The sequence below is a fragment of the Streptomyces deccanensis genome (assembly GCF_022385335.1).
Classification (GTDB): Bacteria; Actinomycetota; Actinomycetes; order Streptomycetales; family Streptomycetaceae; genus Streptomyces; species Streptomyces deccanensis.
In genome coordinates this window covers 3,371,399-3,428,014 of sequence record NZ_CP092431.1, presented here as the reverse complement: position 1 = coordinate 3,428,014, position 56,616 = coordinate 3,371,399, and the positions used below count along the sequence as shown (strand labels likewise).

Here is a 56,616-nt window from a genome sequence, read left to right as displayed (position 1 = left end):
GTCCACGGCGTACGCCCCCTCCGCGCCCAGCGTCACCACGGCCACCGGGACGTGCTCGGTGAGGGCGCGGGCGGCGGCCCGGGGGCACTCGGCGCCGGTGTACCGCATCGCCTCCGCCGCGTTGGGCAGGAACGCCTCGCAGTGGGCGAGGTCGGCGAGCCCCGCCAGGTCCCAGGCGCCGGTCTCGTCCCAGCCGACGTCCGCGAAGATCTTGGTGCCCTTGGCCGCGGCCTGGGCGATCCAGGGGGCGCGTACGCCCGGCGTGAGGGAGGCGACGGCGGCACGCGCGTGGGGCGGGCACTCCGGCGCGGACTCCTCCGGGGGCGCCTCGTGGCCGTGGGAGACCATCGTGCGCTCGCCCTCGTACGCCATGGAGACCGTGACCGGGGAGTGCCAGCCGAGGACCGTACGGGAGGCGGAGAGGTCGATGCCCTCGCCCTGCTCCAGGGCGTCCCAGCAGTACTCGCCGTAGTGGTCGTCGCCGAAGGCGGCCGCGAGGGAGGTTTTCAGGCCGAGGCGGGCCAGGGCGGTGGCCATGTTCGCCACGCCGCCGGGGCTCGACCCCATGCCGCGCGCCCAGGACTCCGTCCCGCGCACCGGGGCGGAGTCCAGCCCGGTGAAGATGATGTCGAGGAAGACGGTGCCGGTCAGATAGACGTCCCAGGGCGGGTCATCCGGTGCGCGCAGGGCCCTCAGCGGGTCTACCTGGGGCCGGTGCGGTCGCTCTCCCTTGAACGCGGTCACGATGTGCTCCCTGGCGTGGTGCGGATCCAGCCAGTCTGCCGCAACGCTCCGCTGGGTGGGGCCGGTGCGGTGGTGGGGGCTTCGGTGTGTTGTCGGGTGCGGGCCCGGTGGGGCTTCTCGCGCAGTTCCCCGCGCCCCTGAAAAGCAGGGGCTGCGCCCCATGCTTTTCACCCCGAAGCCCCTCCCACCCGCAGCCGAAGGACGGCTACCAGCGAGGCACCGCCGGCGTCACCCACCCCGGTTCCGCCACCCGCATCGCCGCCGCGTCGTCGCGGTCCCGCAGGGAACCGTCGTCGGACAGCCAGCGCCGGTGCAGGAACTCCAGCTTGGCCCGGTCGAGTTCGACCCCGAGACCCGGCGCGTCGGACACCCGTACCGCCCCGTCCTCGAACGTGAGCCGCGAGGTGAGGACGTCCTCCGACTGCCACGGGTAGTGGGAGTCGCAGGCGTGGTGCAGGTTCGGCACGGTCGACGCCACGTGGGTCATCGCCGCGAGGCTGATCCCCAGGTGGGTGTTGGAGTGCATGGACACCCCGACCCCGAACGTCCGGCAGATCGCGGCCAGTTCACGTGTGTTGCGCAGCCCGCCCCAGTAGTGGTGGTCGGAGAGGACGACCTGCACGGCCCCCTTCGTGAACGCCTCCTCGATCTCCGCGAAGGTCGTCACGCACATGTTGGTGGCCAGCGGTACCGACGTCCCCGACGCCACCTCGGCCATCGCGGGCGTCCCGAGTGCCGGGTCCTCCAGGTACTCGAGGACGTCACCCAACGCGTCCGCGACCTTCAGCGAAGTCGTGACGGACCAGGCCCCGTTCGGGTCCAGCCGCAGCGGATGCCCCGGGAACGCCTCGGCCAGCGCACGGATCGCCGCGATCTCCTCGTCCGGCGGGAAGACGCCCCCCTTGAGCTTGAATGACGTGAACCCGTACCGCTCCTTGAACCTCCGCGCCTGCTCGACGACCCCGGCCGGGTCCACGGCCGCGCCCCAGTCGTCCTTCTCGGCGGCGACGCCCTCGGGATGCTCGGCCCACTTGTAGAAGAGGTACGCGCTGTACTCCACGGTGTCCCGCAGCTTCCCGCCGAGCAGCGCGTGCACGGGCAGCCCCAGGGCCTTGCCGAACGCGTCGAGGCAGGCGACCTCGAACCCGGACACCACCGACAGCCGCAGCTTGTCGGCCGTCTGGACCCCGCGCAGCCCGCCCACGTCGACCTGCCCGGAGACCCGCGATCCGTCGACGGTCACCTCGTCGGCGAGCGTGATCAGCCCGTTCAGGTCGCTGACCCGACGACCCACGAGCTTCTCCGCGAAGGGCCGCGCCAGCTCCAGGTACTTGGTGTCGCCGTACGTCTCGCCCACCCCCGTGGTCCCGTCGGCGGTCACCACCTCCACGATCAGCCGGGGGGTGTACGGCTGGTGCACCCCCTGTGTGTTCAGCAGCGGCGGGTCGGCGACCAGGATCGGGGTCAGCCGGACCTCGGCGATGGTCAGGTCACGGGTCGCGGTCACGGGGCGGCTCCTACGTGAGGTCGTCTACGCGTGCACAGCTCGTCTGGCTCATCTACGTATAGAGATGGAGGTTAGATAGATGAACATGCCGGGTCAATGGCGCCGCGTCGTCTCCTACGATCGGCGCATGTCGGAAACCAGGTCGGAGACAGAGGGCGGCGTCCGTGAGGTGAAGTCGGCGGCGCGCACGGTCGACCTGCTGGAACTGCTGGCCGCGCGCGGCGACCGGCCCGCCCGCCTCCAGGAGCTGGCGGACGAGATGCGCGTCCCGCGCAGTTCGATGTACGCCCTGCTCCAGACCCTGGTCGGCCGGGGCTGGGTGCGCACGGACACCACCGGCTCCCTCTACGGCATCGGCATCCGCGCCCTGCTCACCGGCACCAGCTATCTGGACTCCGACCCGCGCGTGCGCGCCGTACGGCCCTACCTCGACGAGGCGTCCGAGGCGCTCGGCGAGACGATCCACCTCGCCCGCCTCGACGGCATGGACGTCGCGTACCTGGCGACCCGCGAGTCCCACGAGTACCTGCGCACCATCAGCCGTGTGGGCCGCCGCCTCCCCGCCCACGCCGGCGCCCTCGGCAAGGCCCTCCTCGCCGAGCGCCCCGACACGGACCTCCCCGAGGGCCCCTACGAGGCGCTCACCCCCCGTACCCACACCACGCGCGCCGCCCTCGCGGCGGACCTCGCCGCCGTCCGCGCCCGCGGCTACGCCGTCGACCGCGAGGAGGGCGTCCCCGGCATCGTCGGGTTCGGCTTCGCCCTGCGCACCGACACCCCCGCCACCGACGCCATCAGCTGCTCGACCCCGGTGGCCCGCCTCACCCCCGAGCACGAGGAACGGATCGTGACGGTCATGAGAGAGATCCGAACCAAGATCGAGGCGACGACCCCGGGTGCGGCCGGTGGTGCGCCGGTCTGGCGTTGAGGGCCAGGGGCGCAGCCCCGGCCCTCCAGGGGCGCGGGGCTGTATCGATATGCGGCTCCGCCGCGTGGGTGCGAGAAGCCCCACCGGGCCGCAGACCGCCATGTACCCGCGGCCCCGAGCTCCCCCGGTAAAAGCCCTACGGCACTGTCACCGCCGCGTCGTACCCTGGGAAAGGGCAACACGAGCCCCACGGTCAAAGGAGGACCCGCGGCCTACAGAGCCGGCCCATGACTCAGACACGCACAGCTCACACCCCCGCGCAGGGCAAGGCGAGAGCGCAGTTCACCGTCCCCGCGGCGCACCCCATGGTGACCGTGCTGGGCTCAGGCGACTCCCTCCTGCGCGTGATCGAGAAGGCCTTCCCGGCGGTCGACATCCATGTCCGGGGCAATGAGATCAGCGCGGTCGGCGACGCCCCCGAAGTCGCTCTCGTCCAGCGCCTGTTCGACGAGATGATGCTGGTGCTCCGCACCGGACAGCCGATGACGGAGGATGCGGTGGAACGCTCGATCGCCATGCTGAGGGCGAGCGAGAACGGGAAGAGCGAAGGCCAGGAGACCCCGGCCGAGGTGCTGACACAGAACATCCTGTCCTCGCGTGGCCGCACGATCCGCCCCAAGACGCTCAACCAGAAGCGGTACGTCGACGCCATCGACAAGCACACCATCGTCTTCGGCATCGGCCCGGCCGGTACCGGCAAGACGTACCTTGCCATGGCCAAGGCGGTCCAGGCCCTGCAGTCCAAGCAGGTCAACCGGATCATCCTGACCCGCCCGGCGGTCGAGGCCGGCGAACGCCTCGGCTTCCTCCCCGGCACCCTCTACGAGAAGATCGACCCCTACCTGCGTCCGCTGTACGACGCGCTGCACGACATGCTCGACCCCGACTCGATCCCGAGGCTCATGGCCGCCGGGACCATCGAGGTCGCGCCGCTGGCGTACATGCGCGGCCGTACGCTCAACGACGCCTTCATCATCCTCGACGAGGCGCAGAACACCTCGCCCGAGCAGATGAAGATGTTCCTCACCCGCCTCGGCTTCGACTCGAAGATCGTGATCACGGGTGACGTGACGCAGGTCGACCTGCCGAACGGCACGAAGTCCGGTCTGCGCCAAGTGCAGGACATCCTGGAGGGCCTGGACGACGTGCACTTCTCCCGGCTGTCGTCCCAGGATGTCGTCCGGCACAAGCTCGTCGGCCGTATCGTCGACGCGTACGAGAAGTACGACACCACGCACGGCACGGAGAACGGCACGCACAAGGGCGGCCGGGGCAAGGCCGGGCACAAGGGGAAGTAGACAAGCACAGCACCATGTCGATCGACGTCAACAACGAGTCCGGAACCGAGGTCGACGAGCAGGCGATCCTCGACATCGCCCGCTACGCGCTGACGCGGATGCGCATCCACCCCCTCTCCGAGCTCTCGGTGATCGTGGTGGACGCCGACGCCATGGAGCAGCTGCACATCCAGTGGATGGACCTGCCCGGTCCGACGGACGTCATGTCCTTCCCGATGGACGAGCTGCGGCCGCCGTCGAAAGACGACGACGAGCCGCCGCAGGGCCTGCTCGGCGACATCGTGCTCTGCCCCGAGGTCGCCGAGAAGCAGGGCAAGGAAGCCGAGACGCAGCACTCCATGGACGAGGAGCTCCAGCTCCTCACCGTCCACGGGGTGCTGCACCTGCTGGGCTACGACCACGAGGAGCCGGACGAGAAGGCCGAGATGTTCGGCCTCCAGGCCGCCATCGTGGACGGCTGGCGCGCGGAGAAGGGCTTCACCGGCCCCTCCCCGGCACCGACCGTGTCATGAGCGCGACTCTCATCGGTGGTGCCGTCGCGCTGGTCGTCGTCGCCTGGCTCGCCGCCTGCGCGGAGGCGGGCCTCGCGCGCGTCTCCAGCTTCCGTGCCGAGGAGGCCGTACGGGCCGGCCGGCGCGGCAGCGCGGGCCTCGCCCAGATCTCGGCCGACCCCACCCGCTATCTGAACGTCGCGCTGCTGGTGCGCGTGGCCTGCGAGATGGCCGCCGCCGCGCTGGTCACCTACGCGTGCCTGCAGGAGTTCGACGCGACCTGGGAGGCGCTGGTCGTCGCCATCGGGGTCATGGTCCTCGTGTCGTATGTGGCCGTCGGCGTCTCCCCGCGCACCATCGGCCGCCAGCACCCCCTGAACACGGCCACGGCGGCGGCGTACGTGCTGCTGCCGCTGGCCCGGATCATGGGCCCGATCCCCAACCTGCTGATCCTCATCGGTAACGCGCTCACGCCCGGCAAGGGCTTCCGCCGGGGCCCGTTCGCCTCCGAGGCCGAGCTGCGGGCGATGGTCGACCTCGCGGAGAAGGAGTCCCTGATCGAGGCGGAGGAGCGCCGCATGGTGCACTCCGTCTTCGAGCTCGGCGACACCCTCGTCCGCGAGGTGATGGTCCCGCGCACCGACCTCGTCGCCATCGAGCGGTACAAGACCATCCGTCAGGCCCTCACCCTCGCCCTGCGCTCCGGTTTCTCGCGCATACCGGTCACCGGGGAGAACGAGGACGACATCGTCGGGATCGTCTACCTGAAGGACCTGGCCCGCAAGACGCACATCAGCCGGGACGCCGAGAGCGAACTGGTGTCCACGGCCATGCGCCCGGCCGTCTTCGTCCCCGACACCAAGAACGCCGGTGACCTGCTGCGCGAGATGCAGCAGGAGCGCAACCACGTCGCCGTCGTCATCGACGAGTACGGCGGCACCGCCGGCATCGTCACCATCGAGGACATCCTGGAGGAGATCGTCGGCGAGATCACCGACGAGTACGACCGTGAGCTGCCGCCGGTGGAGGAGCTGGGCGACGACCGCTACCGCGTCACCGCCCGCCTCGACATCACCGACCTCGGCGAGCTGTACGGCCTGGACGCCTACGACGACGAGGACGTGGAGACCGTGGGAGGCCTCCTCGCCAAGGCCCTCGGCCGTGTCCCGATCGCCGGTGCCTCGTCGGTCGTGGCCCTCCCGGACGAGCGCGAACTACGGCTCACGGCTGAGGCCGCCGCCGGCCGCCGGAACAAGATCGTCACGGTGCTGGTGGAGCCGATCGGCCCCGCAGAGGTGCCGGAGGAGGAGACGAAGTCCGAGTGACGCCACAGGAGTTGCGTGCCTTCTGCCTCTCCTTCAACGAGGCCGTCGAGGATTTCCCCTTCCGTCCGGAGATCTCGGTCTTCAAGGTCCTCGGCAAGATGTTCGCGCTGAGCTGGATCGACCAGCGGCCCCTGAAGGTCAACCTCAAGTGCGACCCCGAGGACGCGGTCCGGCTGCGCACCGAGCACCCCGGTCTCATCACCCCCGGGTATCACATGAACAAACGCCACTGGAACACCGTCGCCCTCGACGCGGGCCTCCCGGACCGGCTGGTCGAGGAGCTGATCGAGGACTCGTACGACCTGGTGGTGGCCGGTCTGCCCCGTGGGGACCGGCTCCGGCTCGACCGGGCGTGAAACGTATGCTCGGCACATGACCGACAGCAGCGCGCTCGACCTCGACCCCGAGGACCGGAAGATCGTCACCCTGGCCCGTTCCGCACGGGCCCGCAACGGGGTGCCCGAGGGGGCGGCCGTACGCGACGAGACGGGCCGTACGTACGTCGCCGGGACCGTGGCCCTCGATTCCCTGCGGCTCAGCGCGCTGCGCACGGCCGTCGCCATGGCGGTGGCCTCCGGCGCGAAGTCCTTGGAGGCGGCGGCCGTGGTGACCGCCGAGGAGGCCGTCTCCGACGAGGACCGGGCCGCCGTGCGGGACCTCGGCGGGCCGGAGACGCCGGTCCTGCTGGCCGGCCCGGACGGGTCGGTGCGCGCGACGGTGACGGCGGGCTGAGCGCCGCGCCCGCCGGGACGTCCCGCTAGTTCTTCTGCAGGGTGCGGGTCACCCCCGCGATGACGGCCGTCGTGAGGATCCAGCCGAGGGCGATCAGGGCGTAGGCCAGCCACTGGAGGGTGCCGTCCGTCCAGTACCAGGCCGTGCGCTGGCCCAGGCCGCCGATGGGGACCAGCAGGTCGAGGGTGTAGACGAGCGGCTGGAAGGGCGCGCTCTCGCCCTTTTTCACCGGGGTGGGCGTGCTGGTGTCGAACGCCGTCGTCCCCAGCAGGACCAGCGCGAGCAGCCAGACGCCGGCCAGCCAGGGGCGGTAGCCGTAGCCGACGGTCGCGTCGAGGAGGTGGCCCCAGACGCGGGCGACCGGCGAGAGCGTGCTCCGCCGGTGCCGTTGCTTCGCCAGCAGCACCCGGCGGGCGTCGTCGTCGTGCCCTACCTTGCGGTACCAGGCCGCGAGCTGCTCGTACGGCTGCGGGCTGTAGCCCGGGCTGCGGCGTATCCACTCCACGCGGCGCTTCACGGCCGCCGGACCGCCCACCGTCTCCCGCCGCTCGCCGTCCGTCTCCGCGGTCTTGATCGAGCCGTAGACGAAGCCGTCCAGCTCCACGACGTCGGGCCAGCTGTGCGCGCTCTCGTGGAGGTACGACACCTGGGCGCCCCGCAGATCCACCGCTCCCGTCGGCCGCCGGGCCAGGGCGAAGTCGAAGTCGGCGGCCTGCACGAGCATGGCCACCAGGGCCGGGCCGGTGCCCGCGCCGTCGCTGGGCGGCCCGTTCAGGACGGCGCCCTCGAAGGTCAGGTTGTCCGTGATCTGGGCGCCCCGCAGGCGGATGGTCCCGTGGGAGACGAATCCGTCGGAGCAGTCGACCGTCTGGGCGACGGCGTTGTCCAGGGCGAGGGTCACCCCGTGCGGGCCCGGCCGTTCCAGGCGGGCCCCCTGGAAGAACAGTCCGCCGGGCAACTGGGCGCCCAGCAACCGGATCTCGCCGTCCGCGACGAAGCCGCGCCGGCAGAAGAGGCCTCCCTCGACGATCAGGCCACCGGCGGCCATCGCCCAGCCGCCGGGCGCGATCAGCCGGGCCTTGTTCAGCATGATGCCGCCCGCCACATGGGCGTTGACCAGCGACAGGGCGGTGCTCGCGCGGTGGAAGGGGGAGGAGGGCGGCCCCGCCTCCACCTGGGTGCTGTGCAGGTCGAGCCGCCCGCCGATCCGGCTCGCCCCGGCCTCCAGCCGGGGCACCCGGCTGCTCATGATCGCGACCGTCCGCGTCTCCGCCCCGTAGAGGTTCACCTCCTGCTCGAACCAGCACTCCTCCAGCCACAGGGGATGCTCGATCCGGGCACCGGCCAGGTCGACATGGCCGGAGATCCGCGCGCCGGCGAGGGAGAGCGAGCCGACCGCGCCGGGCCGCTGGGCCGCGTTGGCGCCCAGCAGCAGCGCCACGATCACCGCCGCCCGCACCGTGCGCTCGGGCCCCCAGCCCGCGCCCCCGGCGACCCGGTCCTCCTCGGGCACCCCGGTGCGCAGGTCGACCCGCCGTCCTTCCGGAAACGCGTCCCACAGCTCACGTTCCGGCCCCGTCAACTCCTCGTAGGTGAGCACCGGTACAGGGTAGTGATCTTCGGGTCCCGGGGGGACGGGCGGGCGCTCGCGGCATAGTGTTACGGCCGGTAACAGCCCGCCGAGCTGCGTGAAAATCTTGCGCGGGCGAGTGGACACCCGGCCCTCTCCACCGGCGAAACCGTGCGGCGCGGGACAGATCGGCGCCCGCCGCCACCTCGGCGCACAGCCGGCCGGCCCCGTCGGCGATCGGGTTCGGCCACTTTCGCCGACCCTTGCCGCAACCACCGGAGCATGTCTTGCAATCTCGCCCCGCGCACGTCTCAATGGAGCCGTTCTCTTGGCGGACCGTCACATTCCGCCGCGCGGCCGCGCATTGCACACCCCCACATGGCAACGCCCGTACCGGGACGTACGGGGCTCCCCCAGGCCCCGTGCACCTCCCGTACCAGGGAAGGGAATTCGCACGATGAGACGCATACGACTCGGAGTCGGCTCGGCGCTCGCCGCAGGGACGCTGGCCGTCACCGGACTCGCGTTCGCGCCGACCGCCCTCGCGGTCACCCCCGAGACCGCGACCATCAACGCCAGCTGCACCATCGGCGGCGCCGGCGCGGCCACGCTCACGGCCACGCAGAGCGGTACGACCGCCACGGTCACCCTCACCTCCGAGGAGATCACCGCACCGATCGCCCTCGCCGAGGACTCCATCCAGTCCACGCTCACCTTCGTCAAGGCGGGCGGCGGCACGACGGCCTTCACCGGCACCGAGAACCCGGCCCTGGCCGCCGGTGACGGCATGGTGGTGGGCCCGCTCACCGGCACCGTCGCCCCCGGCGACAGCCTGGAGGCGTACGGCGGCTCCCTGCAGATGGTGGTCTTCGGCATCACCGTGACCTGCACGGCGAGCGGACCGCAGTCGCCGGGTCCGTTCGTCTTCGACTGAGCCGAGCGCCCATGAGTGAGGGGTGGTGCCGCCCGCCGGCCGCACCACCCCTCCTGTTCGGTTCCCCCGTCTCAGAGCGCGTCGGGACCCCGCTCGCCCGTCCGGACCCGTACCACCGTCTCCACCGGCAGGGCCCACACCTTGCCGTCGCCGATCTTGCCGGTCTGGGCGGCCTTGACGATGGTGTCGATGACGTCGTCGGACACCGCGTCCTCGACGACGATCTCGATCCGCACCTTGGGGACGAGGTCGACCTGGTACTCGGCACCCCGGTACACCTCGGTGTGGCCGCGCTGCCGGCCGTAGCCGCTGGCCTCGCTGACGGTCAGACCGTCCACACCCATCTCCTGGAGTGCGGTCTTGACCGCGTCGAGGCGGTACGGCTTCACGATCGCGGTGATGAGCTTCATGCCTTAAGCCTTGGCCTTCTGCGTGGGGGACGTGGACGGAACGGACGCGCCGACCGGGGCGCCGTGGCCCAGGACGCCGTGATCGTATGCCGTCTCGGCGTGCACCGTAAGGTCCAGACCCGTGTGCTCGTGCTCCTCCTCCGCGCGGAAGCCCAGCACCTTGTCGATCAGTTTCCCGATGCCGTACGTCACGAGGAACGCGTACGCCCCGACGACGACCACTGCCACCACTTGCTTGCCGAGCTGGGCGAGACCGCCGCCGTACAGCAGCCCCTCGGCGCCGCCGGTCAGCGAGCGGGTGGCGAAGACGCCGATCAGGACCGTGCCGATGACCCCGCCGACCAGGTGGACGCCGACCACGTCGAGCGAGTCGTCGTAGTTCAGCCTGAACTTCCAGCCGACGGCGTAGGAGCAGACGACACCGGCGGCCAGGCCGATGACCAGCGCGCCGAGCAGCGAGACCGAGCCGCAGGACGGGGTGATGGCGACCAGGCCCGCGACCGCGCCGGAGGCCGCGCCCAGCGTCGTCGGGTGGCCGTCGCGCCGCTGCTCGACGAAGAGCCAGCCGAGCAGACCGGTGCAGCCGGCGGCGAGGGTGTTGAGGAACGCGGCGGCGGCCAGGCCGTTGGCGCCGAGCGCGGAGCCGGCGTTGAAGCCGAACCAGCCGAACCAGAGCAGACCCGCGCCCAGCATGACCATCGGCAGGTTGTGCGGGCGCATCGCGTCCTTCTTGAAGCCCAGACGGGGGCCGAGGACCAGGCAGAGGGCCAGTCCGGAGGCGCCCGAGGTCACCTCCACCGGCAGACCGCCCGCGAAGTCCAGGGCACCGAGGTCGCTCAGGATCCAGCCGCCCGGCCCCCACACCCAGTGGGCGACCGGAACGTATACGAGCAGCGCCCACACCGGCACGAAGACCAGCCACGCCCCGAACTTCGCGCGGTCGGCGATCGCACCGCTGATCAGCGCGGCCGTGATGATCGCGAAGGTCAGCTGGAAGGTGGCGAACAGGACGGTCGGGACGGTGCCGTGGACGCTCGCGGGACCGATCCCGCTCATCCCGAGGTGGTCGAGGCCGCCGATGAGCCCGCCGAAGGCGTCGTCGCCGAACGCGAGCGAGTATCCGGCGGCCAGCCACACGACGGTGACCAGCGCGATCGAGACGAAGCTCATCATCAGCATGTTGAGGACGCTCTTCGTGCGGACCATGCCGCCGTAGAAGAGGGCGAGGCCCGGGGTCATCAGCAGGACCAGGGCGGTGGCGGCGAGCAGCCAGGCGGTGTCGCCGGTGTCGACGGCCGGTGCGGCGAGAGGCGCGGCCAGGGGCACGGTGGGCACGGTGGACTCCAACGGGTGCGGGGGCTCGTCAGAGGGTGATCGGCGTGCGTTTCCGGACGCGTACAGGTGTGTTTCCGTGACGTTTCGTTGCGTGAGGGTTTCGGAAAGCTCACGGTCCGTGCCGGGTGCGGCGGGGCTCCGGGGATCAGGGAGAATGGGCGCCATGAGCGTCCGTACCCAGTCATCCGAGCAGCCGGCCGAGGCCGCCCACCGCGCCGGCTTCGCCTGCTTCGTGGGCCGCCCCAACGCGGGCAAGTCCACCCTCACGAACGCTCTGGTCGGCCAGAAGGTGGCGATCACGGCGAATCAGCCGCAGACCACGCGGCACACCGTCCGGGGCATCGTGCACCGGCCCGACGCGCAGCTGATCCTGGTCGACACCCCGGGGCTGCACAAGCCGCGCACCCTGCTGGGCGAGCGGCTCAACGACGTGGTCCGCACGACGTGGGCCGAGGTCGACGTCATCGGCTTCTGTCTGCCCGCGAACGAGAAGCTCGGCCCGGGTGACCGGTTCATCGCCAAGGAACTGGCGTCCATCAAGAAGACGCCGAAGATCGCGATCGTCACCAAGACCGACCTGGTGGACAGCAAGGCCCTCGCCGAGCAGCTCATCGCCATCGACCAGCTGGGCAAGGAGCTGGGCTTCGAGTGGGCCGAGATCGTGCCCGTCTCGGCGGTCGCCGACAAGCAGGTGGACCTTCTGGCCGACCTGCTCGTCCCCCTCCTCCCGGAGGGCCCGGCCCTCTACCCCGAGGGCGACCTCACCGACGAGCCCGAGCAGGTCATGATCGCCGAGCTGATCCGCGAGGCGGCCCTGGAGGGTGTCCGCGACGAGCTGCCGCACTCCATCGCCGTCGTCGTCGAGGAGATGCTCCCCCGCGAGGACCGCCCCGCCGACAAGCCGCTCCTCGACATCCACGCCTTCGTCTACATCGAGCGCCCCAGCCAGAAGGGCATCATCATCGGCCCCAAGGGCAAGCGCCTGAAGGAGGTCGGCATCAAGTCGCGCAAGCAGATCGAGGCGCTGCTCGGTACGCCGGTCTTCCTCGACCTCCATGTGAAGGTGGCGAAGGACTGGCAGCGGGATCCGCGCCAGCTGCGGAAGCTGGGGTTCTGAGGGGGCGGCGAGACGCCGTGCGAAGGGCGACCGTGCACACGGTCGCCCTTTAAACGGTCGCCTCTCTGGTCAAGTTTGACTAGCTTAGGGGTATGGGCGAGAAGACGATTCCGATCCTTCCCTGTCAGAGCCTCGAGCCGCTCCTCGACTTCTACACGGCCCTCGGCTTCGAGGTCACCTTCGAGCAGCGCAGCCCCAACCCGTACGCCGTGGTGGAACGCGGCGGCGTCGAGCTGCAGTTCTTCGGGCTGAAGACGTACGAGCCGACCGCCTCGGTCAGTACCTGTTACGTGGTCACCGACGACGTCGACGGCCTGTACGCCGCGTTCCGGGCGGGCCTCAAACGGGCGTACGGGCGCGTGCCGACGCGGGGGCTGCCCCGCATCGGGCCGCTGAAGGACATGTCGTACGGCATGCGGCAGTTCCTGATGACCGATCCGGGCGGCAACTGCGTCCGGGTGGGGCAGCCGACGAGCGAGGACCAGCACCACCGGCCCGCCCCACGGGAGACCTACGCGCGGGCCCTGCACCACGCCTCCCTGCTGGCCGACTCCCGGGACGACCCGGCGGCCGCGGCGAAGGTCATCGACCGGGTGCTCGGGCCGGAGACGGACGGACCGGACGGACCGGATGGATCGGACGGACCGGCCCCCACGGCGTCGCAGCTGGTGCGGCTGCTCGTGCTGCGCGCCGATGTCGCCGCCCGCACGGGCGACGAGGAGACGGCGGCGGACGCGATCCGGCGCGCCGGGGCGGTGCCGCTCACCGACGAGGAGCGGGAGGAGGTCCGGGACAGCCTCGTACGGCTGGAGGACCTGCGGGGCCGGGAGCGGGCATGAGAAAGCCGCCGCCCCGGTGTTCCGGGGCGGCGGCCGTCAGGTCGTGCGGGATCCGGCGGTGGCCGGTGTCAGCGCGTCCACCAGGCAGCGGAGGTGTTCCGCAGGGTGTTCGTGCCGCAGTGGATCTCGCCCATGCCGAGGTGGTACGTCTCCCAGTCGTCCAGGTACGACACCTTCATGCCGGCGCTCGTGTACGCGGCCGTGACCGCCTCGCCGAAGATGTCCTTGCCGCCGATGACCGGGCCCCACTGGCGCGGAGCCAGGTAGTGCGTGCGGCTGAGCACGATGCCGTTGACCGCGCCCGGGACGTACGCGCTGGTCATCACCGGCGGCGCGGGCGCCGCGGGGGAGGCGGCACCGAAGCCCTCCCGGCCCTTCGAGCCCTGGTCCGCCGTCGTGTCGTCGAGGCGGCGCTGCTGGCCGTAGTCCCGTGTCACGTCCGGGAGTTCGGCGCCGGCGCCGAGACGGGTCAGACGGGGGAGACGCGTCTTGTCGTCGCCGTCCGCCTGGGTCTCGCCGACCTGCTCCGTGCCCTGGGTGTAGAGGGCCGGGACCCGGACGACCTCGGCGTCCGTGACGCCCGTCTCGCGCTTGAGCACCGCGAGGTTCGCCTCGATCTTGCGGGTGGCGAGGTTGTTGTCGGAGACCAGGGTCTTGGAGGCGAGGGCCTTGTCGATGGTCTCCGTGGGGCCGAGCTTCAGGGAGAACATCTTCGTCGAGCCGTGGCCCGCCGCCTTCGCGTCGCGCAGCAGCTTGAGCCCCGCCTCGGGGTCCGCGATCGCGATCTTCCAGCCGCGCGGGGTGTCGGCGGGCAGGAACTGCACGAACTCGTCGACGTGGCCCACGTGCAGCCAGGACGTGTCGAGGAACAGCGGGTCCTGCATGCCCTGCGACTTCAGGAACGTCCGCATCACCTTCGCCGGCTTGGAGCCGACGTCCGGGCGCTGCCCCATGATGATCCGGCCCGCCGGGAAGGAGCGGTCACCGTGGGCGTACGGCGGAATGGTCTCCAGGTTGCCCATGGAGTTGAGCGTCCACTCCTCCGAGTCCTTCGCGCCCGTCACCTGCACGGCACCGATGTTCGGGCCGCGCATCTTCTCGAACAGCTCCCGGCCGGACTCCCGGTCCAGCTGGGCGGAGCGCAGCATCACCCGCATGGCCTGCCGCTTGCCGTTCGCGCCGGTCATGCTGACGTACGCGGGCTCGACGAAGTCCTGCGCCCAGATGTCCCCGTACTTGGTGAAGTTCACCGTCGGCTGGGTGATACCGGCGTCCTTGGCGGCCTTGTCCAGGCCCTTGCGGAAGGCGGCGTTGAGCTTGCCGTAGTTGCCGCCGGAGATCTTGGTGACCAGCAACTGCTGGGCGTTCTGCAGGTGGTGGTGGGTCAGGAGCGGGGCCACGCGCAGGGTGACGGAGTCGGCGGTCGTGCCCTTGGAGGACTTCACGGTCAGCCGGACCCGGGCCGTCCCGTCCCACTTCGCGGTGTCCCGGATGACGTCGCGGGCCTCCACGCCGAACTCGACGCCCGCCTTCAACTCGGCCCGTGACAGGCGCGTCTTGCCGGTGACGGGCTCCCACTTCGTGCCCCGCTTGACGAACACGCGGCTCTGCGCGGCGCCCGCCGTGACCTTCACGGTGCCCTGCGCCCCGGCGGGGACGCTCGCCATCGGCACGGAGCGGACGCGGGCCAGGTCGGCGGCGTCGGCGGTGCCGTTCACCTTGGTGTCGGAGGCGTCGTTGCAGGCGGCCAGCTTGGCGTCCGAGAGCGGCTTGCCCTTGGGGCCGGTGGCCGGGCAACGACGGGTGTCGTCGTCGATGTTGGGCAGCATCAGGGCGCCGCGGGCGACGGTCCAGCCGTTCTCGCCGGAGGTGTCGGTGGTACCGGTGACGTCGACCTTGCCGTCGCGGTTCGTGTCCACGCGCAGATCGGTCGGGGGCGCCCCGGCGGCGAACGCCGAGGGCAGCGCCAGCGACGGCGTCGCGAGGAGCGTGCCGGACACCGCCAGCACGGCTATCGCCTGCCGTGCGGGGCGGGTTCGGGTGGGTCTGGTTGAACGCGTAGGCACAGAGCGTCCCTTCGGCGGCGAGCGTGGTCAGCACTGAAGACGGAGGAAAGCGCGAAACCGTTGTCTGTGCGCCCGCTGTGAAAGACGTGATCTGCCGCACGCCGGGTGTGAACGGCGCCGGCCGGGCGCGTCGTCCACGCCGCGAGCGGCGCGTGTACCACTCCCCGTCCACGCCGCGAGCGGCGCGCGTACCGCTCCAGGCCCGCGCCGCGGGCGGCACTCGAGCTACTCCACGCCCCGTATCCGCCCCACCAGCACCGCCCCCGCCAGCCCGATCACCGCCGCCACCAGGTACAGCGCCCGGTAGCCGCCGGCGTGCGTCACGATCGGGGCCGCCAGGACAGGAGCGGCGACCTGGGGCAGGGCGTTGGCCACGTTGATGACGCCGAGGTCCTTGCCCCGGTCGAGGGCCGCCGGGAGGACATCGGTCATCAGGGCGAAGTCGACCGAGGTGAACACGCCGAAGCCCAGGCCGAGCAGGGCGGCGGCGACGATCGTGCCGGGCCAGGTCGGCCAGAGCGCGATGAGGCCGGTCGCGGCCGCCATCAGCAGCCCCGACCAGTACACGAACGGCTTGCGCCGCCCCACCCGGTCCGACCACACCCCGGAGACCACCACCGTCGCCAGCAGCGTCGAGGCGTTCACCACGGTGAGGATCAGCACGCCCTCCTCCGGGTCGGGGTACCCGACCCGGTCCCGCAGGTAGAACAGCAGGTAGAGCAGCCCGATGCTGTTGGCGAGATTGATCAGGAAGCGCGTCAGCCAGGCCCACGCGAAGTCCGGATGGCGCCGCGGGCTCAGCCAGAAGCCCGCCAGGAACCCCCGCCACGACCACACCGGGCGGGCCGCCGCCGGCAGCCGGGGATCCCGGTGGCCCAGCACGTACGGCAACACGCCCACCAGCGTGAACACCGCGCACGCCGCGTACCCCGCGCCGACACCCCCGCCGAGCGTCGCCAGCCCGGTGCCGCCGACCACGCCCAGGATCTGCGCCGCGCCCAACCAGCCGCCCACCGAGCCTCGTTGGAGCCGGGGCACCTGGTCCGGGACCGCCGCCGTGACCGCCGCCCAGGACGCGTTCAGGGTGAGCTGCACCAGACACCAGCCGGCCACCATGGTCCACAGCCCGCCCGCGCCCCCGAGCAGCAGCAGCGACACCGCCCCGCCCGCCGACCCCACCACGATCCACGGCGTACGGCGGCCCCAGCGGGACGTCGTCCGGTCCGACAGCGCCCCGAACAGCGGCGTGGCCAGCAGCGAGACGACCGCTCCGGCGCCGGTCACCCACGCCAGCACCGACTCCTTCGACATGCCCGCGCCGGGCGCGAAGTCCTCCGCCTGCGAGGCCAGCAGGATCTGCAGCGGGCCGTACCAGCCCACCCAGATCGCCCCGTTGGCCAGCGCCAGGGCGGAGGTCCAGCCCCCGCCCACCCGTTCCGAGGGCTCGGCGAGGGCGTCCGCCGTCCGGGTCGTCGTCATCCTCTGCTCTGCGCCCGCAGCAGGTCCCGGTACCAGGCGTACGACGCCTTCGGGGTCCGCTCCAGCGTCTCGTAGTCCACGTGGACCAGGCCGAACCGGCGCGCGTACCCCTCGGCCCACTCGAAGTTGTCGAGCAGGGACCACACGAAGTAGCCGCGGAGGTCGACGCCCGCCTCGGACGCCGCGTGCAGGGCGCGCACATGGCCGTCGAGGTAGGCGATGCGCTCCTGGTCGTCGAGGCCCTCGTAGGAGCAGCCGTTCTCGGTGATGACCACGGGCGGCAGCCGGTCGCCGTAGCGGTCGCGGAAGGTGGTGAGGAGTTCGGTGAGGCCCTCGGGGACCACCGGCCAGCCGAAGTCGGTGGTCGGGACGTTCTCGATCTGCTTGACCGTGAAGGGGAGTTCGGCCGGGATGGAGACCCCGCCGAACTCGATGTCCTCCCCTTCGGGGGCGCCGACCCGGGTCGGCGCGTAGTAGTTGACGCCGTACCAGTCGATCGGCTCGGAGATGATCTTCAGGTCGGAGCCGATGTCCGTGCCCGGCATCAACTCGCCGAGCCCCTCCGGGTATTCGCCCAGCAGGATCGGCTCCGCGAAGAGGCGGTTGAGGAGCAGGTCGTAGAAGCCCGCCGCCTCCAGGTCCGCCTGTTCCTCCGACGCCGCCCACGTCGGCCCGTGCGAGTTGGCGATGCCGACGTCCGTGACTCCCGCCGCGCGCAGGGCCCGTACGGCGAGGCCGTGGCCCAACAGCTGGTGGTGGGCAGCCGGGAGCGCGTCGAACATCAGCTGCTTGCCGGGCGCGTGGGTGCCGAGGGCGTGGCCCAGCAGAGTGTGCTCGGCGGGCTCGTTGATGGTGATCCACTTGCTGACGCGGTCGCCGAGCCGGGCGGCCACGACGGCGGCGTACTCGGCGAACCGCTCGGCCGTGTCCCGGTTCAGCCAGCCGCCGCTCTCCGCCAGCGACGACGGCAGGTCCCAGTGGAAGAGGGTCGGGACGGGGCGCACGCCGGCGCCGATCAGCTCGTCCACCAGACGGTCGTAGAAGTCCAGCCCGTTCGGGGTGTTCACCCGGGGCCAGGAGATCGAGAAGCGGTACGCGCCGACACCCAGGTCGCGCAGGAGGGCCACGTCCTCCGGGTAGCGGTGGAAGTGGTCGCAGGCCACCGCCGCCGTCGAGCCGTCCTTGATCCGGCCCGGCTCGGCGGAGAAGGCGTCCCACACGGACGGCTCGCGCTCGCCCGCGGCCCCCTCGATCTGATGCGCGGAGGTCGAGACGCCCCACAGGAAGCCTGCCGGGAACTGGGGTATCGGGTTGGTCGCGTTCGTCGCCATGGGCGGATCATCCGTACCACGGGTAACGGAAGTCAACGCCCGAGGGTGAAGTGCCCGTTACGCGCCCCCGGTACCCCTGACGGGCTGCTCACGCCCCCTCCTTGAGCACCCTTCCGATCAGCTCGCGCTGCGCCTCGGACAGCCGGGGGTCCGCGCAGTGCACGGTCCGGCCGTCCACCGTGATCTCGTACGAGAAACCGTCCGGCACCCCGAGCGGCGGTGAGCCCCGGCCGGCGGTCAGGGCCCGCTCGGCCAGGGTGTGCCATTCCTGGGCATCGGGCCGTCCGGCGGTGTCCACCACCGCGTGCCGCTCGATGCCCGCGAAACCGCCCGTGCGCCGCACTTCGATACGCATGCGTCATGTGTAGTACGGAACGGGGCCGAGGCGCAGCACCGCCCCGCCGCCGTGCTCCCCTACAGCGTCCGTACGCCCACCTGCTCCCAGGCCTTCAGCACCGCCGTCAGCTCGTCGCCCTGGCCGTAGCGGTCCTTCGCGGCCTTGACGGTGAGCGTGGCGAAGTCGACGAACAGGGCCTGCTTGTCCAGTTGGCCGCCGGTGAGGACGTCGTACCAGATCTGTCCGGCCCGCTCCCAGGCGTGGCCGCCGAGCGCGGTGGCCACGAGGTAGAACGCGTGGTTGGGGATACCGGAGTTGATGTGCACGCCGCCGTTGTCGCGGCCGGTGCGGACGAAGTCGTCCATGGTCGCCGGCTGCGGGTCCTTGCCGAGGACGTCGTCGTCGTACGCCGTGCCCGGGGCCTTCATCGAGCGGAGCGCGACGCCCGTGACGCGGGGCGCGAGCAGGCCGGCGCCGATCAGCCAGTCCGCCTCCGCGGCGGTCTGGCCGAGCGTGTACTGCTTGATGAGGGCGCCGAAGACGTCCGACATCGACTCGTTGAGCGCGCCCGGCTGGCCGAAGTACGTGAGGTTCGCCGTGTACTGGGTGACGCCGTGGCTGAGTTCGTGGCCGATGACGTCGATCGGGATGGTGAAGTCGAGGAAGATCTCGCCGTCCCCGTCGCCGAACACCATTTGTTCGCCGTTCCAGAAGGCGTTGTTGTAGTCGCGCTCGTAGTGCACGGTCGCGTTCAGCGGCAGGCCGTCGCCGTCGATGGAGTCGCGGGCGAAGGACTTCCAGAACAGTTCGTAGGTGGCGCCCAGGCCGGCGTACGCGCGGTTGACCGTGGCGTCCTTGCCGGGCGCGTCGCCCTCGCCGCGGACCTTCCTGCCGGGCAGGTCCGTGCCGTGGCGGGCGTCGTGGATCGTGCGGTGCGGTGTGCCTGCCTCGGCGCCGACGGGTCCGGTGATGCTCGGGGCGCCGAGGACCGTGGTCAGGCGGCGGTGGGTGCGTTCGAGGGCGTCGCGCTCCAGGGTTTTGCGCGCGGCGCCGGCGAGCACCGGGTCCTCGGCCTGGGAGAGCTTGTCGAGGACGTGGGGTGGGACGACTGTGCAGAAGACGGGCTCGTGGCCCCCGTTGGTGGTCATGTCCCGCACGATTGCACTCCGTTGGGGGACTGTCACTGGGGGCAACCATGATTGGTGAAATGTCGCCGTATGGGTTGCGATTCGTCATCGCCGTGTTACTGAGGGTTGAGTGCGGGGTGCGCGTGCGGTGGGGCTTCTCGCGCAGTTCCCCGCGCCCCTGGCGGGGCGCTGCCCGTACCCGGTGTGGTCTTGCGCACCTTTTGTCCAGATAGGTTCCCTGGTCCCGCATACTGATACGACCCCGCACGGCAGGAACGGCTCGGCTACGCTGCTGCGCATCATGCGTTTCGGGCTGCTTCTCCTTAGCTGCCGCGGCGAGGGCCTGTACTAGAGGCCGACCCCCTCCCCGCGGTGCTTTGGCGTTGTGTCGTCGGCCGTCCTTCCCGGCAGTGGCCGGACCATCGAGGAGCCCACGCATCATGGCGAACCGCCAGCAGCCCACGTCCATGCCGATCCACAAGTACGGGCAGTACGAGCAGGTCGACATCCCCGACCGCACGTGGCCGAACAACCGGATCACCGTCGCCCCCCGCTGGCTCTCCACCGACCTGCGCGACGGCAACCAGTCCCTGATCGACCCGATGTCGCCCGAGCGCAAGCGCCGGATGTTCGACCAGCTGGTCAAAATGGGCTACAAGGAGATCGAGGTCGGCTTCCCCGCGTCGGGACAGACGGACTTCGACTTCGTACGGTCGATCATCGAGGAGCCCGGTGTCATCCCGGACGACGTCACCATCTCCGTACTGACCCAGGCCCGTGAGGACCTGATCGAGCGGACCGTGGAGTCGCTGAAGGGCGCCAAGCGGGCGACCGTCCACCTGTACAACGCCACCGCCCCCGTCTTCCGCCGGGTCGTCTTCCGCGGCTCCAAGGACGACATCAAGCAGATCGCCGTGGACGGTACGCGGCTGGTGATGGAGTACGCGGAGAAGCTGCTGGGCCCCGAGACCGAGTTCGGCTACCAGTACAGCCCCGAGATCTTCACCGACACCGAGCTGGACTTCGCGCTGGAGGTCTGCGAGGCGGTCATGGACGTCTGGCAGCCCGGCCCGGGCCGCGAGATCATCCTCAACCTGCCCGCCACGGTGGAGCGTTCGACCCCGTCCACGCACGCGGACCGCTTCGAGTGGATGGGCCGCAACATCTCCCGCCGCGAGCACGTCTGCATCTCGGTCCACCCGCACAACGACCGCGGTACGGCCGTCGCCGCCGCCGAACTGGCCCTGATGGCCGGCGCCGACCGCGTCGAGGGCTGTCTGTTCGGGCAGGGCGAGCGCACCGGCAACGTCGACCTGGTCACCCTGGGCATGAACCTGTTCTCGCAGGGCGTCGACCCGCAGATCGACTTCTCCGACATCGACGAGATCCGTCGCACGTGGGAGTACTGCAACCAGATGGAGGTCCACCCGCGCCACCCGTACGTGGGCGACCTGGTCTACACGTCCTTCTCCGGCTCCCACCAGGACGCCATCAAGAAGGGCTTCGACGCCATGGAGGCGTCCGCGAAGGAGCAGGGCAAGACGGTCGACGACATCGAGTGGGCCGTCCCGTACCTGCCGATCGACCCCAAGGACGTCGGCCGGTCCTACGAGGCCGTCATCCGGGTCAACTCGCAGTCCGGCAAGGGCGGTATCGCCTACGTCCTGAAGAACGACCACAAGCTGGACCTGCCGCGCCGCATGCAGATCGAGTTCTCGAAGCTGATCCAGGCGAAGACGGACGCCGAGGGCGGCGAGGTCACCGGCTCCGACATCTGGGCGGTCTTCCAGGACGAGTACCTGCCGAACCCCGACAACCCGTGGGGCCGGGTCCAGGTCCGCGCCAACCAGTCGACCACCGACAAGGACGGCGTGGACACGCTGACCGTGGAGGCCGAGGTCGACGGCGTGGAGACCACCCTGGTCGGCACCGGCAACGGCCCGATCTCCGCGTTCTTCCACGCGCTGCAGGGCATCGGCATCGACGCCCGCCTGCTGGACTACCAGGAGCACACGATGAGCGAGGGCGCCTCCGCGCAGGCCGCCTCGTACATCGAGGTCGCCATCGAGGACAAGGTCCTGTGGGGCATCGGGATCGACGCGAACACGACGCGTGCGTCGCTGAAGGCGGTCGTCTCCGCCGTCAACCGCGCTACCCGCTGACCAGCCTGACCGGCGGTTTGAACGCCCCGTTCGCCGAATTCCGGCGGGCGGGGCCCGTCGTTTACCGGCCAAACCCTGTGCAGGTCGCGGGTAGGCCTCGTCCGGAGTACTGACTGCGCCTCACCGATGTGGCTAACATCACGCAAGCGCGGCGATGATGCCGAGGGGGCACTTCCCGCGCCCATGGGGCCGTGTGTGGGGGAGTTACGGAGGTGCGACGTGCTGCCAGGACGGGACCCGATCGGCCGTGCCGCCGCGCTCGCCCGGGACGGGCGGACCAGCCGTGCCACCGGCCTCTCGCGGGTGCTGGGCACCCGGATCGCGTGGACGGGTGTCGGTGACGGCGAGTTCTTCTGCCCCGGCTGCGGAGGCGACCGCAACTACCAGCGCCTCACCGGGCGCCGCCGCTTCACCCTCCTCGGCGTCCCCGTCCTGCCCCGCGGCGAGACCGGGCCCGTGGTCGAATGCGCGGCCTGCCGCCACCACTACGCCGTCGACGTCCTCGACCACCCCACCACCACCCGCTTCTCCGCGATGCTCCGCGACGCCGTCCACACGGTCGCCCTCGCCGTCCTCGCGGCCGGCGGCACCTGCTCCCGCCCCTCGCTGACCGTCGCCGCCTCCGCCGTCCGCGCCGCCGGGTTCGACGACTGCACGGAGGACCAGCTCGGCGCCCTGGTGGAAGCCCTGGCCGCCGACACGGGCCGCGTCCACGGCGCGCCCTGCGGCCCCGGGCTGGCCATAGAGCTCCACGAGGCCCTGGACCCGCTGGCACCGCACCTCGCCCCGACCGGCCGCGAGGCGATCCTGCTCCAGGGCGCGCGCATCGCCCTGGCCGACGGGCCGTACACCCCGGCGGAACGGGACGCGCTGGCCACGGTGGGCGCGGCCCTCACCATCTGCGCGGACGACGTCACCCGCCTCCTCGCCACGGCCCGGACCCCGTCGTAGCCAGGCCGTTCCCCGACGGCACCGCGAGGTCCTCGACCGCCGGACCGACCGCGCCCCCTGACCACGCGCCGGGCGTACTCCCCGGGGAGTAGTACGGCCGCCGGACCGCCCCCGGCAGTACCGCTCAACTCGCCCTCACGCGCGACGAATCGGCCCTCCCGCACCGGAAGTCTGGTGACGTCCGGCAAGGCCCGTAGAGGGAGGGGGGACCCCGCCATGGGGCCCGCAGAGACGAAGGTACGTACGCGGCGGCGAGCCGTGCCCTGGCTGGTGCTCGGGTTGTGGGTGGTGCTGCTCGCCGTGGTCGCGCCGTTCGCGGCGAAGCTGTCGGAGGTGCAGAACGACCGGGCCGTGGACTATCTGCCGGCGAGCGCGGATTCCACGCAGGTGGCGAAGATCGAGGACCGGCTGCCCGGCGGCGAGACCACCGAACTGGTGCTGGTGTACCACCGCGACGGAGGGCTGACGGCCGCCGACCGGGGCGCCGCCGAGCGGCAGGTCGCCGAGATCCGTGAGCGGGACCGGTTGGCCGCCGAACCGGAGGGCGTGCCGTCGGAGGACGGGACCACCCTCATGTACCCGGTCGCGAGCAACGGGCCGGGCCCCGACGAGAAGCTCCGGGACGCCTTCGTCGAGCGGGTACGCGCGGTCGCCCACAGCGAGGGAGGGATGACCGTCGAGGTGGGCGGGCCCGGGGCCCTCGCCACCGACGCGGGCAAGGTCTACGACGCGCTCGGCGGGCCGCTGCTCTACACCACCGTCGCCGTCGTCGCCGTCCTGCTGATCATCATCTACCGCAGCCCGGTGCTGTGGCTGGTGCCGCTGGTCGTCGCCGGTATCGCCGACTTCATGTCCATGGGCGTCGCCTACGGGCTCAACCAGGCCTTCGGGACGACCGTGTCCGGGCAGAGCTCGGGCGTGATGACGATCCTCGTCTTCGGCGCGGGCACCGACTACGCCCTCCTGCTCGTCTCCCGCTACCGCGAGGAACTCCGCCGTATCGAGCGGCCCTACGAGGCGATGCGGGTCGCCCTGCGCGGCTGCGGGCCCGCCGTGCTCGCCTCCTCCGGGACGGTCGCCGCCGGGCTGCTGTGCCTGCTGGCCGCCGACCTCAACAGCAGCCGGGGCATGGGCCCCCTCGGCACGGTGGGTGTCCTGTGCGCCCTCCTCGCCATGCTCACCCTGCTCCCGGCCCTCCTCGTCCTGCTGGGGCGGCGGGTGTTCTGGCCGCTCGTCCCGGCGTACGGCAGCGAGCCCAAGCAGCGCCGGAGCCTGTTCTCCGCGATGGGGTCCTCCGCCGGGCGGCGCCCGCTGACCGTGCTCGCGGGCGGTGCCGTCCTGCTGGGCGCGCTCGCGCTCGGCACGCTCAACCTGCCCGGATCCCTGAAGCAGGAGGACTCCTTCGTCGACAAGCCCGAGTCGGTCGCCGCCATGGAGACCCTGGGACGGGCCTTCCCCGGGCAGGGCACCCAGCCGATCTCCGTCATCACCCCGGACGCGCGGGCCGACGCCACGATCACCGCGATCGAGAAGCAGCGGGGGGTCGCGGCGGTCGAACGGGGCCGCACCGGCGGCGGCTGGACCGAGATCTCCGTCATCGCGCGGAGCGCGCCGCAGTCGGCCGCCGAGACCGCCACCATCAAGTCGCTGCGGGACGCACTGCCGGAGTCCTACGTCGGCGGGCCCAGCGCCGAAGAGCTCGACCTGAAGGACACCAACGCCCGGGACCGGCTGGTCGTCGTGCCGATCGTGCTCGTGTCCGTGCTGCTCATCCTCGTCGCCCTGCTGCGCAGCCTGGTCGCGCCGCTGCTGCTCGTCGTCGCCGTGGTCGCCGTGTGGGCCGCCTCGCTCGGCATCGGCGGACTGCTCTTCGGGCCGGTGTTCGGGTTCGAGGGGACCGACCCGGGGCTCGGACTGCTCTCCTTCGTCTTCCTCGTCGCCCTCGGTGTCGACTACGGCATCTTCCTCATGCACCGGATGCGCGAGGAGTCCCTGGCCGGCGCCGAACCGGCCGCCGCCGCGCTCACCGCGCTCCGCATCACCGGCGGGGTCATCGCCTCCGCCGGGCTGGTCCTGGCCGCGACCTTCGCCGTGCTGCTGAACATGGGCCTCGTCCAACTCGTCCAGCTGGGCTTCGTCATCGCCGTCGGCGTCCTCCTCGACACCTTCCTCGTCCGGACCTACCTCGTGACCAGCGCGAGCGTGGCGCTGCGACGAAAGGTCTGGTGGCCCGGACGGCTGTCCCGAGAGCCGGCGCGTGCCGTGCGGCCCCCGGGGGAGTCCCCGGACCGGGAGCGGGTGGCGGTCGGCTGACGGTCGACGGCCGGTATCGACGACCCGGGCGCCCCTCCCTCCCAGAGGGGCGCCCCTCTGACGGAGGATGAGCCCGTGACGGGGAGCACGAGCACGGACAGGGCGGGGGCCACCGGGGTGGGCGCGGTGTGGCCGGCGTTGGTGGAACGGCTGCGTACGGCCGGCGGGAGCACCGCCCTGCGGTACGACGCGTACCTCGCGGCCGCCCTGGCCGTCTTCGACTGTGTGACCGCCACGGCGGTCACCGGGGACGGGCGGGTGCCGGACCCGCCGGGCTTCGCCCTGCTCCTGGCGGTCCACGTGCCCCTGGTCTGGCGCCGACGCCGGCCCGTGCTCGCGCTCTGGGCGCTGGTGGCCGTCGTCGCCCCGTACCACGCGCTCGACTACAACCACCCGGCTGCCGTGGCCCCGGCCATGCTCGCGCTCTACACGGTCGCGGTGAGCGGCACGGCCCGCCGCACGCTGCTCAACGGCGCCGCCGTCGTGGCGCTCACCCTGGCCGTCAACGCGCTGTTCACCCCCCACCAGATCCCGGAGTTCCTGCGGATCTCCGGCTGGATCGTCTCCGTCCTCGTCTTCGGCGGGTACGTCCGGGTGCACCGCCAGTACGTCGACTCCGTCGTCGAACGCGCCGAGCGGGCCGAACGCACCCGGGAGGAGGAGGCGCGGCGCAGGGTCGCGGAGGAGCGGCTGCGCATCGCTCGCGACCTGCACGACCTGCTCGCCCACAGCATCACGCTCGTCGGTGTGCAGACCTCCGTCGCCGCGCACGTCCTGGCCGCCGACCCCGACCGCCTCGACCGCGCCGCCGTCGCCAAGGCCCTGGACGACATCGCCGAGACCTGCCGGACCGCCCGCGGTGAACTGCGCGGCACGCTGGAGGTGTTGCGCGAGTCCGAGTTCGCGCACACCGGTGTCGGGGTGCGTGGCCCCCTGCCGGGCCTCGACGGCCTCTCCGATCTCGTCGGCGCGGCCCGCTCGGCGGGTGCCCGCGTCGAGGTCACGGTCACGGCGGACGGGGTGCCGCCGGGGGTGGGGGCCGCCGCCTACCGGATCGTGCAGGAGGCCCTGACCAACGCCGTACGGCACGGGGGAGCGGACTTGACGATACGGGTGGAGCTGCGGGCCGGGGAGGGCGTGCTCCGGGTACGGGTGACGGACGACGGGGTGGGGGGAGGGGGAGCGGGGCGGACGCCTGATGCGGGGGTGGGACCCACCGGGCCCGGCTTCGGGATCCTCGGCATGCGTGAGCGGGCCCGCAGCGTCGGCGGCACGGTGGAGGCCGGGCCGCGGGCGGACGGCGGCTTCGAGGTGGAGGCGGTGCTGCCGCTCGGCGGGGCGGGGGCACGGCACGCGGCCGCCGGTGGTCGCGGTGCTGGGGATGGTGGCGGTGGTGCCGGTGGCGCACTCGGACCCGGCGCACCCGGCGTTCCCGACGCCCGCAGCGTTCCCGGTGCCCCTGGCGTCCCCGGCGCCTCCGGCACCTCCCCCGAGCGAAAGGCGGCCCGATGAGCGACCGTACGATCCGCGTCCTCCTCGCCGACGACCAGACGCTCGTGCGTGCCGCCTTCGCCATGCTCGTGGATTCGGCGCGGGACATGCACGTGGTGGGGCAGGCGGGGACGGGTCGGGAGGCGGTGGAGCTGGCGCGCACCGCGCGGGCCGACCTGGTCGTCATGGACCTGCGCATGCCCGACCTCGACGGCATCGAGGCCACCCGGCTCATCGCGGCGGACGAGGACCTCGCGGGCGTACGCGTGCTGGTGCTCACCACCTACGACACGGACGAGGACGTCGTGGAGGCACTGCGGGCCGGTGCCTCCGGATTCCTCGTCAAGGACACGCGGCCGGCGGAACTCCTCGACGCCATCCGTACGGTGGCCGCCGGCGAGGCCCTCCTCTCCCCGGGCCCCACGGCCCGGGTGATCGCCCGGCTGCTGCGTGGGCCCACCACGCCGAGCGCCCTGCCCGACGGCGGCCCCGACTGTCTCTCCGACCGGGAGAAGGAGGTCCTCACGCTCGTGGCGCGCGGCCTCAACAACACCGAGATCGCCGACGCCCTGGGCCTCAGCCCGTTGACCGCCAAGACCCATGTCAGCCGCATCATGGGCAAGCTGGGCGCCCGGGACCGCGCCCAGCTGGTGATCGTGGCCTACGAGTCGGGGATGGTGACTCCGGGAGCGGTCTGATCCCCGGCGGGCCCGGGGAATTTCAGAGCAGGCCCACCGCTGCCAGGTACTTGCCGACCTGTTCGGTCTCCGCCTCCGACAGGGGGATCTGGGGGTGGGCCGTGGCCGGGCAGGCGATGACGCCGCGCAGGTGCAGGGCCGCCTTGAAGGCGCCGAGGGCGGAGGAGGAGCCGCCCATGCGTGCCGGGTCTCCGACGCCGACCATGGCGAAGAGGGCGCACAGGCGCTCCTGTTCGGCGCGGGCCCGCTCCAGGTCACCGGCGCGGAAGTGGCGGTGGAGGCGGACGTAGCCGGCGGGGTCGACGTTCGCCAAGCCCGGCACCGCGCCGTCGGCGCCCAGGGCGAGCGCGGCGTCGACGAGCAGTTCGGAGCCGGTGAGGGCGCTGAAGCCGGTGACGGCGGGGTCGGTGCGGACACCGGTGACGACCCCGCGGAACCCGGCCAGGTCGCCGCTGGAGTCCTTCAGGCCGGCGAGGACGCCGTCCGCCGCCAGCTCCAGGACCACGTCGGCGGGCAGCCCGGTGTGCACGGCGACCGGGATGTCGTAGGCGAAGACGGGGACGGGGGAGCCCGCGGCGAGCAGCCGGTAGTGGCGGGAGATCTCCGCCGGGTGGGTGCGCGTGTAGAACGGGGCGGTCGCCACGACGGCTTGCGCGCCGGCGGCGGTCACGGCACGGACGTGGTCCAGGACGCGCGGCGTGGTCATGTCGATGGCCCCGGCGAGGACGGGGAGCTGCCCGCCGACGTGACCGACCACCGTCTCCACGACGACGCGCCGCTGCGCGTCCGTCAGGAACGCCGCCTCCGACGACGAACCGAGCACGAACAGCGCGTCCACACCGCCCGCCACGAGATGGTCGACCAGCCGCACCAGCGACGGGACGTCGACCTCGCGGTCCGGTGTCAGGGGCGTGCAGACGGGCGGGATGACACCGGTCAGCGGGGCGGGGAAGGTCATGGCGGCTCCCTGGTGCTGGACATCGCTGGGTATCGCTAGGCATCGCGGACGGAGTCCGACGCGGACGCGGCCACCGCCTGGGTGACCAGGTCCCGCGTCGAGTCCGTCTCCTGCACAGGATGGTGGCAGCGGAAGCGGTGTCCGGGGGCCGACGCGGCCGCGAAGTCCGGCATGATCTCCGCGCAGACGTCGTCCGCCTTCCAGCAGCGGGTGCGGAACGGGCAGCCGCTCGGCGGCCGGGTCGCCGACGGGACGGGGCCCACCAGGGGGATCGGATCGATCGGGTCCAGCAGTCCGGGCGTGGCCGAGAACAGGGCCCGGGTGTACGGGTGCCGGGCGCGGCCGGTGACCAGGGCCGCCGGGGTCTCCTCCACGATCCGGCCCAGATACATGGTGATCACCCGGTCGCTCATCCGCCGTACCGTCTGGATGTCGTGCGAGACGAACACCAGCGCGAGGCCGAGGCGTTCCCTGAGGTCCAGCAGCAGGTTGAGGATCTGGGCCCGGACCGAGACGTCCAGCGCGCTCGTCGGCTCGTCCGCCACCACCAGCTCCGGGTCGAGCGCCAACGCCCGGGCGATCGCCACGCGTTGCCGCTGGCCGCCGGAGAGCTGTCCGGGCAGCGCGTCCGCGAGCGCCGGGGGCAGACCGACCAGGGCCATCAACTCCCTTACGCGGTCCTCCCGTTCGGCGGGGGTGCCGCGACGGTGCACATCCAGCGGGTCCCGGAGGATGCGGCGGACCGTCAGCCGGCGGTTCAGGGCCGTCGACGGGTCCTGGAAGATCATGCCGGTGCCGCTGCCGACGGTGGACCGGCGCTCGCCCGGCGGCATGGACCACAGGTCCCGCCCCCGGAACGCCACCGTCCCGGCCGTCGGGCGGTCCACGCCCACCAGCAGCTTCGCCAGCGTCGACTTGCCGCACCCCGACTCGCCCACCACCCCCACCGTCTCCCCGGGCGCGATCACCAGATCGGCGCCGGTCAGGGCGTACACCCGGTCCCGGGTGAACACCCCGCCGCTGCGCGCCCGGTGCACGACATGGGCGCCGGAGACCTCCACGAGCGCGTTCACCTCGTCACCTCCATGCCGTCCATGAGGTCCACCACCGGGTGGTGGCAGGCGGCCGTGTGCGTACGGGTGCCCAGCAGGGCGGGGGCCGTCGTACGGCAGACCCCGCTCGCCCGGGGGCAGCGGTCGGCGAAGCGGCAGCCCGCCGGGAAGTCGGCGGGGGAGGGGACGACACCCCTGATCTGGGTCATCCGCTCGGCCGCCGACTCCAGGGACAGGACGCTGCCCAGCAGCCCGCGTGTGTAGGGGTGGGCGGGCCGCTCCACCAGGTCCGCCGTCACGCCCGTCTCGACGATCTGCCCGCCGTACATCACCACCACCCGGTCGGTCACGTCCGCGACCAGGGCCAGGTCGTGCGAGACGAGGATCAGCGCGAAGCCGAGTTCCGCGCGCAGCCGCAGCAGCAGTTCGATGATCTGCGCCTGGACGGTCACGTCGAGCGCGGTGGTGGGCTCGTCGGCCACGATCAGCCGGGGGTCGCGGGACAGGGCCATCGCGATGAGGACGCGCTGGCGCTGGCCGCCGGAGAGTTCGTGCGGATAGCTGCGCAGGGTGCGGTCGGGGTCCAGGCCGACCAGGCGCAGCAGTTCGGGCGCGGAGCGCCGGCCGCCCCGGCGCACCACCTGCTTCAGCTGGGCGCGGATCGTCATCGCCGGGTTCAGGGAGGACAGGGCGTCCTGGTAGACCATCGCCATCTCGTGGCCGAGCAGCCGGCGCCGTGCCCGCATCGACTCGCCCACCAACTGCCGCTCACCGAACAGCACCTGGCCGCGCACCCGGGCGCCCTTCGGCTGCAGGCCCATCACCGTCAACGCGGTCAGCGACTTGCCGCAGCCCGACTCGCCGACCAGGCCCAGGACCTCACCGGGGCGGACCTCGAAGCTGATGCCGTCGACGATGTCCACGCCCCGGTGGCGTGCGTCGAAGCCGATCGCCAGGTTCCGCACGGACAGCACCGGCGGACCCTCGGGGAGGGGGCGGGCCCGCGAGCGCAGCCGTACGGCCGCCTCGGCGAGGCCGGGCAGTTCCGAGATCTCCCCCGCGCCCCCCTCCTCGCCGCGCCACCCCTCGCCGCCGCCGCGGGCCTCCTCGCCGCCGATCCCGGGGGCCACCAGCCGGTCGGCTCGCTCCCGTGGGTTAGATCGGTCTGCTCGCTCCCGTGGGTCCGATCGGTCGGCTCGCTCTCCTCGCTCCGGCAGGTCCGTCGGCTCCCGAGGGTCCTCCCCCGCCGGTCCCGTCTCCCGTGCGGCCGGTGCGGCCCACGCGTCGGAGACGCCCTCGGAGAGGATGTTCAGGCAGAGCACCGTGACCAGCATCAGCAGGCCGGGGAAGACGGTCGCCCACCAGCCCCCCGTCAGCACCATGTTCTTGCCGTCCGCGATGACACTGCCCCAGGACGGGTCCGGCGGCCGTACGCCCGCGCCGATGAAGGAGAGCGACGCCTCGAAGACGATGGCCTCGGCGACCTGCACGGTGCAGAACACCAGCACCGGGGCGGCGCAGTTGATCGCCACGTGCCGGATCACGATGTGCGGGGTGCGCGCCCCCAGCACGCGCTCGGCGGTCACATAGTCCTCGCCGTACTGGTCGAGGACGTTGGCCCGGACGACCCGGGCGACCGGTGGGGTGAACAGGAACGCGATCGCGCAGATCAGCACGGTGATCCCGCCGCCGAAGACGGCCACCAGGACGGCGGCCAGCGCGATGCCGGGGAACGCCATGACCACGTCCAGGCAGCGCATCAGGGTCTCGTCGACCGCCTTGCGCGAGGTCGCCGCGACGGCCCCGATCAGGGCCCCCACGAGCAGGGCCAGCCCGGTCGCGCCGAGCCCGATCGCCAGCGACCAGCGGGCCCCGTACATCAGCCGGCTCAGGATGTCCCGGCCGAGGCTGTCCTGACCCATCCAGTGGTCGGCGGAGGGCGCGCCGGTGCCGCCCACCAGGGCCTGCTGGTCGAGCGGGTCGTGCGGGGCGAGCCACGGGGCGAGGAGCGCGGTGAGCACCACGACCGCCAGGAAGCAGACCGCGATCCGGGAGAGCGGCGGCAGCCTGCGCCAGGAGCGCGGCCGGACACCGGGCCGGGAGAGGACCTCGGTCAGGCGCCTGCGCGTGGTCACGATCAGACCGAACATCAGGGCATCAGCTCCCGTCCGGGCGTCGGGACATCGGCCCGCATCCCTCGATGGGCGTCAACTCGCCTCCCTGAGGCGGGGGTTCACCAGCAGATAGAGGACGTCGATGACGAGGTTCACGACCACGAAGCCGGCGGCCGTGGTCAGCACGACACCCTGGACGACCGCCGGATCGCCGTTCTTCACGGCGTCGATCATCAGCTTGCCCATGCCCGGCAGCGAGAAGATCGTCTCGATGACGACCGCGCCGCCGAGCAGATAGCCGACGCGCAGCCCCAGCACGGTCAGCGGATTGATCAGCGCGTTCCGCAGCACGTTGCGGCCCACCACCACCCGGGGCGGCAGGCCGCTGCCGATCGCCGTCCGCACGTAGTCCTTGTCCAGCTCCTCGACGACCGCCGTCCGCACGATCCGGGTGAGCTGCGCCGCCACCGGCAGCGACAGCGCGAGCGCCGGCAGCGTCATCGTCTCCAGCCAGCCGGTGAAGGAGTCCGCCGGATTGACGTACCCGCCCGTCGGGAACCAGCCGAGGTCCACCGCCAGGTACTGGATCATCAGCAGCGCCAGCCAGAACCCGGGCGCGGCCACCCCGGTCAGCGACACCACCCGGATGAGCTGGTCCGGCAGCCGGTCCCGGTGGATCGCCGCCGTCACCCCGCCGAGCAGCGCCAGCACGACCGCGATGCCCAGCCCGAGGAAGGTCAGCTGGAGCGTGAGCGGCAGCGCGGTCATCACCTGGTCGACCACGGGCGCCCGGGTGAGCGCGCTGACCCCCATGTCCCCGTGCAGCAGATCGCCGACGAACCCGGCGTACCGCACCGGCAGCGGATCCAGCAGCCCGTTCTCCTCACGGAACTCGCGCAGTTGCTCCGGCGTGGGATTGGCCCCCTGGAAGAACGCGGACGCCGGGTCGACGTCCGAGAACCGCATGACGACGAAGACGAACAGGATGATCCCGAGCAGCAGCGGGACGAGCAGCGCGATCCGCCGCAGCAGGATCCGCAGGACGGCGACCACGCTAGACCCACTTGGCCTGGAGCAGGTTGATCCCCGGATACGGCTGTGCCCTTATCCCCGACAGCCGCTTCGGGTTCCACGCGGTCATCAGCTCGTTGTGCACCACCGGGTAGAGCACGGCCTGTTCGGCGACGATGTCGATGTAGTCCTGGACCATCGCCTTCTTGCGGTCGGCGTCCGGTTCCCGCGTCGCCCGGTCCATGTCCTTGAAGAGCGCCTTGGCCACGGGGTCGTCGGCCCACCGCGCGTACTGCATCCACAGGTTCTGCGGGCCGTAGTTGTACCGCATGATCAGATCGGCGTCGAGCCCGAACTGGTTGGGGTTCGAGGCGGCGGCGACCACCTGGTAGTCCTGCTTCTGGTCCATCTTCGTGAAGACGGCGGTGGTCTCCTGCGGCGAGAGCGTCGTCTCGACCCCGATCGCGTCCCAGGACGCCTTGATCGTCGGCAGGCAGTCCACGACCCAGCTGACGTTCACCGCCAGGATCTCGATGCGCAGTCCCTTCACCCCGGCTTCGGCCAGCAACGCCTTCGCCTTGTCGGGGTCGTACGCGTACACGTTCTTCGCCGGCCGGTAGCTCGGATTGCCCTCGTTGAGGAAGGAACTCGCCGGTTTCCCGTGCCCCTTCAGCGCCACCTCGATCATCTTGTCGCGGTCGATCGCGTGGTGCAGCGCCTGCCGTACCCGCACGTCGTCGAAGGGCTTCTTCCGGGTGTTGAACATGAGGAAGAGGTTGTTCATCCCGGAGCCGCCCTGGACGGACATGCCGCCCTTCTCCAGCTGCCCGATGTTGGCGTACGGGATGTTGTCGGCGATCTGCGCGCCCGCGCTCGCCCCGGAGATCTTCGCCACGCGCGGGGCCGCGTCCACGATGGTCAGCCAGTTCATCTTCCGGAAGGCGGCCGGGCGGGGGCCGTTGTAGTCGGCGTACGCCTCGAACGTGGTGTTGGACTTCGGGTGGTGCGCGGTCTGCCGGTACGGCCCCGAACCGATCGCCTTGCCCTTGATGGCGTCCTCCCAGGCGCCGGGCCGGGAGAAGACGTGCTTGGGCATGATCTTCGCCAGCGTCAGCCGCGCGATGCCGTCCGGGAAGGGGAACCGGAGCACCAGCTCGACGTTCCGCGCGTCGATCTTCCTGACCTCCTTCAGCCAGCTCGCGAAGAAGCCCTTGGCGAGGGTCTGGGTGCCGGGGTCGAGGATGCGTTCGTACACGAAGACGACGTCGTCGGCGGTGACCGGCCTGCCGTCGTGGAAGGTGGCGCCGGGCCGCAGCTCGAACGTCCACGACGTGCCGTCGACATCGCCCGGCACGGCCGTCGCGAGCGCCGCGTACGGCTCGCGGGAGATGGGGTCCGTGTCGAGGAGGCCCTCGTAGATGTGGTTGTTGGCGGCCATGCAGAAGGCGGACGCGGTCTGGGTCGGGTCCCAGCTGCCGTCGTTGCCGTAGCCGATGACGGCCGTCAGGGTGCCGTTCCCGCCGCCTGTGCCCCCGGTGTCGTTGGTGGACTCCGGCCCGGCCGAACAGGCGGCCAGCGACGAGGAGACGGCGGCGGCCGCGCCCAGCGCGCCGGAGTACTTGAGGAGCGATCGGCGGCTCGGCGCCGGGGCGTCACGGATCACGTCGCGCACGGTTCCTCCAGAGGGGGAGAGGAGATACGACGTCCTACGTCCTACAGGGAGCAGCGTGACCTTAGGAGCGCCCGTGGGGGCGGTCAAGAGAGCGCACACGAATGGCGTACGTGCCAGAGGTGCGACCAATGGCGGATCAACACCGGTGTGAAAACACGACAGTTGAGGGTCCGTTAGGAGAGGGTTTCCCGGCGTGATCGCGGGGCGTTAACCTGGCGTTCCCCTGATCGGTTCACGTGGTTTCCGTCCGGAGGTGGGACGTCGGATGTCCGGCGAGCGTACGATGCGGCGCATGTCTCAGGAGAGCGGGAGCCGGCGCCGGCCCGAGCGGCGGGTGAGCAGCCAGATCCAGCACGAGGTGATGCAGCTCATCCTCGACCGCAGGCTCCAGGCGGGCGCGCCGCTGCCCACCGAGACGGAGCTGATGGAGGACCTCGGCGTCAGCCGCAACTCCGTCCGCGAGGCCCTCAAGGCCCTCCAGGCCCTCGACATAGTCGACATCCGGCACGGCTACGGCACCTACGTCGGCGAGGCCTCCCTCACCCCCCTCGTCGACGGCCTGACCTTCCGCACCCTGGCCCGGCCCGACGGCGACACCGCCGCGCTCGCCGAGATCCTCCAGATCCGCGAGGTCCTGGAGGAAGGCCTCGTACGGCGGGTCGCCGGCACCCTCACGGACGACGAACTGGACGCGCTCGCGGCCGTCGTCGACCGGATGGAGGCGGCCGGGAAGGCGGGCGAACCCGTCGCCGAACTCGACCGCGACTTCCACGAACTCCTCTACACCTCCCTCGGCAACGCCCTCGTCCCCCAGCTCCTCGGCGCGTTCTGGACCGTCTTCCTGCGGGTCGCGGGCGCCCGTGGCTGGACCGACGACCCCACGCCCGAGCTGACCGTCCGCCGCCACCGGGACATCGTGGCCGCCCTCCGCGCCCGCGACGTCGAGGGCGCCCAGCGGGCGATGTCCGACCACTTCAGGGGCATCGAGACCAGGGCGGCGCAGGCCTCGCGGGGGGTGGGCTGAGTCATGGGTGAGTCCCCGACCCGGCCCTGGGACCCCGCCGACGCCGGTGTGCTGCGGCTACCCTCCGGGCGGCTGGTGCGGGGCCGGGGGCTGCGCCGGCCGCTCCCGGGCGGCAGCGTCCCCACCTACGCCGTGTACCTCCTCGGCAAGCAGCCGCCGGACGTCCCCTGGGAGTCCCGCTGGCTGCGCTGGCCCGACTTCCGGCTGCCCGGCGACCGGACCGAGGCCGCCCTGGTGCTGCGCGACGTGTGGGAGCGGGCGACCGTCGACCGGGTCGAGCTCGCGTGCGGCGGCGGCAAGGGCCGCACCGGCACCGCGCTGGCCTGCCTCGCGGTGCTGGACGGCGTACCGCCCGAGGAGGCCGTGGCGTACGTCCGCCGGCACTACGACCGGCACGCGGTGGAGACACCGTGGCAGCGGCGGTACGTACGGCGGTTCGGGGAGCCGGCGGACCGCACCCACCCGCCGGCCTGAACGCTCGCCGTGCCGGGCGTGCCGACCCCGCCACCCCTGCCCGCCCCATCCGCAGGGTGCTGCCCCTGACCCCCGCTACGGGGTGCGCCGCCGAGCGGCACGGAGGACGGGGTGCAGCCCTCGGGGATGGGACGGGTAGGGGCGACGGGGGCGGGAGCCCCGGTGCTCGGCGGGCTGGGTGTGGCGGCGGGCCGGGTGTGGCGGCGGGCGCGGGCTAGGAGGGGGTGCTCGCCGGGCCGTACAGCGCGTTCGGCGCGCCCGTCATCAGCGCCCAGTACCGGTCCCCGTACGACCAGTGCCACCACTCGGTGGGGTAGTTGACCAGCCCGGCCGTGGTGAGCGCCGCGGAGAGCGTGCGCCGGTTGCGGCGGGCGGTCTCGGAGATGTTGGGCGCGTCGGTGTAGCAGGCGTCGTCGCTCTCCTCGGGGCTGGCGTCCAGCCGCGTGCCCATGTCGAGCTCCTCCCCGGCGGCCGTGCACAGGGTGAGGTCGACCGCGGCGCCCGCGACATGCGGCCCGATCTCCGGCGGGGAGAGCGAACGGCTGGTCTGGACGTGGAGGTACTCCTCCGACCAGTCGGGGTTGGCGAGCCGCAGCTCGGCGGCGTACCGCTCGAAGTAATGGATCTGCAGCGACAGTGGCCGGTACCCCTCGGTGACCAGCAGCCGCAGCCCGTCCGGCAGCAGCCGGGCGGCCCGCGCGAGACGCCAGGCGACGCCCTCACGGAGGTGCGCGTACGCCCCCTCGGGGTCGGCCTGACGGGAGTCGACCACCACGAAGGGCAGTTCCCTCAGGTCGACGAGTGGTTCACCGCACTCCTGGACCGGAACACCGGCGACCTCGGGGTCGCTCATGAGGATGATCGAAGGCATGCGTCGTCTTCCACCGGGCGGGAGGTGCGATGCGTCGGGGTGTGCGGCAGCACCCCGGGGAGGGACTTGATCCCCTGATGTCCCTCCCCGGGGGCTTCCCCCCTTGAGTGGTGGTTCGTGGCCTGACTCCGGGCGTCCCCCCAGCCCGTCCTGCGCGTGCGATCCCACTGTTGTCACGTTCCCACCGGTCCGTCCCCTGTGCGCTCCGGTGGGCCGACCGGCCGGGCGGTGGTCGCCCGGCCGATCCGTTGTTCCCCCGAGAACAACGAGAATGGCGCACTCCGCTGGAAGTTCTCTGCAAGTCCGCCGCAAGCGGGTTTCGGCCGGGCCGACCGTACGGAACGCGCCTCACGCGGCCGTGTTTACGTATCCGCGTACGCAATTCCACGGATCCCGCGCGGGGTTGGGCCGCGCGGATGCTGATCTTCCGCAGCAGAAAGGGGATACCGGTGGCCGGTCGCACCGACGTTTCACCGCTGGGCAGAGCCGTCAGGACCTGCCCGCGGCTCATCGCGTGGCTCGTCGCGGGCTTCGCGCTGGCGCTGCCGGTCGCCCTGGCCGATCCATCGGCCGGCCGGTACACCCTGCCGCAGCAGCCGGCACCCGCGCAGGCGGCCGTCGTGTACGGCGTGCCCCTCGCCGTCGCGCTGGGCGTGGCCGCGTACACCAGGTGGTCCCGGCCCGGCCCATGGTGGGCCTACGTCGCCCACGCGGCGGTGGTCCTCGCGGCGGCCCAGGCGGCCGTGGTGTGGACCGAGGCCCGGCTCGGCCTGTCGGGGTGGGACTCCCCGGGCCTGCCCCAGACCGGGGCGGCCGCCGCAGCCGCCTACCTCTGCCACCGGGCGGTGCGCTGGTGGGACGACGGCGGCCTCAACGGCGGCCGCAGGCGCCCCGCCCCGGGCGAGATCTGGCACGCCTCGGTGCCGTTCCGGGAGTCCGCCGGCGAGAAGCCGCACTACTGCGTGGTCATGCGGCCCCGCCTGCGCCACGTCGAGGTCCTGCAGATCACCAGCCAGGACAAGGACCACCGCGCCGACTTCGTCCGGATCCCCAACGACGGCTGGGACTCCTCCTCCGGCAGGGCCCACTGGGTCGAGATCGGCCTGCCGCCCCGGCTGGTCCCCTACGGCAACTTCACCAAGGCCCGGCCCAAGGGCCGCTGCCCGAAGCCGACCTGGCGACAGCTGCGGGCCCGGCGCCCGGCCGCCGGCCCGCTGCGCGCCCTGCGGTCCCGCTTCAGGGGGACCGCTCCCACGGCCACGGCTCGTGCCGTTCGCGGGCCTCGCAGGCGTTGAACACCGCCATGGCCTCGGCCCGCAGCGCCTCCGAGCCGGCTCGGTCCCCGAGCGCGGCCCGGACCACGGACAGATCGCGCAGGGCACGGGCCCGGGGGAGGGGCAGCGCGAGGACGCCCCAGAGCGCGGCGGACGCGGTCAGCAGCCCCTCCGCGTCCGTGAGCCGTCCGTCGGCCAGCGCGCACTCGCCGAGCGTGCGCAGCGTCAGCGCCTCGCCGAAGCGATCCTCGTGGGTCCGGCAGACCTCCAGGATCCCGTGCAGGTCCGTCTCCGCCTCCCGGACGTGCCCCAGCCGCAGCCGGGCCTTGGCACGGGCCCGCAGCGCGTACGCCGCCATGTGCGGGTCGCCGAGGTCGCGCAGGATCTCCAGCGCCTGCTCGGCCACGCGCGCGGCCTCCTCGTACGCGCCGAGCGAGCGGTGCACCAGGCTGAGCGTGCGCAGCGCCAGCGCCTCGCCGCGCCGGCTGCCGAGCCGCCGGTAGGCCCGCAGCGACTCGTCGAGCAGCGGGAACGCGCCCTCCTGGTCGCCGAGTTCGAGGCGTACGGAGCCGCCGTACCGGCAGGCGACGCCGACACCGGTGTCGTCGCCGATCCGGCGGAAGCCGTCGGCGGCGTCGGTCAACGCCCGTTCCGCCTCCCGGAGTTCGCCGACCTCGCGGCAGGCGCTGCCGAGGCCGGCGAGCGCGGCGGAGCGGCCGCGGACGTCGCCGAGTTCGGTGCAGACGCGTTCGGCGGTGCGGAAGTACTCCTGGGACTCGGCGATGCGGTCCTGCTCGTAGCGGAGCTGTCCCAGGCCGATGATCAGCAGGGCCTCGCCCGAGCGGTCCTCGGCGCGGCGCGCCGCCGCGAGGGCGGCGTCGTGGCTGCGCCACCAGGCGTCGAAGCGGTTCTTGATGGCGAAGGAGGAGGAGCACAGGGCCGCTGCCGCTTCACAGGCGAGGGTGTGCAGGCCCATCGCTGCCGCGCGCTCCACCGCGGTGGTGAGGGTGTCGGCTTCCGCGTCGAACCAGGCGAAGGGGTCGGTGAGGGCGCGGTGGGTGGTCCGGGCGCCTACGGGGGTGGGGGGTTCTGCTGTCTCGCGGCTTTCGGTTGTGTGCGGTTGCTCGCGCCCACGCGGCGGAGCCGCATATGTTACGGCCTCGCGCCCCTTCGGGGTGAAGCCCTGTCTCAAAGTGACCGCGCCCGACGGGGACTTCTCCGTCACCCTGTCCATCAGCCAGAGGCCCGCGCTCAGGGCCCTGCCCACCGCCGCCGTGCGGTCGTCGGACGGGTCCTCGGCCTCCGCGCGTTCGGCGGCGTAGACGCGGACCAGGTCGTGGAGGCGGTAGCGGGGCTGGCCGACCTGGTCGCGGCCGGGGCAGGTGATCAACTGGGCGTCCAGCAGGCGTTCCAGGATCTCCTCGGCCTCGTCCTCCGAGGTGCCGGAGAGCGCGGCGACCGCCCACACGGCGACGTCGGCCGAGCCGAGGGTGGCGATACGGCGCAGCACACGCCGGGCGCACGCGTCGAGGGCCTGGTAGCTGAGGCCGAGACCGGCACGGACCTCCAGGTCGCCCACGGACAGCTCGTCGAGGCGGCGGTGTTCGTCGGCGAGGCGCTCGGCGAGCACGCTGGGCGTCCAGTGCCGCCGGGTGGCCAGCCGGGCGCCGGCGATCCGCAGGGCCAGCGGCAGCCCGCCGCACAGCTCGACGATCCGGCGGGCCGCGGCCTGTTCCCGCGGGTCGTCCGGGGTGCGTTCGGGGCCGGTGACCCGGGTGAGCAGTTCGAGGCCGCGGGCGTCGTCCAGGACGTCCAGGTCGGTGCGCCGGGCCCCGACGAGTCCGCCGAGCCGGGCCCGTGAGGTCACCAGGACCCCGCAGCTGGCGCTGCCCGGCAGCAGCGGCCGCACCTGGGCCTCGCCGTTCGCGTCGTCGAGGACCAGCAGGATCCGGCGCCCGGCGACCAGGCTGCGGAACAGGTCGCCGCGCTCGGCGGTGTCCTCCGGCGGGTCCGCGCCGAGCGCCCGCAGCAGCCGGCCCAGGACCTCGGCGGGCGGTACGGGCTCGCTGAAGCCGTGCAGTTCGGCGTAGAGCTGCCCGTCGGGGTATTCAGCGGCGACCCGGTGCGCGGCCTGCACGGCGAGCGCGGACTTGCCGACCCCGGCGGCCCCCGAGACCACGACGACGGGCATCGCCTCCCGCACGCCGGTCAACCCCGCGACGACCCGCGCCAGTTCCTCCTCCCGGCCGGTGAAGTCGCCGATGGCGGGCGGCAGGAGGGACACCGGCCGGGACGGGGCCGGGGCGGCGGGCTCCACGGGCGTGGGCGCCGTCGTGGTGGCGAGCAGGGCCGGGTCGGCCCGCAGGATGGCCTCGTACAGACGGTTCAGCTCCGGGCCCGGGTCGAGCCCCAGCTCCTCGGCGAGCACGGCCCGCCCCTGCGCGTACACGGCCAGCGCCTCGGCCTGCCGCCCGAGCCGGTACAGGCCCAGCATCAGCTGCCCGCGCGGCCGCTCCCGGGCCGGATGCGCGCCGACCAGCGCGGTGAGTTCGGTGACCAGCTCCGCCTCGTGCCCGCCGGTCTCCAGCTCGGCGGCGATGCGTTCCTCCAGGGCGGCCTGCCGGGCCTCCTCCAGCCGCCCCGCCTCACCCCGCAGTGCCTCCCCGACCCCGCCGAGCGCCGGGCCGCGCCACAGCTCCAGCGCCCCGCGCAGCAGCCGTGCGGCCTCCGCGTGGTCGCCCTCGGCGGCGGCCCGCCGTCCGTCGGCCGTGCGTGCCTCGAACTCCGCCAGGTCGACCCGGCCGACCCCGGGCCGCATCACATAGCCCGGCGGCCGGGTCTCGATCGCGTCGGCCGCCTCGGGCGGCAGCGCCCGGCGCAGCGCCGACACGTACGTCTGCACCAGCGCCCGCGCGGTGTCCGGGGGTTCGTCCCCCCAGATCACGTCCACCAGCGCGTCGGCGGGCACCACCTGGCCGGCCCGCAGCAGCAGGACGGCCAGCAGCGCGCGCGGTTTCGGGCCGCCCAGCCGCAGGGGTCTGTCACCGTGCCATGCCTCGACCGGGCCGAGCAGTCGGAATTCCAGCTCCACGGGTCCCCATCTTCCGTGCTGTCGGACCGCCGGGACAGCGGTTGCTCACGCACCGTTCGACGCTCGTGCACGGCGCGTGGTTTCCCGTGACACGTGATGCGCCACAGCGTTGTCGGAAAACGGGGCAACCGAAGGGAATCTTAGGTGGACGACGAGGAGATTCCCCGCGTAGGTGAGGACCACCTGTGACGATGCTGTGAGAACCGGCCGGTGTCGTGCGCGGTGGTGCGACGCGGGCGGCGGCGAGGCCACGGGCGTACGAACCACGGGCGTACGGACTACGGGCGCGCGGGGCGCGGGCGTACCGACTACGGGCGCGCGGACTACGGGCGTACGGGGTACGACGCCTGGAAGGCCAGTCGGCGGTCCGCGTCGGCGCCGAGCGGGTCGAGGAGGTCGTCGAGGGCCAGGAACTCCTCCCAGGCGGGCCTGCCGCTCACCTGCGCGAGCCGGTCGACGACGAGGTCCTCCAACTCCCGCACCCGCTTGTTCTTCCACACCTTGTCCGCCAGGGAGACCAGCAGATCCTCGAACCCCGTGCCGGGCTCCGTCCACGCGGCGTGCGTCCCCGCGAACCTGGCCCACTCCGGCTCGACCCCGTGCTCCAGCAGCAGCCGCCGTCCCGCCTCCTCGTGCGCGGAACCGGGGCCCGACAACTCCCCGAGGTGCGTGACCTTCCCGATGTCGTGCGTGGCGGCCCCGAAGAGTGCGGCCGCGCGGTCGAACGGCAGCTCCGGGTACCGCCGTTCCACCCAGTCGGCCAGTTCGTGCGCCACGTCGTGCACGAGCCGCAGATGTGCCGCGAGCCGGGGCGGGGCGCCGAGGCTCCGCAGCAGCGTCACGGCCCGCTCCGGCAGGGGGCGCAGCGGAGGGTCGGTGACGGCGGCCAGGGGATCGGCGGGATCAGCGGGACCGGTGGGGCGCGACGGCGAATGCACGGCTTTTGTATACCGGTCCGCAAGGCTCGTCGGTCAAGGCTCAACGCTTGTGCGTCGGCCCGGAGTTGTGCGGGACAGACTCCAGCCGAGTTTAGACACGGCGGGTCATCGAGGAGATGCGAAGAGTGAAATTCGGTGACGCTGGGGAGCACCGTGAAGGCAGGTGGAGAAGGGCTCGGGGGACGGAAATCGGCGGGCGCGCCGAAGAGGCGGAGGAATCGGTGGAGGAATTGCGGCGGACGGCCGAAAGGGCGGGAATTGTTCTGCCGTCACCGGTCTTTTCGACGGCGGCCCTGCGGTGAGCGGGAACGGGAAGAAGCCGGCGATCGGCACCTACGCCGTCGACACCCGCACCGGGAAGGTCGGCCGCGTCATGGGTCACGAGGGGCCCTACGTGCAACTGCGGCCGGTCGGCGGGGGGAGGGAGTGGGACTGCGCCCCCGAGGTCGTCCGGGCCGCCACGACCATAGAACGCCTGCGCGCCGCGACCGCCTACGAGAACGCCCGCAGCCGGGGCGAGGTCCCTTGAAGGGGCGACCGCCCGCCGAGCCCCGACCGTAGGCGAGAATGGGCGGCATGAGCCTGTTCCGCGACGACGGCGTCGTCCTCCGCACCCGGAAGCCGGGGGAGACGGACCGGATCATGCCGCGGTCTCCCGGGGGCCGACCCCCGTACCCCCAGCAGGCAACCGCCGGGGGCGCGCGATGAGTCTCTTCCGCGACGACGGCGTCGTCCTCCGCACCCAGAAGCTGGGGGAGGCGGATCGGATCATCACGTTGCTCACTCGGGGGCACGGGCGGGTGCGGGCCGTGGCGCGGGGGGTGCGGCGGACGAAGTCGAAGTTCGGGGCGCGGCTCGAACCCTTCTCCCATGTGGACGTGCAGTTCTTCGCGCGGGGCAGCGAGTTGATCGGCCGCGGTCTGCCCCTGTGCACCCAGAGCGAGACCATCGCTCCGTACGGCGGCGGCATCGTCAGCGACTACGCCCGCTACACCGCCGGGACGGCCATGCTGGAGACCGCCGAGCGGTTCACGGACCACGAGGGCGAGCCCGCCGTGCAGCAGTACCTGCTGCTCGTCGGCGGGCTGCGCACCCTCGCCCGCGGTGAGCACGCCCCGCACCTCGTCCTCGACGCCTTCCTGCTGCGCTCCCTCGCCGTCAACGGCTACGCCCCCACCTTCAGCGACTGCGCCAAGTGCGGCATGCCCGGCCCGAACCGGTTCTTCTCCGTCGCCGCCGGGGGCTCCGTCTGCGTGGACTGCCGGGTGCCCGGCAGCGTCGTACCCTCGCCACAGACGCTGGAACTGCTCGCCGCGCTTCTCACGGGAGACTGGGAGACCGCGGACGCGAGCGAGCCGCGGCACGTGCGGGAGGGCAGCGGGCTGGTGTCCGCCTACCTGCACTGGCATCTGGAGCGCGGCCTGCGCTCCCTTCGGTACGTGGAAAAGTCGTAAGCACCACAGAGGAGACGAGAAGCACATGGTGGTACGCGGGTTCCTCGGGCGTCAGCGCCGCGAGTACAAGGCGCCGACGCCGCACCCGTCCGGCGCCCGCGCGCCCAAGCTCCCCGGCGAGCTGGTCCCCGAGCACGTGGCGATCGTCATGGACGGCAACGGCCGCTGGGCCAAGGAGCGCGGGCTGCCGCGCACCGAGGGCCACAAGGTCGGCGCCGAGCGCGTGCTCGACGTGCTGCAGGGCTCCCTGGAGATCGGCGTGCGCAACATCTCCCTCTACGCCTTCTCCACCGAGAACTGGAAGCGCTCGCCCGACGAGGTCCGCTTCCTGATGAACTTCAACCGCGACTTCATCCGCAAGACCCGCGACCAGCTCGACGAACTCGGCATCCGGGTCCGCTGGGTGGGCCGGATGCCGAAGCTGTGGAAGTCGGTCGCCAAGGAACTCCAGGTCGCCCAGGAGCAGACCAAGGACAACGACCTGCTGACCCTGTACTTCTGCATGAACTACGGCGGCCGGGCCGAGATCGCCGACGCGGCCCAGGCCCTCGCCGAGGACATCCGCGCCGGCCGCCTCGACCCCTCCAAGGTCAATGAGAAGACCTTCGCGAAGTACCTGTACTACCCGGACATGCCGGACGTCGACCTGTTCCTGCGCCCCAGCGGCGAGCAGCGCACCTCCAACTACCTGCTCTGGCAGAGCGCGTACGCCGAGATGGTCTTCCAGGACGTGCTGTGGCCCGACTTCGACCGCCGTGACCTGTGGCGGGCGTGCATGGACTTCGCCTCCCGCGACCGCCGCTTCGGCGGTGCCGTCCCGAACGAGGAACTGCTCGCGATGGAAGCCGCGATGAAGGGCCGGACGGAGGGCTGACCGTGGCGCAGGCCGCCGGGGAGAACGTCGAGCTGGTGTACCGGGCGGCGGTCGGGGACTTCCGCGAGGCGGTGCGGGTGTCCGCGCGCGCCTCGGCCGCCGGCCGGTGGGGGCGGGGGCTGCTGCTGTTCTGCGCCGGGGCGGGACTGTTCGTCACGGCGGTGGCGCTCGCCCTGGGCGTCACGCCCGACGCGCAGGCGTTCGTGATGCCGGTGGCGGCGGTCGGCGGCCTCGTCCTGCTGCCCCGGCTCCAGGCCCGTCTGCTGCACCGGCGGGCGGCGGCCCTGGGGCTGCACCGCGCCGTGCTGGACCCGTGGGGCGTCACCGTCGCGCACGACCACGGCACGGAGCGCCCGGCCCGCTGGTCCCAGGTCTCCCGGTACGCGGAGACCCCGCACACCTTCGTCCTCCTCAGCGGCGCCCACGCGCCCCGCCTCACCGTGCTGCCGAAGCGGGGCCTGGCGACCCCCGCCGACGCCGACCGGCTCCGCGCCGTCCTCACCCGCGAGGGCCTGACCCGGCTGTAGGGGAAGGGCACGGGGCGGAGCCCACGCAGCCGGGGCGCGGGAGACGGGCCCGGTGGGCCCAGGGCGCCCTACGACGCCTTCGCTGCGCACTCCTCGCAGGTGCCGAAGATCTCCACCGTGTGCGCGACGTTCACGAAGCCGTGTTCCGCCGCGATCGCGTCGGCCCACTTCTCGACCGCCGGGCCCTCCACCTCCACGGCCTTGCCGCAGATCCGGCAGACCAGGTGGTGGTGGTGGTCGCCGGTCGAGCAGCGGCGGTACACGGACTCGCCGTCGGAGGTGCGCAGGACATCGACCTCGCCCGCGTCGGCGAGGGACTGCAACGTGCGGTACACGGTGGTGAGCCCGACCGAGTCGCCCTTGTGCTTCAGCATGTCGTGGAGTTCCTGCGCGCTGCGGAACTCGTCGACCTCGTCCAGGGCCGCGGCCACGGCCGCCCGCTGCCGGGTGGAACGACCTCGTACAGGTCCGGCGGTCGTCACCGTTGCCTCCTCACGTAGCGGTCTTGCGGGGGCCATTGTGCCAGCCCCCGCCGACCCCGTTCAGCCGCCGGTCACCCCGCGGACCCCTCGGCGGAGCCGCGCGTGGCCGGAACCGTGTTCTTCGCGGTCCCCGTCCCGGCGGCCTCCCGGGCCTTCGGGACGACACACTCCGCCGGGTCCCCGACGGTCGTCTCCAGGGCCCTCGCACGGCGCCTGGCCAGCGGTGTCGCCAGCGCGGTCAGCACCATGAACGCGGCGATGGCGAGCAGCACGATCGTCGCGCCGGGCGGTACGTCCTGGTAGTACGAGGTGATCGTGCCGCCGATCGTCACGGACACCCCGAGGGCCACGGCGATCGCGAAGGTCGCCGCGAAACTGCGGGTGAGCTGCTGCGCGGCGGCGACGGGGACGACCATCAGCGCGGACACCAGCAGCAGTCCGACGACGCGCATGGCGACCGTCACGGTCACCGCCGCCGTGACCGCCGTCAGCAGGTTCAGCGCCCGCACCGGCAGGCCGGTGACGCGGGCGAACTCCTCGTCCTGGCTGACCGCGAAGAGCTGCCGGCGCAGCGCCAGCGTCATCACGATCACGAACGCGGCGAGCACGCAGATCGCGGTGATGTCCTCCTGTGACACGGTCGACAGCGAGCCGAAGAGGAACGACATCAGATTGGCGTTGGTGCCGCCGGGCGCGAGGTTGATGAGCATCACACCGCCGGCCATGCCGCCGTAGAAGAGCATGGCGAGCGCGATGTCGCCTCGCGTCTTGCCGTACCAGCGGATCAGCTCCATCAGCACGGCGCCCACGACGGACACCAGCGTCGCCATCCACACCGGGGACCACGAGAGCATGAAGCCGAGGCCGACGCCGGTCATCGCGACGTGGCCGATGCCGTCGCCCATGAGGGCCTGCCGGCGCTGGACGAGGTAGATGCCGATCGCGGGGGCGGTGATGCCGACGAGGACGGCGGCGAGCAGGGCCCGCTGCATGAAGGCGTAGTCGAGGAATTCCATCGTGGTGCCTTCTCAGCTCAGCAGGCCCGTACGGACGGGCTCGGCGCCCGGTGCCGCGTGCGGGTGGACGTGGTCGTGGCCGGGCAGGGCGTGCTGGCCGACCGCCTTCGGGGGCGGGCCGTCGTGGGTGACACAGCCGTCGCGCAGGACGACCGCGCGGTCGATCAGCGGTTCCAGCGGGCCGAGTTCATGGAGGACCAGCAGCACGGTCGTGCCCTTGGCGACCTGCTCGCGCAGGGTCCCGGCCAGCACCTCCTGGCTGGCCAGGTCGACGCCGGCCATGGGCTCGTCCATGATCAGCAGCTCGGGTTCGCAGGCGAGGGCGCGGGCGATCAGGACGCGCTGGTGCTGGCCGCCGGAGAGGGCGTTCACCGAGTCCTTGGCGCGGTCCGCCATGCCGACCATGTCCAGGGCGTGCCGGATCGCCTCGCGGTCGGCCTTGCGGAGGATGCCGAGGCGGGTGCGGGAGAGCCGGCCCGAGGCCACGATCTCCGTCACCGTCGCCGGGACACCGCCCGCCGCCGTGGTGCGCTGCGGCACGTACCCGACGCGCCGCCAGTCGCGGAAGCGGCGCCGGGGGGTGCCGAACAGCTCGATCTCGCCGTCACTGACCGGCACCTGCCCGATCACCGTGCGTACGGCGGTGGACTTGCCGGAGCCGTTGGCGCCGAGCAGCGCGACGACCTCACCGCGGTGCACGGTGAGGTCGATGCCGCGCAGGACGGTGCGCGAGCCCAGTTCGGCGCGGACGCCGCGCAACGCGATGACGGGCTCGGTCATGCCTGCTGCCTCCGGATGATCAACAAGGTCACTTGGCTCCCAGGGCCGCCTGGAGGGCCTTGAGGTTGGCTTCCTGGACCGCGAAGTAGTCCTTGCCGCGCGACTTGTCGGTGATGCCCTCGATCGGGTCGAGGACGTCGGTCTTGAGGTTCGCGTCGGCGGCGATGGTCTTCGCGGTCTTGTCGCTGACCAGTGTCTCGTAGAACACCGTGGTCACACCGTCGGCCTTCGCCATCTTCTCAAGATCCTTGACCCGGGCGGCACTCGGCTCGGACTCGGGGTCGAGACCGGAGATGGCCTCCTCGGTGAGGCCGTAGCGCTCGGCGAGGTAGCCGAAGGCGGCGTGGGTGGTGATGAAGACCTTGGTGTCGGTGTTCTTCAGACCGTTGGTGAACTGGTCGTTCAGCGCGCCCAGCTTCTCGACCAGGGCCTCGGTGTTGGTCTTGTAGGTGTCCGCGTGGTCCGGGTCGGCCTTCTCGAAGGCGGCGCCGACACCCTTGGCGACCTCGGCGTACTTCACGGGGTCGAGCCAGACGTGGGGGTCCTTGCCCTCCAGCTCCTCGTTCTCGTGGTCGTCGTGCTCGGCCGAGTGGCCGCCGACCTCGTTGCCGTGGTGCTCCATGGTGGTCAGCGTCGCGGCGTCGATCTTCGTCTCGTGGCCGGACTGCTCGATCGCCTCGTCGACGGAGGGCTGCAGGCCCTTGAGGTAGAGCACGGCGTCCGACTCCTGGAGCGCGGCCGTCTGCTTGGCGCTGATCTCCAGGTCGTGCGGCTCCTGACCGGGCTGGGTCAGACTGGTGACGTTCACGTGCTTCCCGCCGATCTGCTCGGCGAGGAAGGCCATCGGGTAGAACGACGCGACGACGTCGAACTTGTCGGTGTTGCCCGCGGCGGCGGTGTCGCCACCGCAGGCCGTGAGAGTGGTGAGCCCGAGGGCGGCGGCCGCGGTCGCCGCCGCGGGTATCAGAAGTCGTCGTCGTACTGCGTTCATGACAGTCATTTTCATCTTGTCTGGAAACGATTGTCAACAAGCCTGGTGGTAAGCCCAAGGTAAGGCCTTTGTCCGCTCTCGGCCGTCTCCTTCCCCGAACCGATTTGATCCGAGGGGCCGCCCCGCCGGTAACCTGAAGCATTCGCTCTGAAGCGCGTCCGCTTCCTCCAGGAGCGCATCGCTTCGTCGCCCGTCGTCGTAATGAAGAGAGCACCGTGGCCGCCGACAAGATCGACACCATCGTCAGCCTGAGCAAGCGCCGTGGCTTCGTATTCCCGTGCAGCGAGATCTACGGCGGCCAGCGTGCCGCCTGGGACTACGGACCGCTGGGTGTCGAGCTCAAGGAGAACATCAAGCGTCAGTGGTGGCGCTACATGGTGACGTCGCGCGAGGACGTGGTCGGTATCGACTCGTCCGTCATCCTGGCCTCCGAGGTCTGGGTGGCCTCCGGCCACGTCGCCACCTTCTCCGACCCGCTCACCGAGTGCACCGCGTGCCACAAGCGGTACCGCGCGGACCACCTGGAAGAGGGGTACGAGGAGAAGAAGGGCTACGCCCCGGCGAACGGCCTGGCCGACATCAACTGCCCCAACTGCGGCAACAAGGGCCAGTTCACCGAGCCCAAGCAGTTCTCGGGTCTGCTCTCCACCCACCTCGGCCCCACGCAGGACACCGGCTCCATCGCCTACCTGCGTCCCGAGACCGCCCAGGGCATCTTCACCAACTTCGCCCAGGTGCAGACCACTTCGCGCCGCAAGCCGCCGTTCGGCATCGCCCAGGTGGGCAAGTCCTTCCGCAACGAGATCACGCCCGGCAACTTCATCTTCCGCACCCGCGAGTTCGAGCAGATGGAGATGGAGTTCTTCGTCAAGCCGGGCGAGGACGAGAAGTGGCAGGAGTACTGGATGCAGGAGCGGTGGAACTGGTACACCGGCCTGGGTCTGCGCGAAGAGAACATGCGGTGGTTCGAGCACCCGCAGGAGAAGCTCTCGCACTACTCCAAGCGCACCGCCGACATCGAGTACCGCTTCCAGTTCGGCGGCAGCGAGTGGGGTGAGCTGGAGGGCGTCGCCAACCGCACCGACTACGACCTCGGCGCGCACTCCAAGGCCTCCGGCCAGGACCTGTCGTACTACGACCAGGAGGCGGGCGAGCGCTACACGCCGTACGTCATCGAGCCGGCCGCCGGTGTCGGCCGCACGATGCTGGCGTTCCTCCTCGACGCGTACACCGAGGACGAGGCGCCCAACGCCAAGGGCAAGCTGGAGAAGCGGACGGTGCTGCGCCTCGACCACCGCATCGCCCCGGTGAAGGTGGCGGTCCTCCCGCTGTCCCGCAACCCCGAGCTGTCCCCGAAGGCGAAGGGGCTCGCGACGGCGCTGCGGCAGAACTGGAACATCGAGTTCGACGACGCGGGTGCGATCGGGCGGCGTTACCGCCGCCAGGACGAGATCGGTACGCCGTACTGCGTGACGGTGGACTTCGACACGCTCGACGACAACGCGGTGACCGTGCGGGAGCGGGACTCGATGAAGCAGGAGCGGGTGTCTCTCGACCAGATCGAGGGGTACCTGGCGGCTCGGCTCGTGGGCGCGTAGGCGTTTTTAGGGCCAGGCGTCTGCCTGGCTCGGGTTGAGGGCCGGCCGCGGGTCGTTCGTGGCTGGTCGCGCAGTTCCCCGCGCCCCTTACGGGGCCGGGGAACTCGGCGTTTACAGGTCCACGTCGGCGAACAGGGCCGCGTGGTCGGAGGCCTGGTCGGTCTTGGAGGTGACCGTGGTGAAGGACTCGAAGGTTCTCGGGGCCCATATGCCACGGCGCTCCACGCCCACGTGCGTCACCCGGTCCCACAACTCCGGGCTGAACATGAGGTAGTCGAGCTTCTGCTCGTCGCGCTTGCCGGTGCCGTGGGTGCCCGGGGGCTGGGCGCCGTAGCTGTCGTGCGTCATGGCCTCGCGCAGGCCCGCGTCGAGGAGGAGTCTGATCGGGGGGCTCGCGAGGGAGTCGTTGAGGTCTCCGGCCACGACGACCCGTGGGGAGCGTGCGAGCGCCGCCTCGTAGATCTCCCTGACCCTCGTGGCCTGCGCCTTGCGGCGTCTGTCGTTCTCGGCGGCGTTGCCGAAGCCCTTGCTCTTGAAGTGGTTGCCGAGGATCCACAGCGGTTCACCGGCGACCTCGACCTCGAACTCGGGGCAGTCACGGCTGAACACCGGCCGGCCGTTCGCGCCGGGATCGAAGATGTGCGACCGCACGGACGTGATCGGGAACCGGCTGAGGATGCCGACGTCGATGCCACGGCTGTCGTTGCCGTCGACGAGCAGGTTGAACGGATACGGGGTGCCTCCCACCGCGCCGCCCAGCACCTGGGTGTTGAAGCGGTCCAGGGTGAGCCGGTCCTCGACCTCGACGGTGAGCAGGATGTCCGCGTCCACCTCGGCCATCACTCGGGCGGTGTTCTCCACGGCCGCCCACCCGATGTCGTCCCGCCGCAGCTCGGCCCACCCCGACCACTTGGGGCGCCCCTTGGCGACGATCTTGACGGTCGGGCCTCCTGACGCGGGGACCGTGTAGAGCTTGGCGCCGCCCCGGGGCTGGTTGACGAAGAACGGCCGGTCGTCCGCCCGCGCGTCGTGCGCGTCGTGCTTGACGATCAGTTCGGCGATCCGCTCCCTGTCCGCCTCCTGGTAGATCTCCTTGTCCAGGAGGCCGACCAGTTCGTTGAAGTCGTCCAGGATCTCCCTGCGCCGTTCGTCGCCGTCGAGGCCGAACACCGTCGGTCGGCAGAAGAGGTTCTCGGCGTTGAAGGTGGCGATTCGGATGGTCATACGCCCTCCTGAGGGCCGCGCGGCCGGTGAAGGGGCCGACAGCGGACATCTCGCATTGTCCGAGAGCGGATGAATGGTGTCCAAGGGAGCGTCGGGGGAACTTCGGTGGTTCCGGAAAAAATCTCCTACGACCCACCAATCCGGACCCCCGCCGGTTCCGAAGGAGAGGCACACGGCCCGCAGAGGGCGGGCCGCGCATCTTCACGGGGGCGTTCATGCGCAAGCAAGCGGTCATCGGCGTACTGACCATGGCGGTGGCGATCGGGACGGTCGGTGCCGTCGGAACCGGGGCACTGGGGGGATCCGACGTGTCGCGCGGATCGGCGGCGTCCATGGGGGTCTCGGCGAGCGGCTCCTCGGGCTCCGGGGCCGAAGTCGAGTCCAAGGGCGGAATCCTCGGCCGTGGCGCGAAGGTGCCCGGCGGGCTGAAGGCCGTCGGGCTCACCGCCGACCAGCGGCTCGTCGTCTTCGGCGTCGACAAGCCCGGCGCCGCCGTCCCGCTCGGCAGGGTCCGCGGCCTCAAGGACGACACCAGGCTCGTCGGCATCGACTACCGCGTCCAGAACAACAAGCTGTACGGCGTCGGCGACAAGGGCGGCGTCTACACCCTCCGCGAGGTGGGCGCCAAGGCCACCAAGGTCTCCCAGCTCACCGTCGCCCTCCAGGGCACGGCGTACGGCGTCGACTTCAACCCCGCCGCCAACCGCCTGCGGGTGATCAGCGACACCGGGCAGAGCCTCCGCCACAACCTGGACGACCCCCAGGGTGCCCCGGCCGCCGGCGCCACGGCCGTCGACGGTGTCCTCACCAACCCGCCGGTGCCGCCCGCCACGGCCGGGGTCACCGCGCGCGGGGTGACCGGGGCGGCGTACACGAACAACGATCTCGACGCCGCCACCGCGACCACCCTCTTCGACCTCGACACCGCGCAGGACCAGATCTCCGTCCAGTCCCCGGCCAACGCGGGCAACCTCGCCCCCACGGGCAAGCTCGGCGTCGACGCCCCGCTGAACACCGGGTTCGACATCTACGGCTCGGCGAGGAGCGGGGGGAACGCCGGGTACGCGGTGACGGGGGCGCGCCTGTTCAGCGTCGACCTGCTGACGGGGCAGGCGAGGTCGACGGGGGCCTTCCCGAAGGGCCGCCAGGTGGTGGACCTGGCGATACCGCTGCGACAGGGCTGACGGCAACGCAGAGAGCCTCTGAGCTGCGGGGGTGAGCGGCGGCCGACCGGGATGACAAGTGACAGCTGACAGATATTGAAATCTGTCAGCTGTCATGTCATCGTGGAGGCATGACGACGACGATGCAGACCCGCACCCTCGGATCCACCGGCCCCCAGGTCTCCGCCCTCGGCCTCGGCTGCATGGGCATGTCCGCGCTGTACGCGGGCGCCGACCGGGCCGAGTCCCTCGCGACGATCCACGCGGCCCTCGAAGCCGGGGTCACCCTGCTGGACACCGGCGACTTCTACGGCATGGGCCACAACGAACTGCTGATCGGCGAGGCCCTGCGCACCGCGCCCGCGGCCCACCGGGAGCAGGCCCTGACCAGCGTCAAGTTCGGCGCGCTGCGCGACGCGGACGGCGGCTGGTCCGGCTACGACGGCCGCCCGGCGGCCGTGCGGAACTTCGCCGCCTACTCCCTCCAGCGCCTCGGCACCGACCACATCGACGTCTACCGGATCGCGCGGGTCGACCCCGACGTGCCGATCGAGGAGACGGTCGGTGCGATCGCCGACCTGGTCGAGAAGGGGTATGTCCGCCACATCGGCCTGAGCGAGGTGGGCGCGGAGACGATCCGCCGCGCCGCCGCCACGGCCCCGATCACGGACCTCCAGATCGAGTACTCCCTCATCTCGCGCGGCATCGAGGGGGAGATCCTGCCGACCGCGCGCGAACTGGGCATCGCGGTCACCGCGTACGGCGTCCTCTCCCGCGGGCTGATCTCCGGCCACTTCACCCGCGACCGGCAGTTGGCGCCGGGGGACTTCCGGTCCTTCTCGCCCCGCTTCCAGGGGGAGAACCTCCAGCACAACCTGGACCTGGTCGACGCCCTGCGGAAGATCGCCGAGCAGAAGGGGGCGTCGGTGGCCCAGATCGCGATCGCCTGGGTGCTCTCGCGCGGGGAGGACATCGTCCCGCTCGTCGGGGCCCGCCGCCGGGACCGCCTCGCGGAGGCGCTGGGCGCGCTGGACGTGACCCTGGACGCGGCCGACCTCGCGGCGATCGAGGCCGCCGTACCGGCCGACGCGGCGGCCGGCGAACGCTACCCGGCCGCCCAGATGGCACACCTCGACAGCGAGCGCTGATCCCGCCGCCGGGTACGGTTCCCTCCATGTCACCGACCTCCGAGACCCTGACCGCCGAGCGCATCCTCGAAGCGACCGAGGAGGTCCTGCGCCGCCACGGGCCCGCCAAGGCCACCGTGGTCGACGTGGCCCGCGCGCTCGGCGTCAGCCACGGCAGCGTCTACCGCCACTTCCGGTCGAAGGCGGTGCTGCGCGAGGCGGTGACGAAGCGCTGGCTGGACCGGACGACGGCCACCCTGACCGCCCTCGCCGCCGAGGACCGCGACCCGGAGGACCGGCTGCGCTCCTGGCTGGCCGCGCTCTTCGAGGCCAAGCGCCGCAAGGCGGGCGACGACCCCGAGTTGTTCGCCACGTACCAGGTCCTGGCGGGGGAGAACGGCGAGGCGGTCGGCGCCCATGTCGCCGAGTTGACGGACCAGTTGACCCGGATCGTCCGCTCGGGCGTGGAGTCCGGGCAGTTCGCCCCCACCGACCCGGCCGGCACCGCCCGCGCCGTCTTCCACGCCACGGCCCGCTTCCACGACCCCTCCTACGCCTACGCCTGGGGACAGCCGGACATCGAGGCCCAGTTCGAGGCGGTCGTGGAACTGGTGGTGCGGGGCCTGCGCACCCGCTGAGACCGTCGCCGCGGCCGGCGCCCCGCGCCGACGCGGGCTACGCCACGCAGAACTCGTTGCCCTCCGGGTCGCGCATCAGCCACCAGTGGCCCGCCGGGCCCCGGTCGAACTCCTCGACGCGGGTGGCGCCCAGTGTCTCCAGGCGGCCGGCCAGGGCCTCCAGGCCGTCGGGGCCCGCGTGGACGTCGATGTGCAGGCGGTTCTTGACCGTCTTCGGTTCGGGGACGTCCTGGAAGAGGAGACGGCGGCCCTTGCCGATGCCGGTGAAGGGGTCGTACGGGTCCTCGGGGTGGCGGACGGCGGCGTAGCCGCGGAAGACGCGGTGGCCGTTGTGCTCGGCCACGGCTGCCTCGGGGAGGTCGCCCGTGGCGAGGAGGTGGGTGATCAGGGTGCTCGGGTCCTCCACCTCGTAGCCGAGCGCCGCGGCCCAGAAGTCGGCCAGGGGCTGGGCGTCCCGGGTGTCGATGACCAGTTTCCAGTTCAGTGCGGTGGTCGTAGCCATGTAACCGGTTATATTGGTTACATGGGTTCGACGTCCAGGGCATCGGCTGCGCAGGGGGTGTCGGGAGTGTCGGGTGCATCAGAAGTGCCGGAAGTATCGGAAGTATCGGAAGCGAGTGGCATCCGGCTCCGGTCCCACTCCGGGAAGGTCTACCGGTTCGATCCGGGCGCCCTGTGTCTGGAGCTGCTCGTCACCGGCGGCCCCGGCGCCCTGACCCGCTACGAGGTACTGCACACCCCCGCTGACCTGGTCGCATGGGTCGAACAGTCCCGGCTCACCCCCACACCCCCCGCCCTCCACGTCACGGCGGACGACGTGGCGTACGCCCGGCGGCTGCGCGACGCGCTCACCCGTACGGCCGTCTCGCGGGTCGTCGGCGACGCCGGGCTCCCCGAGCTGGGCATCGCCGCGGCGGACACCGCCGACCTCGCCCTCGTCAACGAGGCCGCGGCCCGTCCCCCGCTGGCCCCGGCGCTCGGCGCGGACGGCACCCGGGGCTGGGCCGACGGTACGGCGACCGGCGCGCAACTCCTGTCCACCGTTGCCCGCGACGCCGTCGACCTCCTCACCGGGCCGTACGCGCAGCGGATCCGGATGTGCGCCGGCGACCGCTGTTACCTCCTCTACGTCGACACCTCACGCCCCGGCCGCCGCCGCTGGTGCTCGATGGAGCACTGCGGCAACCGCCACAAGGTCCGCGCCCACCGCGTACGGCAGAAGTCCTAGAGAAAGGGTGATCCCCATGTCCGCTCGATCCACCGGACTCACCAAGGACGCCGGATGGCAGGTCGGTGTCTCCCGCACCCTGCCCCAATCACCCGCCGCCGTATGGGAGTTCATCAGCGGGCCGCGCGGGCTGGAGCTGTGGCTCGGGGCCGGGGCGCGGCTCACCCCCGAGCCCGGCGCCGAATACGAGACCGACGCGGGCGCCACGGGCGAGGTGCGCGGCTATCGCCCCGGTGACCGCATCCGCGTCACCTACGGCGACACGACCGTCCAGGTCGCCGTCTCGGCGGCCGGCGGCGGCAGGTCCGTACTCGTCTTCCACCAGGAGCGCATGGCGGGCCCCGAGGAGAGGGAACGTCAACGGGCGCACTGGCGGCGGGTGATGGACCGGGTCGCCGAGGAACTCGACCGACCGGCCTGACGGCAGGGTGGTGGGCAGCCTGCGGCGGTCACGAGTCCGTGGGGTCCACCGTCGCCTGGTGGGCCTCGGCGAGGTGCTCCTCGGCCTTCAGCCACGGCAGGAACTGCGCGCCCTTGCGCCAGCCGCAGGTGTCGCAGCTGATGGTGCGCTGCACGCCCGAACGCCGGACGTGCACGGTGTGCTGCCGGCCGTGCTGGTCCCAGCGGCTCACCCTGCTCGTGTTGATCTGCTCCATGACGTCTCCAGCCGACACCCTCACGGCTCCGCGACCGTGAAGTCCGTGTGGTCCGTGGTGTGGTGCGTGCGGTCCGTGAGGAGTGTGCGGCAAGACCAACATCAACAGGGGAGATAGTCCGAGGAGTTGTCACAGGCGTTACCTCATGTGCCGTCCCGAGGAACGGGGAAGGTGCGGCCCGGTGGGGCTTCTCGCGCAGTTCCCCGCGCCCCTAAAAGCATGGGGCGCGCCCCATGCTTTTAGGGGCGCGGGGAACTGCGCGAGCAACCACGACGCACCCGCACTCGCCCTACGAGCTGAACGCCCCCAAACCTGCCCTACGAGCGGAGCGACGCCGTATCCCGTACCTCCGGTGACTCCAGGCGCTTCGCCGTACGCGCGGCGGTCTCCCGGGCCCACGTGCCCGTGGTGAGTGCGCCCAGGATCAGGACGGCGAAGCCGCAGGCCGCGACGATCCACCAGGCGGGGCGGGCCGCCGCGACGAAGGAGTCGGCGTACGAGGACGAGCCGATGCCCGCCGCCAGGACCGCGCCGATCACCGCGACCCCCAGCGTCTGGCCGATCTGGCGGCTGGTGGAGGCGACCGCGGCCGCCACCCCGGCCTGGGCGCGCGGCATGCCGGAGACGGCCGTGTTGGTGATCGGCGCGTTGACGAAGCCGAAGCCGAGGCCGAAGAGGACGTAGCCGATGACGAGCGTGACGTTCTCGGTCTCGGCCTCGAACGCCGCGAAGAGCACCCCGCTCGCGGTCATCGCGACCCCGGCGATCAGGAGCGGCAGACGCGGCCCCCGGCCGCCGACCAGCCGCCCGGCGATCGGCGCGCAGACGAAGCACAGCAGCGCCATCGGGAGCATCCACAGCCCGGCGTGCAGGGCGTCGAGGCCGCGGACGTTCTGCAGGTACAGCGTCGACAGGAACAGGAAGCCGCCGAGCGCGGCGAACGCGCTGATCGCCGTCACCGTCGCCCCGCTGAACGGCGCCGAACGGAAGAAGCGCAGGTCGATGAGGGGTTCCGCGCGGCGCGGCTCGTAGCGCAGGAGGCCGAGGAGCGCGGCGAGCGCGACACCGCCGAGGGCGAGGGTCTCGGCGACCGGCGCGGTCGGCGCCTCGATGATCGCGTACGTGAGGGAGCCGAGCAGCACGATGACGAGGAGCTGTCCGACGGGGTCGGGGCGGCGGGCCTTCGGCGCGCGG

Annotated in this window: 53 protein-coding genes (2 of these 53 only partly in view); 27 read left to right on the top strand and 26 right to left on the bottom strand. The window is 72.0% G+C overall.

The genetic code is table 11. From position 1 onward, the window contains the following. Positions 1-744: the 5' portion of a carbohydrate kinase family protein gene (locus L3078_RS15285; RefSeq protein ID WP_239754180.1), read on the bottom strand. 366 nt of this gene lie to the left of the window's left edge; the window shows 744 of its 1,110 coding nt (coding positions 1-744); the start codon lies at positions 742-744; the stop codon falls past the left edge of the window. Between the two features lie 205 nt (positions 745-949). Next, on the bottom strand, positions 950-2,251 hold the full coding sequence (locus tag L3078_RS15280; RefSeq protein ID WP_239754179.1) for a glucarate dehydratase family protein: 1,302 nt from the start codon (positions 2,249-2,251) through the stop codon (positions 950-952). Between the two features lie 127 nt (positions 2,252-2,378). Here L3078_RS15280 and L3078_RS15275 point away from each other — a divergent pair, with 127 nt between their 5' ends. The 6 genes from L3078_RS15275 (at position 2,379) to L3078_RS15250 (ending at position 7,025) form a co-directional block, all read left to right on the top strand. Further along, complete coding sequence (locus L3078_RS15275; RefSeq protein ID WP_239754178.1) at positions 2,379-3,179, top strand: IclR family transcriptional regulator; 801 nt, start codon at positions 2,379-2,381, stop codon at positions 3,177-3,179. Positions 3,180-3,406: 227 nt separating this feature from the next. After that, complete coding sequence (locus tag L3078_RS15270; RefSeq protein WP_215455375.1) at positions 3,407-4,477, top strand: PhoH family protein; 1,071 nt, start codon at positions 3,407-3,409, stop codon at positions 4,475-4,477. Positions 4,478-4,491: 14 nt separating this feature from the next. Next, complete coding sequence (gene ybeY, locus L3078_RS15265; protein WP_086759164.1) at positions 4,492-4,989, top strand: rRNA maturation RNase YbeY; 498 nt, start codon at positions 4,492-4,494, stop codon at positions 4,987-4,989. Further along, the gene (locus L3078_RS15260; RefSeq protein ID WP_239754177.1) at positions 4,986-6,293 is read left to right on the top strand and encodes a hemolysin family protein; all 1,308 of its coding nucleotides are present in this window, start codon (positions 4,986-4,988) and stop codon (positions 6,291-6,293) included. The genes ybeY and L3078_RS15260 overlap by 4 nt, the downstream gene beginning before the upstream one ends. After that, entirely contained in the window at positions 6,290-6,649 is a 360-nt protein-coding gene (locus tag L3078_RS15255) for an MmcQ/YjbR family DNA-binding protein (protein ID WP_239754176.1), read from the top strand. Before L3078_RS15260 ends, L3078_RS15255 begins: the two co-directional genes overlap by 4 nt. 16 nt (positions 6,650-6,665) lie before the next feature. After that, positions 6,666-7,025 carry a cytidine deaminase gene (locus L3078_RS15250; protein ID WP_239754175.1) on the top strand — a complete coding sequence of 120 codons (360 nt, stop codon included), beginning with the start codon at positions 6,666-6,668 and terminating at the stop codon, positions 7,023-7,025. A gap of 25 nt (positions 7,026-7,050) precedes the next feature. Here the strand turns inward: L3078_RS15250 and L3078_RS15245 are convergent, their stop codons facing one another. Next, positions 7,051-8,625, bottom strand: coding sequence for an oxidoreductase (locus L3078_RS15245; RefSeq protein ID WP_239754173.1), 1,575 nt, complete (start codon positions 8,623-8,625; stop codon positions 7,051-7,053). Positions 8,626-9,052: 427 nt separating this feature from the next. Here L3078_RS15245 and L3078_RS15240 point away from each other — a divergent pair, with 427 nt between their 5' ends. After that, entirely contained in the window at positions 9,053-9,529 is a 477-nt protein-coding gene (locus tag L3078_RS15240; protein WP_033530065.1) for a hypothetical protein, read from the top strand. A gap of 71 nt (positions 9,530-9,600) precedes the next feature. On the opposite strand, the gene L3078_RS15235 is transcribed toward L3078_RS15240, so the two are convergent. Further along, positions 9,601-9,939, bottom strand: a complete 339-nt coding sequence (locus tag L3078_RS15235; protein WP_239754171.1) for a P-II family nitrogen regulator — start codon at positions 9,937-9,939, stop codon at positions 9,601-9,603. A gap of 3 nt (positions 9,940-9,942) precedes the next feature. Continuing rightward, positions 9,943-11,274: an ammonium transporter gene (locus tag L3078_RS15230; RefSeq protein ID WP_275593144.1), complete on the bottom strand. Its 1,332-nt coding sequence runs from the start codon at positions 11,272-11,274 to the stop codon at positions 9,943-9,945. Positions 11,275-11,428: 154 nt separating this feature from the next. Here L3078_RS15230 and era point away from each other — a divergent pair, with 154 nt between their 5' ends. Both era and L3078_RS15220 read left to right on the top strand, forming a co-directional pair. Beyond that, positions 11,429-12,391, top strand: coding sequence for a GTPase Era (gene era / locus L3078_RS15225; protein ID WP_177261760.1), 963 nt, complete (start codon positions 11,429-11,431; stop codon positions 12,389-12,391). 92 nt (positions 12,392-12,483) lie between these two features. Then, positions 12,484-13,230, top strand: coding sequence for a bleomycin resistance protein (locus L3078_RS15220; RefSeq protein ID WP_239754169.1), 747 nt, complete (start codon positions 12,484-12,486; stop codon positions 13,228-13,230). 68 nt (positions 13,231-13,298) lie between these two features. On the opposite strand, the gene L3078_RS15215 is transcribed toward L3078_RS15220, so the two are convergent. The 5 genes from L3078_RS15215 to L3078_RS15195 form a co-directional block, all read right to left on the bottom strand. Then, the gene (locus L3078_RS15215) at positions 13,299-15,239 is read right to left on the bottom strand and encodes a protein-arginine deiminase domain-containing protein (protein WP_239754167.1); all 1,941 of its coding nucleotides are present in this window, start codon (positions 15,237-15,239) and stop codon (positions 13,299-13,301) included. A 282-nt stretch (positions 15,240-15,521) separates the two neighbouring features. Then, positions 15,522-16,775, bottom strand: coding sequence for an MFS transporter (locus tag L3078_RS15210; RefSeq protein ID WP_239754166.1), 1,254 nt, complete (start codon positions 16,773-16,775; stop codon positions 15,522-15,524). Next, positions 16,772-18,106: a GH1 family beta-glucosidase gene (locus tag L3078_RS15205; RefSeq protein WP_239754165.1), complete on the bottom strand. Its 1,335-nt coding sequence runs from the start codon at positions 18,104-18,106 to the stop codon at positions 16,772-16,774. The genes L3078_RS15210 and L3078_RS15205 overlap by 4 nt, the downstream gene beginning before the upstream one ends. A gap of 88 nt (positions 18,107-18,194) precedes the next feature. Continuing rightward, the gene (locus L3078_RS15200; RefSeq protein WP_239754164.1) at positions 18,195-18,461 is read right to left on the bottom strand and encodes a protealysin inhibitor emfourin; all 267 of its coding nucleotides are present in this window, start codon (positions 18,459-18,461) and stop codon (positions 18,195-18,197) included. Between the two features lie 59 nt (positions 18,462-18,520). After that, entirely contained in the window at positions 18,521-19,591 is a 1,071-nt protein-coding gene (locus L3078_RS15195; protein WP_239754163.1) for a M4 family metallopeptidase, read from the bottom strand. A gap of 419 nt (positions 19,592-20,010) precedes the next feature. Between L3078_RS15195 and leuA the strand changes: the two genes are divergently transcribed. The 5 genes from leuA (at position 20,011) to L3078_RS15170 (ending at position 27,185) form a co-directional block, all read left to right on the top strand. After that, positions 20,011-21,732 (top strand): 2-isopropylmalate synthase, encoded by a 1,722-nt coding sequence (gene leuA / locus L3078_RS15190; protein WP_239754162.1) that lies wholly within the window; start codon positions 20,011-20,013, stop codon positions 21,730-21,732. Positions 21,733-21,951: 219 nt separating this feature from the next. Continuing rightward, positions 21,952-22,683 carry a tellurite resistance TerB family protein gene (locus L3078_RS15185; RefSeq protein ID WP_392314745.1) on the top strand — a complete coding sequence of 244 codons (732 nt, stop codon included), beginning with the start codon at positions 21,952-21,954 and terminating at the stop codon, positions 22,681-22,683. A gap of 216 nt (positions 22,684-22,899) precedes the next feature. Further along, positions 22,900-24,996 (top strand): MMPL family transporter, encoded by a 2,097-nt coding sequence (locus tag L3078_RS15180; protein ID WP_239754161.1) that lies wholly within the window; start codon positions 22,900-22,902, stop codon positions 24,994-24,996. A 75-nt stretch (positions 24,997-25,071) separates the two neighbouring features. Beyond that, entirely contained in the window at positions 25,072-26,508 is a 1,437-nt protein-coding gene (locus L3078_RS15175; protein ID WP_239754160.1) for a sensor histidine kinase, read from the top strand. Beyond that, positions 26,505-27,185, top strand: coding sequence for a response regulator (locus tag L3078_RS15170; protein WP_239754159.1), 681 nt, complete (start codon positions 26,505-26,507; stop codon positions 27,183-27,185). Before L3078_RS15175 ends, L3078_RS15170 begins: the two co-directional genes overlap by 4 nt. Before the next feature lie 22 nt (positions 27,186-27,207). Here the strand turns inward: L3078_RS15170 and L3078_RS15165 are convergent, their stop codons facing one another. Genes L3078_RS15165 through L3078_RS15145 form a run of 5 tightly spaced genes read right to left on the bottom strand, consistent with a single transcriptional unit; the run spans position 27,208 to position 33,992 of the window. Then, positions 27,208-28,143, bottom strand: a complete 936-nt coding sequence (locus L3078_RS15165; RefSeq protein ID WP_239754157.1) for a dihydrodipicolinate synthase family protein — start codon at positions 28,141-28,143, stop codon at positions 27,208-27,210. 35 nt (positions 28,144-28,178) lie between these two features. After that, positions 28,179-29,216 carry an oligopeptide/dipeptide ABC transporter ATP-binding protein gene (locus L3078_RS15160; RefSeq protein ID WP_239754156.1) on the bottom strand — a complete coding sequence of 346 codons (1,038 nt, stop codon included), beginning with the start codon at positions 29,214-29,216 and terminating at the stop codon, positions 28,179-28,181. Further along, a complete protein-coding gene (locus L3078_RS15155) occupies positions 29,213-31,345 on the bottom strand; it encodes a dipeptide/oligopeptide/nickel ABC transporter permease/ATP-binding protein (protein ID WP_239754155.1) in 2,133 nt (710 codons plus the stop codon). The genes L3078_RS15160 and L3078_RS15155 overlap by 4 nt, the downstream gene beginning before the upstream one ends. A 57-nt stretch (positions 31,346-31,402) precedes the next feature. Further along, positions 31,403-32,362, bottom strand: a complete 960-nt coding sequence (locus L3078_RS15150; RefSeq protein ID WP_239754154.1) for an ABC transporter permease — start codon at positions 32,360-32,362, stop codon at positions 31,403-31,405. Between the two features lies 1 nt (position 32,363). Continuing rightward, positions 32,364-33,992, bottom strand: a complete 1,629-nt coding sequence (locus tag L3078_RS15145; protein WP_239754153.1) for an ABC transporter substrate-binding protein — start codon at positions 33,990-33,992, stop codon at positions 32,364-32,366. A 283-nt stretch (positions 33,993-34,275) separates the two neighbouring features. Between L3078_RS15145 and L3078_RS15140 the strand changes: the two genes are divergently transcribed. Then, positions 34,276-35,016, top strand: coding sequence for a FadR/GntR family transcriptional regulator (locus tag L3078_RS15140; RefSeq protein ID WP_239760329.1), 741 nt, complete (start codon positions 34,276-34,278; stop codon positions 35,014-35,016). Between the two features lie 3 nt (positions 35,017-35,019). Then, on the top strand, positions 35,020-35,490 hold the full coding sequence (locus L3078_RS15135; protein ID WP_239754152.1) for a protein-tyrosine phosphatase family protein: 471 nt from the start codon (positions 35,020-35,022) through the stop codon (positions 35,488-35,490). 214 nt (positions 35,491-35,704) lie between these two features. Here L3078_RS15135 and L3078_RS15130 read toward each other — a convergent pair whose 3' ends face one another. Further along, positions 35,705-36,361, bottom strand: coding sequence for a M15 family metallopeptidase (locus L3078_RS15130; RefSeq protein WP_239754151.1), 657 nt, complete (start codon positions 36,359-36,361; stop codon positions 35,705-35,707). Positions 36,362-36,810: 449 nt separating this feature from the next. On the opposite strand from L3078_RS15130, the gene L3078_RS15125 reads away from it, so the two are divergent. Continuing rightward, the gene (locus L3078_RS15125) at positions 36,811-37,656 is read left to right on the top strand and encodes a hypothetical protein (RefSeq protein WP_239754150.1); all 846 of its coding nucleotides are present in this window, start codon (positions 36,811-36,813) and stop codon (positions 37,654-37,656) included. Here the strand turns inward: L3078_RS15125 and L3078_RS15120 are convergent. Together L3078_RS15120 and L3078_RS15115 are read right to left on the bottom strand one after the other, a co-directional pair. Next, a complete protein-coding gene (locus L3078_RS15120; RefSeq protein WP_239754149.1) occupies positions 37,598-40,726 on the bottom strand; it encodes an AfsR/SARP family transcriptional regulator in 3,129 nt (1,042 codons plus the stop codon). The genes L3078_RS15125 and L3078_RS15120 overlap by 59 nt on opposite strands. Before the next feature lie 323 nt (positions 40,727-41,049). Further along, positions 41,050-41,616 (bottom strand): HD domain-containing protein, encoded by a 567-nt coding sequence (locus L3078_RS15115; RefSeq protein WP_239760328.1) that lies wholly within the window; start codon positions 41,614-41,616, stop codon positions 41,050-41,052. Between the two features lie 346 nt (positions 41,617-41,962). Here L3078_RS15115 and L3078_RS15110 point away from each other — a divergent pair, with 346 nt between their 5' ends. The 4 genes from L3078_RS15110 (at position 41,963) to L3078_RS15095 (ending at position 44,519) form a co-directional block, all read left to right on the top strand. Continuing rightward, on the top strand, positions 41,963-42,193 hold the full coding sequence (locus L3078_RS15110; protein WP_060884773.1) for a hypothetical protein: 231 nt from the start codon (positions 41,963-41,965) through the stop codon (positions 42,191-42,193). A 175-nt stretch (positions 42,194-42,368) separates the two neighbouring features. Further along, positions 42,369-43,118 carry a DNA repair protein RecO gene (gene recO / locus L3078_RS15105; RefSeq protein ID WP_045557459.1) on the top strand — a complete coding sequence of 250 codons (750 nt, stop codon included), beginning with the start codon at positions 42,369-42,371 and terminating at the stop codon, positions 43,116-43,118. A 25-nt stretch (positions 43,119-43,143) separates the two neighbouring features. Beyond that, positions 43,144-43,992 carry an isoprenyl transferase gene (locus tag L3078_RS15100; protein WP_239754148.1) on the top strand — a complete coding sequence of 283 codons (849 nt, stop codon included), beginning with the start codon at positions 43,144-43,146 and terminating at the stop codon, positions 43,990-43,992. 2 nt (positions 43,993-43,994) lie between these two features. After that, entirely contained in the window at positions 43,995-44,519 is a 525-nt protein-coding gene (locus L3078_RS15095) for a YcxB family protein (protein WP_239754146.1), read from the top strand. Between the two features lie 68 nt (positions 44,520-44,587). On the opposite strand, the gene L3078_RS15090 is transcribed toward L3078_RS15095, so the two are convergent. From L3078_RS15090 to L3078_RS15075, 4 genes are all read right to left on the bottom strand, one after another. Beyond that, positions 44,588-45,001 carry a Fur family transcriptional regulator gene (locus L3078_RS15090; protein ID WP_239754144.1) on the bottom strand — a complete coding sequence of 138 codons (414 nt, stop codon included), beginning with the start codon at positions 44,999-45,001 and terminating at the stop codon, positions 44,588-44,590. Between the two features lie 71 nt (positions 45,002-45,072). After that, positions 45,073-46,017 carry a metal ABC transporter permease gene (locus L3078_RS15085; protein ID WP_239754143.1) on the bottom strand — a complete coding sequence of 315 codons (945 nt, stop codon included), beginning with the start codon at positions 46,015-46,017 and terminating at the stop codon, positions 45,073-45,075. Positions 46,018-46,029: 12 nt separating this feature from the next. Next, positions 46,030-46,797, bottom strand: coding sequence for a metal ABC transporter ATP-binding protein (locus tag L3078_RS15080; protein ID WP_239754142.1), 768 nt, complete (start codon positions 46,795-46,797; stop codon positions 46,030-46,032). 28 nt (positions 46,798-46,825) lie between these two features. Then, complete coding sequence (locus L3078_RS15075) at positions 46,826-47,788, bottom strand: metal ABC transporter substrate-binding protein (RefSeq protein WP_239754141.1); 963 nt, start codon at positions 47,786-47,788, stop codon at positions 46,826-46,828. Positions 47,789-48,003: 215 nt separating this feature from the next. Here L3078_RS15075 and L3078_RS15070 point away from each other — a divergent pair, with 215 nt between their 5' ends. After that, the gene (locus tag L3078_RS15070) at positions 48,004-49,386 is read left to right on the top strand and encodes a glycine--tRNA ligase (protein WP_239754140.1); all 1,383 of its coding nucleotides are present in this window, start codon (positions 48,004-48,006) and stop codon (positions 49,384-49,386) included. 111 nt (positions 49,387-49,497) lie between these two features. Here L3078_RS15070 and L3078_RS15065 read toward each other — a convergent pair whose 3' ends face one another. Beyond that, positions 49,498-50,610 (bottom strand): endonuclease/exonuclease/phosphatase family protein, encoded by a 1,113-nt coding sequence (locus L3078_RS15065; RefSeq protein ID WP_239754137.1) that lies wholly within the window; start codon positions 50,608-50,610, stop codon positions 49,498-49,500. A 215-nt stretch (positions 50,611-50,825) separates the two neighbouring features. On the opposite strand from L3078_RS15065, the gene L3078_RS15060 reads away from it, so the two are divergent. From L3078_RS15060 to L3078_RS15050, 3 genes are all read left to right on the top strand, one after another. Then, positions 50,826-51,794 (top strand): DUF4394 domain-containing protein, encoded by a 969-nt coding sequence (locus tag L3078_RS15060; protein ID WP_239754136.1) that lies wholly within the window; start codon positions 50,826-50,828, stop codon positions 51,792-51,794. A gap of 122 nt (positions 51,795-51,916) precedes the next feature. Continuing rightward, a complete protein-coding gene (locus tag L3078_RS15055; protein WP_239760327.1) occupies positions 51,917-52,921 on the top strand; it encodes an aldo/keto reductase in 1,005 nt (334 codons plus the stop codon). Between the two features lie 26 nt (positions 52,922-52,947). Continuing rightward, positions 52,948-53,538, top strand: a complete 591-nt coding sequence (locus L3078_RS15050) for a TetR/AcrR family transcriptional regulator (protein ID WP_239754135.1) — start codon at positions 52,948-52,950, stop codon at positions 53,536-53,538. Positions 53,539-53,575: 37 nt separating this feature from the next. Here L3078_RS15050 and L3078_RS15045 read toward each other — a convergent pair whose 3' ends face one another. Beyond that, positions 53,576-54,040: a VOC family protein gene (locus L3078_RS15045; protein ID WP_239754134.1), complete on the bottom strand. Its 465-nt coding sequence runs from the start codon at positions 54,038-54,040 to the stop codon at positions 53,576-53,578. Between the two features lie 21 nt (positions 54,041-54,061). Between L3078_RS15045 and L3078_RS15040 the strand changes: the two genes are divergently transcribed. Both L3078_RS15040 and L3078_RS15035 read left to right on the top strand, forming a co-directional pair. Further along, on the top strand, positions 54,062-54,766 hold the full coding sequence (locus L3078_RS15040; RefSeq protein WP_420864063.1) for a CGNR zinc finger domain-containing protein: 705 nt from the start codon (positions 54,062-54,064) through the stop codon (positions 54,764-54,766). Positions 54,767-54,782: 16 nt separating this feature from the next. After that, positions 54,783-55,187 (top strand): SRPBCC domain-containing protein, encoded by a 405-nt coding sequence (locus tag L3078_RS15035; protein WP_239754132.1) that lies wholly within the window; start codon positions 54,783-54,785, stop codon positions 55,185-55,187. A gap of 28 nt (positions 55,188-55,215) precedes the next feature. Here L3078_RS15035 and L3078_RS15030 read toward each other — a convergent pair whose 3' ends face one another. Both L3078_RS15030 and L3078_RS15025 read right to left on the bottom strand, forming a co-directional pair. Continuing rightward, a complete protein-coding gene (locus L3078_RS15030) occupies positions 55,216-55,422 on the bottom strand; it encodes a hypothetical protein (protein WP_239754131.1) in 207 nt (68 codons plus the stop codon). 317 nt (positions 55,423-55,739) lie between these two features. After that, positions 55,740-56,616, bottom strand: the 3' portion of a protein-coding gene (locus tag L3078_RS15025) for an MFS transporter (protein ID WP_239754129.1). 569 nt of this gene lie beyond the right edge of the window; 877 of the gene's 1,446 nt are visible here — the last part of the coding sequence; its start codon lies off the right edge, out of view; it ends in the stop codon at positions 55,740-55,742.

What these genes read in the sequence shown, in the direction of transcription:
- L3078_RS15030 (WP_239754131.1), bottom strand. Translation starts at nt 55,422, where the DNA reads ATGGAGCAGATCAACACGAGCAGGGTGAGCCGCTGGGACCAGCACGGC.
- L3078_RS15135 (WP_239754152.1), top strand. Translation starts at nt 35,020, where the DNA reads ATGGGTGAGTCCCCGACCCGGCCCTGGGACCCCGCCGACGCCGGTGTG.
- L3078_RS15270 (WP_215455375.1), top strand. Translation starts at nt 3,407, where the DNA reads ATGACTCAGACACGCACAGCTCACACCCCCGCGCAGGGCAAGGCGAGA.
- L3078_RS15260 (WP_239754177.1), top strand. Translation starts at nt 4,986, where the DNA reads ATGAGCGCGACTCTCATCGGTGGTGCCGTCGCGCTGGTCGTCGTCGCC.
- L3078_RS15055 (WP_239760327.1), top strand. Translation starts at nt 51,917, where the DNA reads ATGCAGACCCGCACCCTCGGATCCACCGGCCCCCAGGTCTCCGCCCTC.
- leuA (WP_239754162.1), top strand. Translation starts at nt 20,011, where the DNA reads ATGGCGAACCGCCAGCAGCCCACGTCCATGCCGATCCACAAGTACGGG.
- L3078_RS15155 (WP_239754155.1), bottom strand. Translation starts at nt 31,345, where the DNA reads ATGTTCGGTCTGATCGTGACCACGCGCAGGCGCCTGACCGAGGTCCTC.
- L3078_RS15130 (WP_239754151.1), bottom strand. Translation starts at nt 36,361, where the DNA reads ATGCCTTCGATCATCCTCATGAGCGACCCCGAGGTCGCCGGTGTTCCG.
- L3078_RS15085 (WP_239754143.1), bottom strand. Translation starts at nt 46,017, where the DNA reads ATGGAATTCCTCGACTACGCCTTCATGCAGCGGGCCCTGCTCGCCGCC.
- L3078_RS15045 (WP_239754134.1), bottom strand. Translation starts at nt 54,040, where the DNA reads ATGGCTACGACCACCGCACTGAACTGGAAACTGGTCATCGACACCCGG.
- L3078_RS15250 (WP_239754175.1), top strand. Translation starts at nt 6,666, where the DNA reads ATGACCGACAGCAGCGCGCTCGACCTCGACCCCGAGGACCGGAAGATC.
- L3078_RS15050 (WP_239754135.1), top strand. Translation starts at nt 52,948, where the DNA reads ATGTCACCGACCTCCGAGACCCTGACCGCCGAGCGCATCCTCGAAGCG.
- L3078_RS15210 (WP_239754166.1), bottom strand. Translation starts at nt 16,775, where the DNA reads ATGACGACGACCCGGACGGCGGACGCCCTCGCCGAGCCCTCGGAACGG.
- L3078_RS15180 (WP_239754161.1), top strand. Translation starts at nt 22,900, where the DNA reads ATGGGGCCCGCAGAGACGAAGGTACGTACGCGGCGGCGAGCCGTGCCC.
- ybeY (WP_086759164.1), top strand. Translation starts at nt 4,492, where the DNA reads ATGTCGATCGACGTCAACAACGAGTCCGGAACCGAGGTCGACGAGCAG.
- L3078_RS15080 (WP_239754142.1), bottom strand. Translation starts at nt 46,797, where the DNA reads ATGACCGAGCCCGTCATCGCGTTGCGCGGCGTCCGCGCCGAACTGGGC.
- L3078_RS15170 (WP_239754159.1), top strand. Translation starts at nt 26,505, where the DNA reads ATGAGCGACCGTACGATCCGCGTCCTCCTCGCCGACGACCAGACGCTC.
- L3078_RS15235 (WP_239754171.1), bottom strand. Translation starts at nt 9,939, where the DNA reads ATGAAGCTCATCACCGCGATCGTGAAGCCGTACCGCCTCGACGCGGTC.
- L3078_RS15275 (WP_239754178.1), top strand. Translation starts at nt 2,379, where the DNA reads ATGTCGGAAACCAGGTCGGAGACAGAGGGCGGCGTCCGTGAGGTGAAG.
- L3078_RS15140 (WP_239760329.1), top strand. Translation starts at nt 34,276, where the DNA reads ATGCGGCGCATGTCTCAGGAGAGCGGGAGCCGGCGCCGGCCCGAGCGG.
- era (WP_177261760.1), top strand. Translation starts at nt 11,429, where the DNA reads ATGGGCGCCATGAGCGTCCGTACCCAGTCATCCGAGCAGCCGGCCGAG.
- L3078_RS15075 (WP_239754141.1), bottom strand. Translation starts at nt 47,788, where the DNA reads ATGAACGCAGTACGACGACGACTTCTGATACCCGCGGCGGCGACCGCG.
- L3078_RS15060 (WP_239754136.1), top strand. Translation starts at nt 50,826, where the DNA reads ATGCGCAAGCAAGCGGTCATCGGCGTACTGACCATGGCGGTGGCGATC.
- L3078_RS15220 (WP_239754169.1), top strand. Translation starts at nt 12,484, where the DNA reads ATGGGCGAGAAGACGATTCCGATCCTTCCCTGTCAGAGCCTCGAGCCG.
- L3078_RS15065 (WP_239754137.1), bottom strand. Translation starts at nt 50,610, where the DNA reads ATGACCATCCGAATCGCCACCTTCAACGCCGAGAACCTCTTCTGCCGA.
- L3078_RS15035 (WP_239754132.1), top strand. Translation starts at nt 54,783, where the DNA reads ATGTCCGCTCGATCCACCGGACTCACCAAGGACGCCGGATGGCAGGTC.
- L3078_RS15100 (WP_239754148.1), top strand. Translation starts at nt 43,144, where the DNA reads ATGGTGGTACGCGGGTTCCTCGGGCGTCAGCGCCGCGAGTACAAGGCG.
- L3078_RS15195 (WP_239754163.1), bottom strand. Translation starts at nt 19,591, where the DNA reads ATGACCACCAACGGGGGCCACGAGCCCGTCTTCTGCACAGTCGTCCCA.
- L3078_RS15240 (WP_033530065.1), top strand. Translation starts at nt 9,053, where the DNA reads ATGAGACGCATACGACTCGGAGTCGGCTCGGCGCTCGCCGCAGGGACG.
- L3078_RS15040 (WP_420864063.1), top strand. Translation starts at nt 54,062, where the DNA reads ATGGGTTCGACGTCCAGGGCATCGGCTGCGCAGGGGGTGTCGGGAGTG.
- L3078_RS15200 (WP_239754164.1), bottom strand. Translation starts at nt 18,461, where the DNA reads ATGCGTATCGAAGTGCGGCGCACGGGCGGTTTCGCGGGCATCGAGCGG.
- recO (WP_045557459.1), top strand. Translation starts at nt 42,369, where the DNA reads ATGAGTCTCTTCCGCGACGACGGCGTCGTCCTCCGCACCCAGAAGCTG.
- L3078_RS15205 (WP_239754165.1), bottom strand. Translation starts at nt 18,106, where the DNA reads ATGGCGACGAACGCGACCAACCCGATACCCCAGTTCCCGGCAGGCTTC.
- L3078_RS15165 (WP_239754157.1), bottom strand. Translation starts at nt 28,143, where the DNA reads ATGACCTTCCCCGCCCCGCTGACCGGTGTCATCCCGCCCGTCTGCACG.